The organism is Actinopolymorpha sp. B17G11, assembly GCF_040196095.1.
Lineage (GTDB): Bacteria > Actinomycetota > Actinomycetes > Propionibacteriales > Actinopolymorphaceae > Thermasporomyces.
On the sequence record NZ_JBEFTW010000038.1, the window covers coordinates 1 to 56731 of the forward strand.

General features: G+C 66.9%; 56 protein-coding genes and 2 tRNA genes (1 of these 58 cut by a window edge). 28 read left to right on the forward strand and 30 right to left on the reverse strand.

The genetic code is table 11. The features are described 5' to 3' along the window. Positions 1-148 precede the first annotated feature (148 nt). Positions 149-313 (reverse strand): hypothetical protein, encoded by a 165-nt coding sequence (locus ABN028_RS28875; RefSeq protein ID WP_349331873.1) that lies wholly within the window; start codon positions 311-313, stop codon positions 149-151. 71 nt (positions 314-384) lie between these two features. On the opposite strand from ABN028_RS28875, the gene ABN028_RS28880 reads away from it, so the two are divergent. After that, entirely contained in the window at positions 385-1356 is a 972-nt protein-coding gene (locus ABN028_RS28880) for a GlxA family transcriptional regulator (RefSeq protein ID WP_349698802.1), read from the forward strand. Between the two features lie 393 nt (positions 1357-1749). Next, on the forward strand, positions 1750-2256 hold the full coding sequence (locus ABN028_RS28885; RefSeq protein WP_349331875.1) for a cupin domain-containing protein: 507 nt from the start codon (positions 1750-1752) through the stop codon (positions 2254-2256). Between the two features lie 79 nt (positions 2257-2335). On the opposite strand, the gene ABN028_RS28890 is transcribed toward ABN028_RS28885, so the two are convergent. Together ABN028_RS28890 and ABN028_RS28895 are read right to left on the reverse strand one after the other, a co-directional pair. Further along, positions 2336-3181, reverse strand: a complete 846-nt coding sequence (locus ABN028_RS28890) for a hypothetical protein (RefSeq protein WP_349331876.1) — start codon at positions 3179-3181, stop codon at positions 2336-2338. Positions 3182-3296: 115 nt separating this feature from the next. Next, a complete protein-coding gene (locus tag ABN028_RS28895) occupies positions 3297-3674 on the reverse strand; it encodes a helix-turn-helix domain-containing protein (protein ID WP_349698803.1) in 378 nt (125 codons plus the stop codon). Between the two features lie 540 nt (positions 3675-4214). On the opposite strand from ABN028_RS28895, the gene ABN028_RS28900 reads away from it, so the two are divergent. Then, on the forward strand, positions 4215-4700 hold the full coding sequence (locus ABN028_RS28900; protein WP_349698804.1) for a hypothetical protein: 486 nt from the start codon (positions 4215-4217) through the stop codon (positions 4698-4700). Positions 4701-4889: 189 nt separating this feature from the next. Beyond that, a complete protein-coding gene (locus ABN028_RS28905; RefSeq protein ID WP_349698805.1) occupies positions 4890-5552 on the forward strand; it encodes a class I SAM-dependent methyltransferase in 663 nt (220 codons plus the stop codon). Positions 5553-5686: 134 nt separating this feature from the next. Here ABN028_RS28905 and ABN028_RS28910 read toward each other — a convergent pair whose 3' ends face one another. Then, entirely contained in the window at positions 5687-5923 is a 237-nt protein-coding gene (locus tag ABN028_RS28910) for a hypothetical protein (RefSeq protein ID WP_349331880.1), read from the reverse strand. A 387-nt stretch (positions 5924-6310) separates the two neighbouring features. Between ABN028_RS28910 and ABN028_RS28915 the strand changes: the two genes are divergently transcribed. Then, positions 6311-7108 carry a GAF and ANTAR domain-containing protein gene (locus ABN028_RS28915; RefSeq protein ID WP_349698806.1) on the forward strand — a complete coding sequence of 266 codons (798 nt, stop codon included), beginning with the start codon at positions 6311-6313 and terminating at the stop codon, positions 7106-7108. A 101-nt stretch (positions 7109-7209) separates the two neighbouring features. Here ABN028_RS28915 and ABN028_RS28920 read toward each other — a convergent pair whose 3' ends face one another. Next, positions 7210-8250 (reverse strand): MASE1 domain-containing protein, encoded by a 1041-nt coding sequence (locus tag ABN028_RS28920; protein ID WP_349698807.1) that lies wholly within the window; start codon positions 8248-8250, stop codon positions 7210-7212. Between the two features lie 149 nt (positions 8251-8399). Between ABN028_RS28920 and ABN028_RS28925 the strand changes: the two genes are divergently transcribed. After that, entirely contained in the window at positions 8400-8585 is a 186-nt protein-coding gene (locus ABN028_RS28925) for a hypothetical protein (protein ID WP_349331883.1), read from the forward strand. Positions 8586-8808: 223 nt separating this feature from the next. Here the strand turns inward: ABN028_RS28925 and ABN028_RS28930 are convergent, their stop codons facing one another. The 8 genes from ABN028_RS28930 to galU all read right to left on the reverse strand — a co-directional run bounded on the left by ABN028_RS28930 (position 8809) and on the right by galU (position 15106). Then, positions 8809-9312: a GNAT family N-acetyltransferase gene (locus ABN028_RS28930; protein ID WP_349331884.1), complete on the reverse strand. Its 504-nt coding sequence runs from the start codon at positions 9310-9312 to the stop codon at positions 8809-8811. Positions 9313-9614: 302 nt separating this feature from the next. Continuing rightward, a tRNA-Ala gene (locus ABN028_RS28935) sits at positions 9615-9688 on the reverse strand. Between the two features lie 157 nt (positions 9689-9845). Then, on the reverse strand, positions 9846-10787 hold the full coding sequence (gene sepX / locus ABN028_RS28940; RefSeq protein ID WP_349698808.1) for a divisome protein SepX/GlpR: 942 nt from the start codon (positions 10785-10787) through the stop codon (positions 9846-9848). Between the two features lie 84 nt (positions 10788-10871). Next, positions 10872-11597, reverse strand: a complete 726-nt coding sequence (locus ABN028_RS28945) for a GNAT family N-acetyltransferase (RefSeq protein WP_349332326.1) — start codon at positions 11595-11597, stop codon at positions 10872-10874. Next, positions 11594-12181, reverse strand: a complete 588-nt coding sequence (locus ABN028_RS28950; protein WP_349698809.1) for a MogA/MoaB family molybdenum cofactor biosynthesis protein — start codon at positions 12179-12181, stop codon at positions 11594-11596. The genes ABN028_RS28945 and ABN028_RS28950 overlap by 4 nt, the downstream gene beginning before the upstream one ends. After that, a complete protein-coding gene (moaC, locus tag ABN028_RS28955) occupies positions 12178-12657 on the reverse strand; it encodes a cyclic pyranopterin monophosphate synthase MoaC (protein ID WP_349332328.1) in 480 nt (159 codons plus the stop codon). Before moaC ends, ABN028_RS28950 begins: the two co-directional genes overlap by 4 nt. 234 nt (positions 12658-12891) lie before the next feature. Beyond that, on the reverse strand, positions 12892-14115 hold the full coding sequence (glp, locus tag ABN028_RS28960; RefSeq protein WP_349332329.1) for a molybdotransferase-like divisome protein Glp: 1224 nt from the start codon (positions 14113-14115) through the stop codon (positions 12892-12894). A 55-nt stretch (positions 14116-14170) separates the two neighbouring features. After that, on the reverse strand, positions 14171-15106 hold the full coding sequence (gene galU / locus ABN028_RS28965) for a UTP--glucose-1-phosphate uridylyltransferase GalU (RefSeq protein WP_349332330.1): 936 nt from the start codon (positions 15104-15106) through the stop codon (positions 14171-14173). 370 nt (positions 15107-15476) lie between these two features. Here galU and ABN028_RS28970 point away from each other — a divergent pair, with 370 nt between their 5' ends. Beyond that, complete coding sequence (locus tag ABN028_RS28970; RefSeq protein WP_349332331.1) at positions 15477-16088, forward strand: 5-formyltetrahydrofolate cyclo-ligase; 612 nt, start codon at positions 15477-15479, stop codon at positions 16086-16088. Between the two features lie 31 nt (positions 16089-16119). Here the strand turns inward: ABN028_RS28970 and ABN028_RS28975 are convergent, their stop codons facing one another. After that, positions 16120-18720 (reverse strand): penicillin acylase family protein, encoded by a 2601-nt coding sequence (locus ABN028_RS28975; protein ID WP_349698810.1) that lies wholly within the window; start codon positions 18718-18720, stop codon positions 16120-16122. Between the two features lie 940 nt (positions 18721-19660). Here ABN028_RS28975 and ABN028_RS28980 point away from each other — a divergent pair. The 10 genes from ABN028_RS28980 to ABN028_RS29025 all read left to right on the forward strand — a co-directional run bounded on the left by ABN028_RS28980 (position 19661) and on the right by ABN028_RS29025 (position 30162). Next, positions 19661-21817: an ABC transporter substrate-binding protein gene (locus ABN028_RS28980; RefSeq protein ID WP_349332333.1), complete on the forward strand. Its 2157-nt coding sequence runs from the start codon at positions 19661-19663 to the stop codon at positions 21815-21817. A gap of 109 nt (positions 21818-21926) precedes the next feature. Next, positions 21927-22913: an ABC transporter permease gene (locus tag ABN028_RS28985; protein ID WP_349698811.1), complete on the forward strand. Its 987-nt coding sequence runs from the start codon at positions 21927-21929 to the stop codon at positions 22911-22913. Between the two features lie 13 nt (positions 22914-22926). Further along, complete coding sequence (locus tag ABN028_RS28990) at positions 22927-24045, forward strand: ABC transporter permease (protein WP_349332335.1); 1119 nt, start codon at positions 22927-22929, stop codon at positions 24043-24045. Between the two features lie 59 nt (positions 24046-24104). Beyond that, positions 24105-25256, forward strand: coding sequence for an ABC transporter ATP-binding protein (locus ABN028_RS28995; protein WP_349332336.1), 1152 nt, complete (start codon positions 24105-24107; stop codon positions 25254-25256). Positions 25257-25264: 8 nt separating this feature from the next. Next, the gene (locus tag ABN028_RS29000; protein ID WP_349332337.1) at positions 25265-26365 is read left to right on the forward strand and encodes an ABC transporter ATP-binding protein; all 1101 of its coding nucleotides are present in this window, start codon (positions 25265-25267) and stop codon (positions 26363-26365) included. Continuing rightward, entirely contained in the window at positions 26362-26901 is a 540-nt protein-coding gene (locus tag ABN028_RS29005) for a PsbP-related protein (protein WP_349698812.1), read from the forward strand. Before ABN028_RS29000 ends, ABN028_RS29005 begins: the two co-directional genes overlap by 4 nt. Before the next feature lie 136 nt (positions 26902-27037). Continuing rightward, positions 27038-27430 carry an FmdB family zinc ribbon protein gene (locus ABN028_RS29010; protein ID WP_349332339.1) on the forward strand — a complete coding sequence of 131 codons (393 nt, stop codon included), beginning with the start codon at positions 27038-27040 and terminating at the stop codon, positions 27428-27430. 63 nt (positions 27431-27493) lie between these two features. Next, positions 27494-28382 (forward strand): IS5 family transposase gene (locus ABN028_RS29015; protein ID WP_502877684.1). Its coding sequence is split into 2 segments (ribosomal slippage): positions 27494-27855 and positions 27854-28382, totalling 891 coding nucleotides; the frame shifts between segments, so codons are not numbered across the junction. A 179-nt stretch (positions 28383-28561) separates the two neighbouring features. Then, complete coding sequence (locus tag ABN028_RS29020) at positions 28562-29392, forward strand: S-methyl-5'-thioadenosine phosphorylase (RefSeq protein WP_349332153.1); 831 nt, start codon at positions 28562-28564, stop codon at positions 29390-29392. Then, a complete protein-coding gene (locus tag ABN028_RS29025; protein WP_349332152.1) occupies positions 29389-30162 on the forward strand; it encodes an SAF domain-containing protein in 774 nt (257 codons plus the stop codon). Before ABN028_RS29020 ends, ABN028_RS29025 begins: the two co-directional genes overlap by 4 nt. Before the next feature lie 93 nt (positions 30163-30255). On the opposite strand, the gene ABN028_RS29030 is transcribed toward ABN028_RS29025, so the two are convergent. Further along, positions 30256-30624 (reverse strand): hypothetical protein, encoded by a 369-nt coding sequence (locus ABN028_RS29030; protein ID WP_349698813.1) that lies wholly within the window; start codon positions 30622-30624, stop codon positions 30256-30258. 26 nt (positions 30625-30650) lie between these two features. Then, positions 30651-31667, reverse strand: coding sequence for an LLM class flavin-dependent oxidoreductase (locus tag ABN028_RS29035; protein ID WP_349332150.1), 1017 nt, complete (start codon positions 31665-31667; stop codon positions 30651-30653). A 127-nt stretch (positions 31668-31794) separates the two neighbouring features. Here ABN028_RS29035 and ABN028_RS29040 point away from each other — a divergent pair, with 127 nt between their 5' ends. Together ABN028_RS29040 and ABN028_RS29045 are read left to right on the forward strand one after the other, a co-directional pair. Continuing rightward, on the forward strand, positions 31795-32589 hold the full coding sequence (locus ABN028_RS29040; protein ID WP_349332149.1) for an aldo/keto reductase: 795 nt from the start codon (positions 31795-31797) through the stop codon (positions 32587-32589). 331 nt (positions 32590-32920) lie between these two features. Next, entirely contained in the window at positions 32921-34420 is a 1500-nt protein-coding gene (locus tag ABN028_RS29045; protein WP_349332148.1) for a hypothetical protein, read from the forward strand. Between the two features lie 150 nt (positions 34421-34570). On the opposite strand, the gene ABN028_RS29050 is transcribed toward ABN028_RS29045, so the two are convergent. After that, on the reverse strand, positions 34571-35290 hold the full coding sequence (locus ABN028_RS29050; RefSeq protein WP_349698814.1) for a helix-turn-helix transcriptional regulator: 720 nt from the start codon (positions 35288-35290) through the stop codon (positions 34571-34573). A gap of 80 nt (positions 35291-35370) precedes the next feature. Next, positions 35371-36036: an alpha-ketoglutarate-dependent dioxygenase AlkB family protein gene (locus tag ABN028_RS29055; protein WP_349698815.1), complete on the reverse strand. Its 666-nt coding sequence runs from the start codon at positions 36034-36036 to the stop codon at positions 35371-35373. A gap of 120 nt (positions 36037-36156) precedes the next feature. Here ABN028_RS29055 and ABN028_RS29060 point away from each other — a divergent pair, with 120 nt between their 5' ends. The 3 genes from ABN028_RS29060 to ABN028_RS29070 all read left to right on the forward strand — a co-directional run bounded on the left by ABN028_RS29060 (position 36157) and on the right by ABN028_RS29070 (position 38040). Continuing rightward, positions 36157-36936: a phytanoyl-CoA dioxygenase family protein gene (locus tag ABN028_RS29060; RefSeq protein ID WP_349698816.1), complete on the forward strand. Its 780-nt coding sequence runs from the start codon at positions 36157-36159 to the stop codon at positions 36934-36936. Between the two features lie 35 nt (positions 36937-36971). Continuing rightward, complete coding sequence (locus ABN028_RS29065; RefSeq protein WP_349698817.1) at positions 36972-37895, forward strand: D-isomer specific 2-hydroxyacid dehydrogenase family protein; 924 nt, start codon at positions 36972-36974, stop codon at positions 37893-37895. A gap of 72 nt (positions 37896-37967) precedes the next feature. Beyond that, positions 37968-38040 (forward strand) — tRNA-Arg (locus ABN028_RS29070). A gap of 33 nt (positions 38041-38073) precedes the next feature. Here ABN028_RS29070 and ABN028_RS29075 read toward each other — a convergent pair. The 3 genes from ABN028_RS29075 to ABN028_RS29085 form a co-directional block, all read right to left on the reverse strand. Further along, positions 38074-38316, reverse strand: a complete 243-nt coding sequence (locus ABN028_RS29075; protein ID WP_349698818.1) for a hypothetical protein — start codon at positions 38314-38316, stop codon at positions 38074-38076. A 38-nt stretch (positions 38317-38354) separates the two neighbouring features. Continuing rightward, complete coding sequence (locus tag ABN028_RS29080) at positions 38355-38747, reverse strand: hypothetical protein (RefSeq protein WP_349698819.1); 393 nt, start codon at positions 38745-38747, stop codon at positions 38355-38357. A 203-nt stretch (positions 38748-38950) separates the two neighbouring features. Then, positions 38951-39937 (reverse strand): LacI family DNA-binding transcriptional regulator, encoded by a 987-nt coding sequence (locus ABN028_RS29085; RefSeq protein ID WP_349698836.1) that lies wholly within the window; start codon positions 39935-39937, stop codon positions 38951-38953. Positions 39938-40007: 70 nt separating this feature from the next. Between ABN028_RS29085 and ABN028_RS29090 the strand changes: the two genes are divergently transcribed. The 6 genes from ABN028_RS29090 to ABN028_RS29115 all read left to right on the forward strand — a co-directional run bounded on the left by ABN028_RS29090 (position 40008) and on the right by ABN028_RS29115 (position 47578). Then, entirely contained in the window at positions 40008-41555 is a 1548-nt protein-coding gene (locus ABN028_RS29090; protein ID WP_349698820.1) for an alpha-N-arabinofuranosidase, read from the forward strand. Continuing rightward, positions 41552-43522, forward strand: coding sequence for an ABC transporter substrate-binding protein (locus ABN028_RS29095; RefSeq protein WP_349331425.1), 1971 nt, complete (start codon positions 41552-41554; stop codon positions 43520-43522). The genes ABN028_RS29090 and ABN028_RS29095 overlap by 4 nt, the downstream gene beginning before the upstream one ends. Positions 43523-43599: 77 nt before the next feature. Further along, entirely contained in the window at positions 43600-44610 is a 1011-nt protein-coding gene (locus ABN028_RS29100; RefSeq protein WP_349698821.1) for an ABC transporter permease, read from the forward strand. A gap of 7 nt (positions 44611-44617) precedes the next feature. Continuing rightward, the gene (locus tag ABN028_RS29105; RefSeq protein WP_349331423.1) at positions 44618-45475 is read left to right on the forward strand and encodes an ABC transporter permease; all 858 of its coding nucleotides are present in this window, start codon (positions 44618-44620) and stop codon (positions 45473-45475) included. 1 nt (position 45476) lies between these two features. After that, entirely contained in the window at positions 45477-46556 is a 1080-nt protein-coding gene (locus tag ABN028_RS29110; protein WP_349331422.1) for an ABC transporter ATP-binding protein, read from the forward strand. A gap of 104 nt (positions 46557-46660) precedes the next feature. Further along, positions 46661-47578: an ABC transporter ATP-binding protein gene (locus tag ABN028_RS29115; protein WP_349698837.1), complete on the forward strand. Its 918-nt coding sequence runs from the start codon at positions 46661-46663 to the stop codon at positions 47576-47578. A gap of 459 nt (positions 47579-48037) precedes the next feature. On the opposite strand, the gene ABN028_RS29120 is transcribed toward ABN028_RS29115, so the two are convergent. From ABN028_RS29120 to ABN028_RS29160, 9 genes are all read right to left on the reverse strand, one after another. Continuing rightward, complete coding sequence (locus ABN028_RS29120; protein ID WP_349698822.1) at positions 48038-48748, reverse strand: alpha/beta fold hydrolase; 711 nt, start codon at positions 48746-48748, stop codon at positions 48038-48040. 305 nt (positions 48749-49053) lie between these two features. Continuing rightward, on the reverse strand, positions 49054-49875 hold the full coding sequence (locus ABN028_RS29125; RefSeq protein WP_349698823.1) for an SCO6745 family protein: 822 nt from the start codon (positions 49873-49875) through the stop codon (positions 49054-49056). A 970-nt stretch (positions 49876-50845) separates the two neighbouring features. Beyond that, positions 50846-51454: a TetR/AcrR family transcriptional regulator gene (locus ABN028_RS29130; protein ID WP_349698824.1), complete on the reverse strand. Its 609-nt coding sequence runs from the start codon at positions 51452-51454 to the stop codon at positions 50846-50848. Further along, positions 51451-52956: an FAD-dependent monooxygenase gene (locus ABN028_RS29135; RefSeq protein ID WP_349698825.1), complete on the reverse strand. Its 1506-nt coding sequence runs from the start codon at positions 52954-52956 to the stop codon at positions 51451-51453. The genes ABN028_RS29130 and ABN028_RS29135 overlap by 4 nt, the downstream gene beginning before the upstream one ends. A 77-nt stretch (positions 52957-53033) precedes the next feature. Next, on the reverse strand, positions 53034-53774 hold the full coding sequence (locus ABN028_RS29140; protein ID WP_349698826.1) for an Rv2686c family ABC transporter permease subunit: 741 nt from the start codon (positions 53772-53774) through the stop codon (positions 53034-53036). Next, positions 53771-54496 carry a fluoroquinolone export ABC transporter permease subunit gene (locus tag ABN028_RS29145; protein ID WP_349698827.1) on the reverse strand — a complete coding sequence of 242 codons (726 nt, stop codon included), beginning with the start codon at positions 54494-54496 and terminating at the stop codon, positions 53771-53773. Before ABN028_RS29145 ends, ABN028_RS29140 begins: the two co-directional genes overlap by 4 nt. Next, positions 54493-55371, reverse strand: a complete 879-nt coding sequence (locus tag ABN028_RS29150; protein WP_349331414.1) for an ABC transporter ATP-binding protein — start codon at positions 55369-55371, stop codon at positions 54493-54495. Before ABN028_RS29150 ends, ABN028_RS29145 begins: the two co-directional genes overlap by 4 nt. Continuing rightward, positions 55368-55859, reverse strand: a complete 492-nt coding sequence (locus ABN028_RS29155; RefSeq protein ID WP_349698828.1) for a GbsR/MarR family transcriptional regulator — start codon at positions 55857-55859, stop codon at positions 55368-55370. The genes ABN028_RS29150 and ABN028_RS29155 overlap by 4 nt, the downstream gene beginning before the upstream one ends. Before the next feature lie 480 nt (positions 55860-56339). Beyond that, positions 56340-56731 carry the 3' portion of a GntR family transcriptional regulator gene (locus tag ABN028_RS29160; protein ID WP_349331412.1) on the reverse strand. 334 nt of this gene lie beyond the right edge of the window, so 392 of the gene's 726 nt are visible here — the last part of the coding sequence; its start codon lies off the right edge, out of view — the gene reads right to left on this strand; it ends in the stop codon at positions 56340-56342.

Sequence of the window (56731 nt, forward strand, 5' to 3'; positions counted from 1 at the left end):
GCCTACTCGCGCTCAACACCGCCATCTGGCACAACTGGATCATCGGCGCACCCGTAAAACGCTCCCTAATCGCCTACGACCACTGATCGCTGACCTGATCAAAATTTCCGATCAACGATCTAGGGGGTGTCTGATGGTTCACGCACCCCTAGCGCTCCGCTCGTTGCTGGAGTTGCCGTGCCCAGTGTTGGGCGTACCCACCGAGAAGTCTGTCGGTGAACCAGCCGGCAAGGACGAAGACGGCAAGTGATACCGCAGCGACGAGAACGAACACCAGCATCGAGAGCGGGCCAGCGCCGAAAGTGATGAGCATGTCCGCCATGCTCATAGCGGCGGACCCGGCAGACCATGGGCCGGACTGCCGGGTATCGATAGGTTCTGGACATGCACACCGTGGCGATCCTGGCGCTGGAGCGATCAGGTGGCATCGACATCTCCATCCCCTGCATGATCTTCGCGCAGGCATACCCGATGGGTCACCACGGTCCGCCCGCTCGGCCGCTGTACAACGTCCGGGTGTGTGGGCCCATGGTCACCACGACCGTGCCGTATGGGGACGTCGCGTTCCGGATCCTCCCTCCGTACTCCTGGGCCGACGCTGCCGCCGCTGACACGATCTGGATTCCCGGACTGTCTCGGTACACCGAGCCTCCTCCGGAGGAGGTGATCCGGCTGCTTCGCGACGCGCACGGGCGAGGCGTGCGGCTGGTCGCGATCTGCAACGGTGTCTTCGTGCTGGCCGCGACAGGACTCCTGGACGGCCGGAGGGCCGCGACCCACTGGACGCACGCAGCCACGTTGTCCTCGCTCTATCCGGACGTACGCATCGACGACGCGGTGCTGTTCGTCGACGACGGGGACATCCTCACCACCGCGGGCGGGGCGGCCGGACTCGATCTCTGCCTGCACCTCGTCAGGCGCGACCACGGCTCGGCTGTGGCTGCCGAGACCGCTCGCCACACGGTGATGCCACTCCAGCGAGATGGCGGTCAGGCGCAGGTCGTCGACTACGTACGCCCGGAGACTGGCCGCAGCCTGGAGCCGGTGATGCGATGGCTGGAGGACAACCTCGCCACTGACCTGACCCTGGAGGCGGTCGCCTGCAGGGCGGGGACCAGCGTACGGACGCTCAACCGCCGGTTCCGCGCACAAACCGGCACGACGCCCCTGCAATGGCTGATCGGTCGACGGCTGCAACGAGCCAGGGAACTACTCGAGACCACCGACCTGTCAGTGGAGGAGGTCGCCTCGTGGTGCGGATTCAGCAGCGCCATCACGCTGCGTCAACACTTCCGCAGGACTGTCGGTACGACGCCACTCGCGTACCGGCAGACCTTCACGCCGCATCCGGCTTGAGGCTGACTCGCGTCAGCTCAGCCGATGAGTGAGGTCCGGGCACGATTAAGGACCTGCAGAACAAGTTTTCCATCTCCGGTACTACCCGGATTTGGTGGTCGGGTTCACCGTCTGGATCTCTCGATCCTCTGGTTACTCAGCCCTTATCAGGCTTTCCCGCTTGCTCCACAGGCCTACCCCTCATGTTTCTCGACGACCAAACACCCTGCATAGGGACCAAGGTCCTAACCGCAAGGGACTGGCGCGCCGTGGCGGGCGGCAGCGTCATGGCGGGCGGCAGGCGCGTCATCGCGGGCGATTCGCATCGCTGCTGCCGGACCCTGGAAGATGGACGCCCTGGCATTCGGGATACGGGCCCCACGGCCCGGAACTGCGGAACGAGCGAGGAGGGCCATGTCCAGCCACTCACAGGGCAGACCGAACCAGGACTCCGCCGTGCAGGATGATCCGTTCCACCGGCTGCACCACGTCACGCCGGCGGTGCTCTCACCGGAGACCGCGCAGTCCGCCGGCATGCACAGGCTGGCCGCGATCAGCGGAGCGTCGGTGGGCTCGCAGAAGCTCTGGATGGGCCAGACCCACGTCGCGCCGCGCCTGGCCTCTGCCAACCACCATCACGGCGACTCCGAGACCGCGATCTACGTGGTCAGTGGAACCCCCGAGTTCGTCTTCCTCGAAGGCGACGGCGACGATGCGCATGAAGTCCGCATCCGTACCCAGGCGGGCGACTACGTCTTCGTTCCGCCCTTCGTACCCCATCGCGAGGAAAACCCCGATCCGGAGGTGGAGGCAGTAGTGGTCATCGCTCGGAGTACGCAGGAAGCGATCGTGGTCAACCTTCCCGATCTTCGCCCGGTCGGGCCAGCGCGGACGACATCGACGCGATCGACGGACGACTGAACCCTGGGACTGAACCGAGGGCAGCGACGGGTCGTGAACTAGCCGGCGCCGGTGTCTGAGGTGGAAGCCGCCGCTCCACTCACAGGGGAAGCGTCACGCACAGGAGCCGGCCGAGCTGGATGGTGCACGACTGCGTCGGATCCGTGGGTGGTTCCGGGTCCGTGGGTGGTTCCGGGTCTGTGGGCGGCTCGGGGTCGGTCGGTGGTTCCGGGTCGGTGGGTGGTTCCGGGTCTGTGGGCGGCTCGGGGCCCGGATCTGTGGGCGGCTCCGGATCTGCCGGGGGATTACGCGGTTCCGAAGTTGGCGGCACGTCACCACCGGTCGCGGCCGGATCAGGCGTCGCGGGTGTCTGTCGGTCATCGCCGGTCGACGCCTCGGGCCTGGGCGAGGCCGGCTCGCCAGCTGACTCAGGATCCTCGGTTTCCGCGGTGCGAGCCTTGGTCGGCGTCGGCGTCGGCTGCGCGGTAGGTGCCCTGGTCGGCAGCGAGGCCTGTCGTCCCGGCGCCTGCTCCCGCGCCTCGGGATCACCGGTGGGTGGCCCCATCGCGGCGAAACTCACGGCACCCGCCGCGGCCGCCAGGGCCACTCCCGCCAGTACGGGGTGTTCACGTACGCGGCGGGCGAGCGCGGTTGCCGCCGCTCCGGCCGCGGCGCCGACCATGAGTCCGCCCTTGATGAGCAGCAGCCCCGCCCGGCGTCTGGGTTCCGGCTCGTCAGCCATGGCCGCATCGACGCGCGCCATGATGGCGGCGGCTTCTTCTCTGGAGGAGATCCGCGCCAGCGCTCCACTCAGCTCGGTCCGCAGCGCCGTCACCTCGGCGCGCATCTGCCGGTGAGCACGCCGGCTCACCGTGCGCGCGACAACCCAGGCACCGACGATCCCCAGCGCCGCGATCGCCACGCCGATATAAACCCCCAAGGACACAACGGACGTTTTATCACCTCGTCATCGCGCTGCACAGTCCGGTGCACGGTGCGTCACAAGCCGAGCGGTGCGCCACAACCTCCGTGCGGGTACGGCCAACCTCCGGGCGACGCGCTCAACCGGTTTGGGCCGCTTCATCGCGACCCGCACGCTCCAGCAGCTCCAGGATGAGTAGTCGCCTGGTCTCCTCGGGCAGCGCCTCGAGCGCCCATATCTTTTCCGCGGCCTCCTTGACCGACAGCGGGCCGGTCTGACCCGCGGCCGCCTCGACGTTCTCCAGACCTTCCACGTCACCCGGTTCCATGTACCCCGCCGCGACGAACGCCTCGGGCACCGGTCGTCCGTACTCCACCGCCAACGCGCGGACGCTCTCCGGCTTCGGGTCGGACGTCTTCCACCGGTTGACGCTCGACGGCGATATCCCGAGCCGCCGGGCGATCTCATGCTGACTCGACCGCCGGGTGATCCGCTGTACGTAGTTCCACCAGCTCATACTCCGTAGCGTATGCGCAATACCCCCGGTCCGCGCAACCTTGCGGCCACGGCCTCGTGGAAGCCAGGTGAGTCGCTCGAGGGATGGGCTTGCACATTCATTGCGCTTGCGCAATACTGATGCCGCGCACGCAACACCGCCCGGCGCGGGGCGGCGGTGGGGGGATTGCGTGGGCACGTAAGGGGGTCCGCGGCAGGGGGATGCGCCACTGGGGCCGTTTCAGTGGTGCATGTACGGAGGGGGCGGCAGGACCGGGTTGCCGGTCCTGCCTCCGCGCAGGTCGTCGCTCAGGGGGAACAGCTGCGCCTCGTTGGTGTGCGGCTGTCGCGGGCTGGTCGGGGACTCGACCCGACTGGGTGGCCGGCGCGGATCAGCTGCGTACCGAGAACAGTGAAGATCGCCGCCTGCACCCGCTTGTTCTCGCGACGAGTGACTCAGCAGGTCGGGGCGAATGGCGAAATCTGGCAGGTTCGAACCCTGCCCGTCCCACGCTGCCCACGTAGGGCAGGTCTCCAGAGAGGAAAGGTACGGGGAATCCGTATGCAGATTCGACGCAACATCATCAAGGGTGCCGCGATTAGCGGTATGGCTGCCGCCCTGCTCGCGGGTTCAGTCGCTTCGGCAGCGTGGATTGCGAACGGCAACTTCAGCTTCGACGTTCCGGGCGGCGAGATGGCCGACCTGGAGGTGACCAACGTCTCGGTGACCACGGACGGCCTGCTGCCGACCCAGAACGCGGACCTCAAGTTCCGAATCAAGAACCTCAACCCGGTGGCCGTTCGTGGAGTTGCGAAGGCCAACACTCCGGCCATCGTGACGTCCTCCGTGCCTGGCTGTGAGACCCACCTCGTGGTCGCGGCTGGTACCACGTCGAGCCATGCGTACGTCGACGAGCGGTTCGAGGCTGGTGAGGCCAAGAACTTCGTCATCGAGGACGCGGTGTCGATCTCCAACACCTCTCCGGATTCCTGCGAAGGCGCTGACTACACGGTGAAGATCCAGACGAGCGCGACCAGCGCTGGGTAGTCGAGGCAGGTATCGACGCAGAGGGCCGGGCAACGATGCCCGGCCCTCTCGCATTCGCTGAGGGTCGCGCAACGGTAGGGCCGCTGTTCAGCGGGTAGGCGGTGACGACCGGGCACTGCGCGAGAACGCATGCCAGACTGGTCTCCAGCCTGTGTGTGATGCTGCGATGGGAGCGATTCCATGGCACCGGTGGCCCGATACGATGCCGTAGCCGAGTGGTTCGACACTGTCATGTCGGGCGGTGGACCGACACCCGACCAGACCATGTTCTGGGACCTGCTTGGGCCAGGAACCGGCCGATGCCTGGACCTCGGGTGTGGAACAGGTGCGCGGGCCCCCGGAATCCAGAATCTCGGTTGGCACACCGTCGGCATCGACCTGTCCCGCGAAGAGCTTCGGATCTCGCGTGCCTCACGTCGGCTTGGCGCTGTCGCGTGCGCGGACGCAGCCCACCTACCCGTGGTATCGGAGAGCCTGGACGCTGTCGTGAGCCTGGCCACGCATACGGACTTCGATGACTGGGCCTCCGCCGTACGGGAGGTCCAGCGTGTCCTCCGGCCTGGAGGCACTTTCGTCTACGCAGGCGTCCATCCATGCTTCATCGGCCCATTCTCCGAGCTACGCGATGACGGCACACGCGTCCTGCACGAGGGCTATCGCGACACGCAGCTCCGCTTCACCGGACCGGGAATAGGCGACGGTATCCGCAGCCGGGTCGGCGTCCGGCACCTCCCACTTCCCGACCTGCTCAATCCGGTTCTCACAGCCGGGCTACGTATCAACAAGGTTGTCGAGTCACCGGAACGCACACTGCCGCTGCTGCTCGCGTTTCGAGCAGAACGTCCGACATAGCACCCTCGGGCCACCCCGGGCGGCGGCGCGGCGCCGTCTGGGCACGGCGTGGGCAAGCGGCCGGCGCGGCCGAGTAGCTCACGCGACGCAGCGTACGGGGGCAACCGGAGCGAGGCGGCACGTCGAGTGTCGCTTCACGCGGGGTCGAGTACGCGGCTCACGATCCACGCGTGCTTGCCGACCTGGCGTACACGCTGGAATCCGTACTGCTCGAACAGCTCGACCGTCGCGGACGCCAGCCAGTGCCCGCTTACCGTGCGGCCGGCGACCACCTGTGCGATGGCCTGGATACGGCTTCCACCTGACGCGTGTATGCGCTCTGGTGCGGCGTCGTCGGGCGCACCGTGTCCGCGTGGACGGGAGATGGGCACGGACGGCGGGCTCGACGTGGGCATCCACCGCGGGGGGTGGGAGGGCGAGCCCTACATCGTGAGCCGCCGACGCATGCTCCTCGACGTCTGGAGCAGAACCTGATGCACACCGGCCACGCAGACGTGGTGCGCGAAGTGGTCGACGGCCTGAGAGGCAACGGTCCGCGGTAGAAGAGTCGCGAGACCCTCGCCAGCTCGTAGCCGATACCACCCAGGAGTACTTCGAGCATGTCCGAACAGCCGACGTTTCCGGCCCGCGCTGGTCGTCTCGAACGCGGCATTGGCTCACTATGAACGCGGGCGTAATGTTTTGACTGGCGAGGCTCATCCGTTAGCGGCGTTCCAGGCAAACTCCTCATATGGGCAATAGGTAAATGGGTGGATCAGATGGTAATCGAGTGGAAGGATCATAGAGACCAACGCGACGAGAGTTCGTCGACGTTGCTCGGCTCTGTGCAAACGCTCTTGGTGACAGGACCCTACCTCGAGACTTATCTCAATAAGGTGGCATGGCTCGCCGCAAATGTCGTCCAACCGCCAGCCTCATGCGGTATCACGACACATTACGACGGGCGGCCCGGAACAGTCGCCGCCAGCGATCAACGCGCACCCTTGCTGGACGAGAAGCAGTTCGCGGTAGACCAAGGGCCGTGCCTGCAGACATTGCGGACCGGAAACGTCGTCGATGTGCCCGACCTGCAGGTCGACGATCGCTGGACACGGTACCGCGAGCAGGCTCTCCGACTAGGCGTCAGATGCTCATTGAGCTTCCCGTTGAAGAACGTGGACGGCCAGACGGTCGGCGCCCTGAACATGTACGGGTACGACCGTCCACACGCCTTCGACGGCATTGAACGCCGACTTGCGGAAATGTATGTAGTCCAAGCCTCCACAGCGCTCGGACTAGCGATGCGTCGCACCGGGGAGGCTGATGTGACGGCACAATTAGAGCAGACACTGACGTCACGGACCTTTATCGATCAGGCTCTGGGAATTTTGATGGCCAAGCGAAGCTGCGATGCCGACGAGGCGTTCAATGTGCTGCGAAAGCGTTCCCAAAGCACTAAACTCCCTCTTCGCGACGTCGCAGCAGAGCTCATTGCTCAGGTGAGCGGCAGCGCTCCGATACCATCCCAACCTTTCGAGCCACGACCCGCCGAACACGATCCAGAAACTAGCGGTTGAGAGAGCACCGCGCCCCCATCGACCGGACCATCGTCGCGACGCCGGCCTCGGACGTGGCTCGCCGACAACAGTGACCACCGCCAGGCGGCGCAAGGCGGAGGCTAGTCGTCGTCCGGGTTCTGCTTTCTCACCTCAGGTTCGTGGGGAATGTCCCGCATCATCGACAGGTACTTCTGTCCGGGGAGCATGCTGTCCTGCAGACGGGCAAGGGCGTCGGTCAGCGTGGCCACCGCCTGTTCGATCTCCGCGCGGGACTTCCGCCACGCGGTGATGACAACAGCGAGGAAGAGGCCGGACAGGACGACAGTCCCGTCGAACACCTGCAGGATCATGATGTTGGCCAGCAGCGGACGTCCGGCGAAGAGGCCGTATCCATGTCCGGCTGCGTCGATCGCTATGCCGGAAACGATGAGGTTGCATGGCGCGACGCCCGGCAACTGGAAGCGCCATGCTGCCCAGATCACGAGGGGAAACGCCAGGAAGAGCAGGCCGAAGCTTCTCGTCGCAGCCATGCTGACGGTGAACGTCACGAGAAGGAGAAGCGCCATCTCCAGCCACCTCACCCAGCCAGCGCCGAACGCCCCCCGAACTCGAAGCAGGACGAGCAGGAAGGGAGTTACGACCAACACGCCCAATACGTCGCTGGACCACCAGACGGCCCAGACGGCCAGGAAGCCGGCTGGTTCCCCCACGGTCAGGAACGTTATCGCAACCGCGCCGAGTGTCGCGCTGATCGTCATCGCACCGAATGCGGCGATAAGAACGAGGGCGAGTGTGTCTCGGAGTCGATCGAGTTCCTTCCTGAAATCAACCGATCGGAGCAGGACGTAGGCGCAGACCGGCGCGAGTGTGTTCCCCAAAGTGATCAGCAGGGCAGCAGCTGGCGGCAGAAGAGGCACAGTGGCCGCCAGGGAACCAATAGCGATTCCGGGCCATGTCCAGGTGCGGAGACCAAGTGTCAAAAGGCACACCAACGCGACACCCGCCGGAATCCACAGCGAGCGGACAGGATCACCGAATGGTGCGCTCAGCAGCAGTCCGACCACGGCCGCGAGGTAGTACGCGAGTGCGACCCCGAGGATCCGCAGCCCGATCACCCCACCAGCACTTAGCTGATCACGATGAGTCCAGGCTGAACCCATCTTGCAAAGCTACGGCCAAGCTCCAACCTGAGCCACCGCCACCCCACCATCCCGGGGTGGTGGACGCCGGCCGCGACCCGGAAAGCGTGGGCCAGCCAGATTGAGCTGCTTACATAACGCCAGTTGCACGCCCGTCGGAGCTCCCTCTCATGCCCCAGTCACTCTCCAACAAGAGGACCGCGCTCATCCTGCTCGGAATCGCCCTGCTGCTGATGCCCGTCGCCGCTATTGTCGGCGGCGCCACGCGGTGGGTCGTGATTGCCGGGTCCGTCGTCATGCTGTTCCTCTGCGCGTACAACATCAACGTCAACAACCGGCGCACTGACCGCTCATGAAGACGGCGGTTGTGAGCTTCCGTGCCGCCGCCAAGACCTTTGGCGCGAGCTCACCGCAGTCGAGGATGTCTCCTTCGGCGTGCCCGCAGGGCGGTCACCCGCTCTTCCTGTGCACGTCCGGCCATTGACCGGCTTTCCCGGCGGGATTTTGGCAAGGCCCCAGTAAGGGTTGAGGTCAGGGCTCGACCATGAGGTCGACCGCGCCAAGGGTTCAGCTCAGCGTTCAATCCCGCCGAGCGGCTCGAGAGGTGTCGAGTTCTTCGGCGAGCAAGTCCATGAGGAGCGCATCGTTCCACTCGCCCGTTTCGAGGTTGCGTTCATAGCGACGCATCACGCCGACCGGCTTGAAGCCGACCTTGCGGTAGCACCGGATGGCTGCTGCATTGTCCGCGCGTGGGTCGATGACAACTCGATGATGTCCCAGGTCACGGACGAGATGGACGGCAAGCGTGCGAACGGCATCGGTACCAATGCCCTGACCGTGGTAGGGCGAACCGACGAAGATGTCGATGCTGGCGTGCCGGTACTCCGGATCTGAGTCCTCATTGGACTGGATGAAGCCGACGATGGATCTGTCGAGCAAGATCGTGTAGCGAGTCGCCGCTGACCCTTCGAGGGGCCAGTCGTCACCGGGCGACCAGCCGCGTGGGCGAAGTTCGCGGAGCCGCGGGACATCGGCCACCTCAAGGGTGCGCAGCGAGACCAGCTCGCCTGGCAGCTCGGGCATCGGCTGAGCCTATCGAGAAGATTCGGCTCCTTCAGGTGCCGCCCGGAGACCCCGAGGAGGCCGCCCACGGCCTCCCGCAAGGGCAGTAGCCGGGCGGTGCGCCCCATCAGCGGCGCCATGACCCTTGTAGAGCCGGAAATAGCAGAGCCACGACATCCGGCTCGCCGTCGGAACGCATGGGAACAGGTAGGCGTTCAAGTCCGGTCGCTGCCGTATCCATCCGGACATCCGGCGAACAGCAAAACAGCCGCTCACCTGCAACTTTCGCAGACGAGCGGCTTGCCGCTTCCAGGCCACAAAAGTGGAGCTGAGGGGATTTGAACCCCTGACCCCCTCGATGCGAACGAGGTGCGCTACCGGACTGCGCTACAGCCCCCGGGCGGTCGAGCCGCACTTCTGACAAACGTTCAAAGGCGGCGATCGACCGACGAAGACGATAGCACGGCGCACCGGACGAATCGGCGGCAAGCCCTTGGCGCCGGCACAGTCCCCGGACAGTGACGGCCTAGAGACCTCGAGTCCGTCCGCCTGGCTCAGTCCCCGACAGCACGGCGACGCTCAGACTCCCCGGCGTCAGACTGTGCTTCGTCGGGGGCCGGGCCCGGCTGCTCTGTCTCATCGAGCAGCATCACGGACTCTTCTGGCCGGGAGAGGAGTTCCGCCTCTGGCAGCCGCCCCGATGACCACGTGCCGGGCTCGCCGAGTTCGACCGTACGCACCGTGCGGGTCGCCTTGGCCTTCGTGACGTATGTCGGCAGGGGCACCTGGACCGGATCCCACAGCCCAGGGTCGGTCGGCTCCCGCGCGGCCGGCACTCCACCGCCGCCGGCACCGGCACCGGCACCAAACGACGGGTCAACCCTCACCGACACGGTCCTCGCGTCGGGCACCGGGCAGTCCGCCGTCTCGGCCAACCGCGCGGCCGTCGTACGGACCACACCATGAGCGGCCGGAGCGCGCCCGGATCGGGCAGATCCGGAAGCCCTCGTGGCACCCTTGCCCTCCGTCGCGCTGGACGGCGAGGCCGACGCCACAGCCCGCACGCCCTGGCTGCGATGACCCCGGGCGAGAACCGCGCAGATCAGGAGGTACGCCGCGACGATTCCCACGGGCACCGCGAGCGCCCACCACGGGGCGAGCCGGAACGCACCGAGCACCGCGACGACAGTGGTGAGCCCGATCAGTCCCACCAGGACGCGCCGCCGACGGCGTACGACAGACGACGGGCGCGCAGCACCCGAACGCGGCGGCCCGTACCCCGGGGGTCGTCGTTCGTCGTCGCCCGTCGCGTCGCGGGAGAGGTCAGCAGTCGCACCGCGTCCGGAGTGGCGCCGCTCCAGCACACGTACCGGCGGCGGCGCACGGTCGACCACCGGTGCCGCGTCGGCCACCTCCTCGTGCCGCCGAATCCACCCGGGAACAAGGTAGGCGGCCCAGGCAGCAACGATCGCCGCGTAGATCAGCCCAGTACCCACGGGTAGAAAAGTACGCAAGCGACCGCGCTTTACCGTGCAGGTCAGACGGTGTGTCGTGAGAGTGCCTTCCACCGACGGCGGAAGTCAGGCCGACGGACCCTGCTGCGGCGCGGAGGTGCCGGGCGCGGAGGTGCCGCGGTGCCGCTCCTCCATCGCCCGCCTCCGCCGCCACCGGGTGAGCACGCCCTCAGGCACTTCCTCCGCATGCAGGGCGTACGCGACATGGTCGCGCCAGTCACCATCGATGTGGAGGTACCGCGGCCGGATCCCCTCACGGCGGAACCCGAGCTTGTCCACCACTCTGAGGCTGGCGGCGTTCTCCGGCCGGATATTGATCTCGATCCGGTGCAGACCCAGGACGAAGAAGCAGTGGTCACACGCGAGCGCGACAGCCGTCGGCATGATGCCGCGGCCGGCGTACGCCTGGTCGATCCAGTACCCGATCTGCGCCCAACGGGCCGAACCGAGCGTGATGCCGCTGACGGTGAGCTGCCCGACCAGTCGCTCCGCGCGGGCGGTGGTGGCATCCGGATCGGACCCGGAGTCGGCGTACGTCACGACGAACGGAAGGCACAGCCCCACCCGCGCCTGCGCGCGGAGCGAGCGGGTCATGGCGCGGAAGCTGCGGGGACGCGGGTCGACACCGGGAGGCGGGGTCGCCTCCCACGGTTGCAGCCAGGCGAGGTTGCGCGACCGCACCTGCCGCCAGGCACCAGCGTCTCGGGTCCGGAGGGGCCGCAGCCCGACTGGTCCCTCGGAAAGCCGTACCGGCCACGGCCGGCGGAGGCTCTGCCTCCCCGCGTGTTTCACTGGCTCCCACTCACCGCGTCGCGCTTGTCCTGACCACCGTGCTTGTCCTTCGTGCCTTCCCCGCCCTGCGTATCGTTCCCGCCCCGCATATCGTGTCCGCCCTGCGCACCCGGGTGGTCCCCGCCCCGGATCTGTTCGACCGCGTGCCGCAAGACCGGTGCCAGGACCGCCATCCCGTCCCGGGCGCCGCCGGACGAGCCCGGCAAATTGACGATGAGCGTCGATCCTGCCAGGCCGGCCAGCCCGCGTGACAGCGCCGCGGTGGGTACCCCGTGATCAACACCGTACGCCCGCACGGCCTCAGCGAGTCCGGGTACCTCGACCTCGAGCACCCGACGGGTCATCTCCGGGGTCTGGTCGTTCGGGTTCAGGCCGGTACCTCCCGTGGTGAGAACCACGTCGTACGCCTCGGCGACCGCCTCCCGCAACGCCGTCACGACAGGCTCGCCATCGGGGACCACCAGGGGTTCGTCGGCGGCGAACCCGAGTTCACGCAGCCCGGCCACGAGAATCGGCCCGGCCCGGTCGGCGTAGACACCCGCCGCCGCGCGGTTGGACACCGTCACCACACACGCTCTCATCATGACCGCCGCCAGTCCCCCGACGTACCGCCCGTCTTCTCCTCGACCCGTACGTCGGTGATCACCGCCGCCGGATCCACCGCCTTCACCATGTCGACGACGGCGAGCCCCGCAGTCACGACGGCGGTGAGAGCCTCCATCTCGACGCCCGTACGGTCGGTGGTGCGGACGCGGGCGGCGATCGCCACGCCCTCGTCGAGCACCGTGAGGTCAACATCGACTCCGGTGATGCCGATCGGATGGCAGAGGGGCACGAGTTCGGGCGTCCGCTTCGCGCCCATGATCCCGGCAATCCGGGCAACGGCGAGCGCATCGCCCTTGGGTACGCCGGGGCCGCGCAGGAGGGCGATCACCTCGGCGGAGACGAGGACCAGGCCGGTGGCCCGCGCGGTGCGGGCGCTGGCCGGCTTCGCCGAGACGTCGACCATCCTGGCCGCGCCACGGTCGTCCAGATGCGTCAACGCCGGCTCTTCGGACATCAGCTCGCTTCCTCTCCTGACCCAGACCCCGCCCGGCGTGAACGCCGCGTGAGGGGCACCCTCACCCCATAGGGCGGCGTGAGGGGCGCCCTCATCCAATCAGCCCTCGCGTGAGAGGCGCCCTCATCCAAACGAGCCTCCTGCGTGAAGAGCCCCTCGCCCAACAGCGCACTGTCATCTCGGCGCACTGTCAGCTCGGCGCACGTCATCTCGGCGTACGTCATCGACCGCACGTCATCGCGGCGCACCGAGAACCATCACCTCGATCGCCCCGCCCTCGGGCACCTCACGTACACCCTCGGGCACGATGGCGAGCGCATTGGCCCGCGCCAGCCCACCGACAAGGTGCGAGCCGGGACCGCTCACCGGCCGCACCAGCCCCCGTCCGTCCGGACCGACGGTGTACTCCACCCGCGTGAACTGCCGGCGGCCCTCAGACGCCTGCCAACCGGTCGTCGCCGTCGCGGTCACCGTCGGCGTGACAGCCGGGGTGATGCCCAGCATCGCGCGGAGGGCGGGCCGAACGAAGACCTGGAACGAGACGTACGCACTCACCGGGTTGCCCGGCAACGTGAAGATCGGCGTACGGTCCTCACCGATCACGCCGAAACCCTGCGGCATCCCCGGCTGCATCGCCACCCGCGTGAACTCCACCGTGCCGAGACGGCGAAGGGCCTGTTTCACGATGTCGTACGCACCGACGCTCACTCCCCCGCTGGTCACCACCAGGTCGGCGCGGACCAGCTGCTCCTCCAGCACGGTCATGAACGTCCGCTCGTCGTCGGCGACGACGCCGACGCGGTAGGCGATGCCATCCGCCTCGCGGACCGCGGCGGCCAACGTATAACTGTTGGAGTCATAGATCAGACCGTCGCCGAGAGGCTGACCCGGCTCGCGCAGCTCCGATCCGGTGGACAGTACGACCACGCGCGGCCGGGGACGGACCTTGACGACATCCCGGCCGGCGGCGGCGAGGACGGCGATCTGTTTCGCGTCCAGGTGTGTGCCCGACGCGACCAGCAGCTGTCCGGTCTCGATGTCCTCGCCGCGACGCCTTATATAGGAGTTGTCACCGGGTGGCTGCCGGATCGCGACCTTCGCGACCCCACCGTCGGTCCACTCGACCGGGATCACCGTGTCGGATCCGCGCGGGACCTGAGCTCCGGTCATGATCCGCAACGCCTGCCCGGGTGCGAGCGCGTGCGCCTGAGTTCCTCCGGCCGGCAGGTCGCCCACCACCGGCAGGACGACGGGCGCGTCCTCGGACGCGTGCGCGACGTCCTCGGCACGTACCGCGTAGCCGTCCATCGCGGAGTTGTCGAACGACGGCAGGTCGAAGCCGGCCGTGACGTCCTCGCAGAGGGCGCAGCCGTGCGCGTCCATCAGCTGCTGCTCGAACGGCGGCAGCTCACGGACTCCCGCGAGGACCGCGTCCAGATGTTCCTCGACGCTCTTCACCCGGACATCATCCCCACCCGCGCTTCGCCCGCCGCACGGACGGCTTCGGCCGCGCTCACCGGAGCGTCGCCGCTTCCGGCTCGGTCGCCTCGGCGACGAAGCCCTTGAGCCAGGCGAGAAACTCCGGGCCGAGGTCCTCCCGGTCGCAGGCCAGGCGCACGATTGCGCGGAGGTAGTCGGCCTTGTCACCGGTGTCATAACGCCGGCCCCGGAACAGCACCCCGTGCACCGGCCCGCCCTGGTCGGGGCGGTCGGCGAGGGTACGCAGGGCATCGGTCAGCTGGATCTCGCCCCCACGTCCCGGCGGCGTCTCGGCGAGGACGTCGAAGACCTCGGGCGCCAGGACGTACCGTCCGATGATCGCGAGGTTGCTCGGCGCATCGGCGGCGTCGGGTTTCTCGACCAGATCCGTCACCCGGACCACGTCGGGCTGGTCGGTCGGCTCCACCGCGGCGCAGCCGTACAGGTGGACGTGCGCCGGGTCGACCTCGATCAGCGCGACGACGCTGCCACCCTTGGCCTTCTGCACGTCGATCATCGTCGACAGGAGCGGGTCGCGCTCGTCGATCAGGTCGTCACCGAGGAGTACGGCGAACGGCGCGTTGCCGACGTGTTGGGCGGCGCAGAGCACCGCGTGCCCGAGCCCTTTCGGCGCACCCTGGCGTACGTAGTGGACGTCGGCGAGCTCGCTCGACACGGTGACTTCGGCGAGCTTCTCCTTGTCACCCTTCTCGCGCAGAGCCTCCTCCAGTTCGTACGCCCGGTCGAAGTGGTCCTCGAGCGGGCGCTTGCCCCGGCCGGTAACCATGAGGACGTCACGAAGCCCCGCCGCGACCGCCTCCTCCACGACGTACTGAATCGCGGGCTTGTCGACGACCGGAAGCATCTCCTTCGGCGTCGCCTTCGTCGCGGGCAGGAAACGCGTGCCGAGGCCGGCGGCGGGGATGACGGCCTTACGGACCGTGAAGTCGGATGCACCGGAGTAGACCATGGCCCGACCCTAGACGACGGATTCTGGGTAGAGCCGGCTGACTCGCGGCTGACTCGATGGGCGGACACCGACGGCCCGGCAACGGCGTCGGGACGCCGTCGGCCGTCCGGGCTTCGTGCGGGCGTCGGCAGGTAGCGGACCGGCGCCGTCGAGCGGCGAGCGGCGCGGGCTTGCCGGGCACCGGCAGTTGGACGGCTGAGCGGCAGCAGGTGGCCGTTCGGGCGACGCCGAGGCGGACGTGCGCCTGGCATGGCTGCCACAGATCCCGAGATGCTTGCTCGGTCAGCAAATTTGCACGTCTGGTGGGTCTGTCCACAGCATTTCCTGAACGCGCCCACCGATGGCAAATGTTGAGGAAAGATAACGAACCATGCGTGGCCGGCGCTTCATGCCTTACGACGTGCACGAGGAGAAGGAACGCCTCCGCCGGCGGATCCTCCTCCAGCGCAGCAAACTGCGGCCCGCGGACCTGCAGGCGGCCGCGGTCGAACTGTGCGACGTGCTGCTCGGCGTGCCCGAAGTCAGCCGGGCCGCGGTCGTGGCGGCCTACGTCGGCGTAGGCACCGAGCCGGGTACCGGTCCCCTGCTCGACGCCCTTGATCGGCGGGGGATCCGGGTACTGCTTCCCGTCCTCGGGCGTGACCTCGACCTGGACTGGGCGGCCTACACCGGGCCCGGAACGCTGACGCGCGCGCGGCTCGGCCTGCTCGAACCGTCCGGGCGCCGCCTCGGGCGGGAGGCGGTCGCGACAGCTGACGCCGTGCTCGTCCCCGGGCTGGCCGCGGACCGCACCGGCATGCGCCTCGGCCGCGGAGGTGGCAGCTACGACCTCGCGCTGCCGCGGATCGCCCGCGAGGCGTTCAGCTGCGTACTCCTCCACGACGGCGAAGTTCTGGAGGGTGCCGTGCCCAGCGACCGCAGCGACTGGCGCGTCCGCGCGGCAGCGACGCCGTCGGGTCTGATCCGCTTCCCGCCCCCGTAGCCGCCGAACAGGGGCCGAAGGGATCGAGAGGTCATGGCGCAAGGACCAGGTGGTACCCGGCTGCCTTCGTCACCGCCCGCCTGGTGAACGCCCATGGCACAGTCTTCCCGCCGACCCACTCCTCGATCTGGTCGTTGTAGTGCGGCGAAGATGGATGCCCTGACACACCGGTGAGGTTGATCCACCGCGACCGGTCGAGGTCTGCGAGGTCGACGACCATCCGCATCGACGGAACGGACGTGACCGAGTAGTCCTCCCCCGCCGCGTCCCACCCGGTCGCGAGCACCGCATCGGATCCGCCGGCCACTTCGTACGGGCCCCGGTTGAACAGGCGCTCCAGCGGGCCGATCCCACTCGATCCGAACGAGGAATTGACCAGTTCGAGCTGGTGCAGTTTTCCCCAACGCCACCGCGTCGGATCCTTGGCGAGGTCCTTGGTCAACTCCGCCCTGGCCCGCACCATCGCCTTGGCCAACATCGTGTCCCTGTCCTCACGCACCTTCTTCGTACGTACGTCGTCCCACCATGGGCTGTCGGGTTGGGTGGCAAGCCGGCGCACGACCTCATACCACCGGTCGCCTCCACCCGGCCACGCACCTTGCGAAATCTCGTCGCGGAAGGTCAACGCCAGCAGGTGGCGCCAGACCGCGTTGAAGTACGCCGCTGGCGCCGAGTCCACGCCCTGGCGGAAATCCCAACCAGCGAAGAGCTCCTGCGCTTGCGCGGTGAACCCGTCGACCTTCACCTTCTGCAGGTACGGCACGAGGAACGCGGCATTGGCGTTGTACGTGTCGGCCTGGATGCGCAGCATCGTGGCAGTGTCAACCTTGCCTTGCTTCTTGATCGCCGTACGAATGAGATCGCCGATCCGGTCGCTGCGATAGCCGTAGGCCGGCCGGTCGGTGAGACGGTACGGATAGCTTGCCGGTGCGACGGACTGGTTGGCGGTCACGAGGTAGCCCTGCTCCGGGTCGAGCACCGACGGCAGCTTGTCGAAGGGAACCCAGCCGTCCCATTCGTACCTGGTCGTCCAGCCGGGCACCGCCCACTCGCCGGTGCCTTCCCGCCGGACCGGGATCCGGCCGGGTGCCTGGTAGCCGATGTGCCCGTCGACGTCGGCGTAGACCAGGTTCTGTGCCGGCACCTCCAGAAGCTCGGCGGCCGACCGGAACTGCGTCCAGTCGCGGGCGGCGTTCAACCGGAAGATGGCCTCGGCGGTGCGGCCGGGCTCGAGGGCGGTCCAGCGCAGCGACACACCCGTCTGCCAACCGCCTTTGCGCGCCTCCTCGCCAGTGGCCGACCGGGACATGGCACGGCGTACCCGGTCGTGAACGTCGGAGAGCAGGGGTCCGTGCCTGGTCGCGCGTACCTCGATTCCGACCGGTTCCTCACCTTTGACCCCGATGAGCTCCCGGCGCGTGGACAGCGGCTCACGTTCACCGTCGTACATGTAGGTGTTGCCGTCCAGGCGTTCGACGTAGAGATCCATGACGTCGGCGCCGAGATTGGTGAAACCCCAGGCGATCTGATGGTTGTGGCCGATGACAACGCCTGGCACGCCGGCGAAGCCGAACCCGGCGACGTCGAACCTGCAGGTGGGGGACAGCTGCCGGCAGTGCAGTCCGGTCTGGTGCCAGACCGAGGGCATCGTGGGCGCAAGATGTGGATCATTGGCGAGAAGGGGCTTGCCGGTGCTGGTGTGTTTCCCTGCGATCACCCAGGAGTTCGAGCCGAGGCCGGAACGCCCGTCCGCCCCCGCACCGCCACCTCCGATGCCTTCTCCGCCGCGGCCGCGGCCACCACCTTCGATACCGCCTCCGACGCCGAGTGGCGCGCTCGCATCGAGCAGCTCACGTACCCTTCGCAACGCGTCGGCAGTGCCGGCCGGCAGCGCGGCTCGTCCCGGGCTGCGGGCGACACTCGCCGGCGTCGCACGCCGGTCCGCGACGATGGGCGTGTGTCGGTCGAACGGGTAGGCGGGATAGAGCTCGCCGACCCGCGGGGGCGACAGCTTGGTCGAAGCCAGGGCGCGGTCGATCTCGTCGTCCAGGTTGGCGCGGAGGTCCCACGCCATGGCTTTCAACCAGGCGAGCGAGTCGACCGGTGTCCATGCCTCGGGGCGTTCGCCGGGCCCGAGCCGTCCGAGGGTGTATTCGACGGACAGCCGAGAACCGCTGTGTTCGGCAAGGTAGGCATTCACTCCGTCGGCGTAGGCGTTGAGATAACCGCGCGTCTGGACGGAGAGCAACGGGAACTCGCGCTCAGCCACCCGCCGCCAGCCGAGGGTACGCACCAGAGCGTCCGTCTCCACCAGATCGCGGCCGAACCACTCAGCGAGCCGGCCCGCGGTGAGATGACGGCGAAAGTCCATCTCGAAGAACCGGTCCTGCGCGTGGACATATCCCTGCGCCCGAAAGAGATCTTCGGAGGAGTCGGCGTAGATCTGTGGCACTCCGAGGGTGTCACGACGCACGTCAACCTTGGCCGTCAGTCCGGGTAGGGCGGCGCGGCCATCGTAGGTGGGCAGCGACCTGCGGACGCTCACGATCACCGCACCCGCCGAGGCGACGAGGGCGAAGACGAGAATGATCGCGAGGCCCAACACGAGCCGGGTCAGAAGGGGTCGTCGCACCCTCCGCAGCCTAATGGCTACGTCCCGCCCCCGAATCGCCATCATCGAGGCTCCACTCGTTGCCTTCATGGTGTGAAGCCGGGCCATCCGCGGCGTGAGCCAGAAGGCCCCGGGCCGGACGGTGGCCCGGGAGCCGCCACGCAGGGTGGGCCAGTAGTGGCCAGGTGAGGATGCCGGTTCTCCTTGCCAGACCGGCACTGCTGTGCTTGCACCATTTCTGGCACGCACCCGCCGGCAGGTGTGGCATCGATGCCAGTACGGTCGATGGCAGGGCGGCTCCCAGCAAAGCGGGCGGCGATCAGTGCAACGGAGACGCAATGCCCGTGCAATGCGGTCACGGCAGTGACACGACGGCCCACTCCAACGTTGAACCACGCACCGCTACGCAGTCCTGACCGCCCGTAGTCCACCCAGGAAAGTCGGTCTCAACTTGATCCAGCCCCTTGGAACCCCGGCCTGCAGGGCATTAACATGCCCGAAATTGCGCGGGCCTTGAAGCTGTTCAAGGTCGGCGCATCACGATGCCCGGAAGAGGTAACGAGACGGTCGCAATACGATGACAAATAGCAGGCAGGCAACTCATCGGCGCCTCCGGAGAAGTCTTCTCCGGAGTCCGTTCGTTGCCGTTCGCCCATCACGGACGCCGCGTCGCAACCGCGCCTCGCAGACCTCCGTGAGCCGGGCATGACCGACGCCACGACACGCGCGCACCCAACGAATGGTGGGACGTGGCGGCGGCGTCGTGGCAGTGGTGGCCAACTCTCGACCACCATTGGCGAATCGCTTCACCCCCCAGTGCCATGGCAACCGGGACCGGACACCCGTCCCGCGGTGGGGTCGCCTGGCGCCCACACACTCCGAGCTTGCGTCCCCGCCGGCACCGCCGGCAGCTCCCCAGGACGTAAGCCCTTAGCCCGTTGAAAGAAAGGGCGCAACTGCGATGAGTGACTTTGTACCCCAGATGAGCCAGGCAATGCTCAACCGCCGAACGTTCCTCTACACGTCCGCCGCCGCGGCCGGCGCGGTCATGCTCGGCTCTTGTTCGAGCGGAACTCCCTCCGGCTCGAAGGAGACGAAGGCGCCTACCGGTGGCTCGACGGCCAAAGGATCTGAAACCAAGCCGCTGAGCAAGCCCGCCAAGTTCAACGAGGCGCCCATGCTTGCCGACATGGTGAAGTCAGGCGACCTGCCTCCCATCGAGGAGCGGCTTCCCGAGAACCCATATGTGATTCCGCACAAGTGGGCTCAGCCCGGCAAGTTCGGTGGCCAGGCGTTGCTGATCAGCAAGCCCGGCACCGGCGGCCCGGTCGATGGATCGGTCAAGGAGTTCATGTACGGCTACTCCCTGCTGCGTTATCTCAACGACGGGCTCGACATCGGCCCGGGCCTCGTCGAGAGCTGGGAGTCCAACGACGACGCCTCGGAATGGACCCTGCATTTCCGCAAGGGGCTCAAATGGTCCGACGGCGAGCCGTGGACGACCGCCGACATCATGTTCTGGTGGGATGACATGGTCATCAACGAGGACCACTCCGACGTTCCCCCGGACGAGGCCCGCTCCGGCAAGGGCACGCTCGCGAAGTTCACCGCTCCGGACGACACCACCCTGGTGATGACCTTCGACGCGCCGACCCCGCTCACCGCAGACCGGCTGGCCATGTGGGTCAACGGCACCGTGGGGAACGGCCCGAAGTGGATGGCGCCCAGGCATTACGCCGAGCAGTTCCACCCGAAGTACAACAAGGACGTGGAGAAGGACTGGGCGGAACAGGGCAAGGAGTTCGAGCTCAAGGTCGACTGGTCCCGCAATCCTGACTGCCCGACGATGACCGGGTGGAAGCTCAAGACCCTGAACGAAGGCCGCAACGTCGTCTACGACCGCAACCCGTACTACTACGTCGTGATGCCCAACGGTGACCAGCTGCCCTATCTCGACCAGCTCAACTTCTCGATGGTCCAGGACCCAGAGGTCGGCAAGCTGCAGGCCCAGCAGGGCAAGGTCGACTACATACAAGGGCAGTTCTCCGACATCGGCCTGGCGGACATCTCGACCATGAAGAACGCCGAGTCGACCTCCCAGCTCGACGTGATCCTCTGGGACGGCGGCTCGGGCACGAGCTCGATCTTCTTCTTCAACTACGACCACAAGGACGAGAACTTCCGCGAGCTCATCCGCGAGCCGAAGTTCCGTCAGGCCTTGTCTCTCGGAGTGAATCGGACTGAGATCCAGAAGGCGCTCTACTTCAACACCGGCGAACTCACCACCGGCACGCTGAGCCCCAAGGCGATCGAGTACCTCATCAACGACGAGGGCAAGACCGTCTACAAGCAGTGGCGGGACTCCTTCGTCCAGCACGACGTCGAAGGCGCCAAGGCCCTCCTCGACGAGATCGGCGTCGTCGACAAGGACGGCGACGGTTTCCGCGAGTATCCCAACGGCGACAAGCTCACGGTACGCCTCGACTTCCCGGCCGACACCGACGACGAGCACAAGTCCAAGAACCAGTACCTCGTCGCGGACTGGAAGGCGATCGGCATCAAGGCGACGCAGAACCCCGTGTCGCCGGAGGCCTTCGCCGACCAGTGGAACGCCGGCGAGCTCACCTCCCACAGCGCGTGGGAGGTCGGCGACGGTCCCAACCACCTCGTCTACCCTCAGTGGCTGGTGCCGCTCGAGCCGTCGCGTTGGGCGCCTCTGGAAGGACAGATGTACAACGTCCGGGGAACGCCGGCCGAGAAGCAGCAGTTGAACGTCGAACCCTTCAAGCGGACGCCACCACGCATGGAGCCAGAGGCCGACGGACCGATCCAGAAGCTGTGGGACCTCTACGACCAGACCAAGGTCGAGCCCGACGAGATGGCGCGGCACCAGCTGGTCTGGGAGATGATCAAGATCCACGCCACCGACGGACCGTTCTTCATGGGTGTCGTCGCCAACACACCTCGGGTCATCCTCGCCAAGAAGGATCTCGGAAACGTGCCACGGAAGGAGAACCTCGCACTCGGAGGATTCGCCAACCCGTGGATCCACCCGACTCCTGCGGTCTATGACCCCGAGACCTACTTCTGGCAGAAGCCCGAGGAGCACGCGATCTGACCGAGACCGTACGCGCTGTGGGACCGATCGCCTCCCGGTCCCGCGGCGCGTACCTGGAGGGTACGACTGCTAGTCCTGACGGGGACCCAACGACCGGGAGACAACCGCCATGCTTGCGTTCATCGTGCGCCGAGGCCTCTACATGGTCGTCACGCTGTTCATCGTCTCGATCGTCAGCTTCGTCCTGATCGAGGCGCCTCCCGGTGACGCGCTGACCGCTGAGATCCAACGCCTGCGGAGTATCGGCAACAACGTCTCGCAGGACCAGATCACCGCGCTCGAGGTCCGCTACGGCGTCAAGGACCCGGTCATGGTGAAGTACGGCAAGTGGATCGGCGGCTTCGTCAAGGGCGACTTCGGCCAGTCGTTCACCGAACGCACCCCGGTGGCGGACCTCATCTGGGGCCGGCTCGGCTTCACGATCATGCTCGCCGGTGGGGCGACCGCTCTCGCATGGCTCATCGCGATACCTATAGGTGTCTATTCAGCAACCCATCGATATTCGTTACCCGACTACCTCATCACGCTCATCCAGTTCGTCGGCGTCGCGATCCCGGAGTTCCTGCTGGCGCTGATCGTGCTGGTCTTCGCTGCCCGGTTCCTGGGTGCGGATGTCGGCGGACTGTTCTCAGTGGAGTACCAGGACGCGCCGTGGGGCGTCGGCAAGGTCGTCGACCTGCTCAAGCATCTCTGGATTCCGCTGGTCGTCATCTCCGCCGGAAGCACGGCGTGGCTCACCCGCGTGATGCGGGCGAACCTCCTCGACGTCCTGAACCAGCAGTACGTCCAGACAGCTCGCGCAAAGGGCGTGCTCGAGCGGCGGGTGATCTGGAAGCACGCGGTCCGAAATGCCGTTCACCCGTTGATCATGGCACTGGGTACGACGCTTCCGGTGATCATCTCCGGTGAGGCGATCGTGGGAATCGTGCTGAACCTTCCCACGATCGGGCCGCTGTTCCTGCGAGCACTGCTCAACCAGGACATGTATCTCGCGGTCGGCATTCTGATGATCTTGTCCGTCCTGCTGCTTATCGGCAACCTGCTCGCCGACATCGCGCTGGCGTGGGTCGATCCTCGAGCCCGTTCCGCCGAGTGAGGGGTAACTACAGATGGCCATGGTTTCCGAACCCACGCACGACGTGACGGCGGCTCCGATCGAAAAGGGCAGCGACGTCGGCGAGGTCTCGCAGTGGCGGCTGATGGCGAGACGTTTCAAGCAGAGCAAGCTCGCGGTGACCGGCGGCCTCATCCTGCTGGTGATGTACGCGATCGCGCTCCTTGCTCCGTTCCTCTCGCCCAACGACCCGACCGCCGTCGACTCCAATCTCAAGAACGCCGCACCGTCGAAGCTCACCTGGGACGGCGGTCTCGCCATCTGCGGGCAGACGCAGACACTCAACGAGGAGAACTTCACCTTCGAATACAAGGTCGACTGCAACAAGGCGTCGAAGGTCGAGTGGTTCGGCAAAGGCTACGAGTACAAGATATTGGGCTTGATCCCCAGCGACCGTCACCTGCTGACCGCGAAAGAGCCGTCCAAGCTGATGCTGTGGGGTGGCGATATCGACGGGCGTGACGTCTTCAGCCGAACCCTCGCCGGGTCCCAGGTCTCGTTGACCATCGGGCTGTTCGGCGTCAGCGTCGCGACTATCCTCGCGGCCGTCATCGGCACGATCTCGGGCTATTTCGGCGGCCTGGTGGACAACCTGCTCCAACGGGCGATCGAGATCATCCTGTCCGTGCCGACGCTGCCCCTGTGGGCGACGATGGCCGCGGTGCTCCCCCGAGACATGACCGTGACGAAACGGTACTTCCTCATCACCATCATCCTGTCGCTGGTGGCGTGGGCAGGCCTCGCCCGCCAGGTGCGCGGAAAGGTGATGGCGTATTCGAGCGCCGACTACGTGGCCGCCGCGCGCGCGGCGGGCAGTGGGCACAGCCGGATCATCCTGACGCACATGGTGCCGAACTCCGTCAGTCACCTCGTGGTCGTCACGATGCTGGCGATTCCTGGGACCATCATCGCCGAGACCTCACTGTCGTTCCTCGGCATCGGCATGCTGCCGCCGGCGGTGAGTTGGGGAGTCCTGCTGCAGGACGCACAGAAGATTCAGGTCGTCACGCAGTATCCCTGGATGCTCATTCCCGCGGTGGCCGTCATTCTCGCGGTGACGTGTTACCAGCTCCTGGGTGACGGAGTCAGAGACGCGGTGGACCCCTATGGCTGAGGGTTCGTGGGGCGGGCAACCGGCACGATCCACCGGCGCTAGGAGGCAGGGAAGTCCAGATGAGTGAGGCGACCATCAGCACACCCGACACCGAGATGTCCACGGACTCGGTGGTCAGCGTCCGCAACGTCCACGTCGAGTTCCCGACGCCGGTCGGAGTCGTGAACGCCCTCAACGGCGTCAGTTTCGATGTGCCGCGGGGCAAGGTTCTCGGCATCGTCGGCGAGAGCGGATGTGGCAAGAGCGTCACCGCACGGGCGATCCTGCGGATCATCGAGAAGCCCGGACGGATCGTCAGCGGCGACATCCTGTTCCGGCCAAGGCGCCGCCGGTCCGGCGGATCGCGGCCCTCTCCTGCGGCTGGCGCGTCCGGGCAGGTCGACAACGATGCGGACAGCAGCGAGATCGTCGACCTGACCAGCCTCGATCCGGGCAGTCCCGAGATCAGGAGTATCCGCGGCCAGGAGATCTCCATGATCTTCCAGGAGCCGATGACGTCGCTGAATCCCGTCTACACGATCGGCAACCAGATCGAGGAAGCTGTCCTGCTCCACCAGACATCGGATCGCGCCGAGGCACAGAAGAAGGCCGTCGAGATCCTCCGCCGGGTCGGCATGCCCAACCCGGACCGCATCGCACAGAGCTATCCGCACCAGCTCAGCGGCGGCATGCGGCAGCGCGCGATGATCGCCATGGCGCTCTCGTGTACGCCCACACTGCTGATCGCCGACGAGCCGACGACCGCCCTCGACGTGACGACCGAGGCGCAGATCCTCGAGCTCATGCGTGAGCTCCAGGAGTCGTTCGGAATGTCGATCATGTTCATCACCCACAGCATGGGCGTGGTGGCCCAGCTCTGCGACGAGGTCGTGGTGATGTATCTGGGTCGAGTCGTCGAGCGGGCACCGGTCGACGACCTGTTCCACGACCCGAAGCATCCCTACACGGTGTCCTTGCTGCGTTCGATCCCGCGGATCGGCGTGAACCGCGGAGCACAGCTCGAGGTGATCAAGGGATCCGTTCCCGATCCGTACTCCAAGGTGCCGGGCTGCCCCTTCCACCCGCGGTGTCCCAGTGCCATGCCGGGCCTCTGCGACACGGTGTTGCCCGAGGAGACGGCGATCGCCGACAAGACCGACCACAGCGTACGGTGCCATCTCTACCCCGGCAGCACACCGGCCGAGGTGGCGTCCGCGACGACGGCCAAGTAGGAGGAATCGTGGGCGAGACTCCGCACAATCAGAAGACGCTGCTCGAGGTCAAGGGACTCAAGAAGCACTTCCCCATCAAGGCTGGCTTCTTCAAGCGCACCATCGGCCAGGTGAAGGCCGTCGACGGTCTCGACCTCTCCATCGCGCGCGGCGAGACGTTCGCGGTGGTGGGCGAGAGCGGCTGCGGCAAGAGCACGTCCGGGCGGACGATCCTGCGCCTCGAGGAACCCACCGAGGGCGAGGTCATCTACCACCACGACGAGCTCGGGGCGATCAACGTCGAGAAGGCCGATTCCAAGCTGCTCAAGCGGATCCGGCCGGAGATGCAGATCATCTTCCAGGATCCGTTCTCCTCCCTCGACTCCCGCATGACGGTCGGGCGGATCATCGCCGAACCTCTGGTGATCAACAACATGTTGCGTGGCCGTGAGCTGCGCGACCGGATCGCCGAACTGCTCACCGTGGTCGGTCTTCGTCCGGAACACGCGAGCAGGTATCCGCACGCCTTCTCCGGCGGCCAGCGTCAGCGCATCGGCATTGCCCGCGCGCTTGCCCTCAACCCGAAGCTGATCGTGTGTGACGAGCCGGTGTCGGCGCTGGACGTCTCGGTCCAGGCGCAGGTGCTCAACCTGCTCGAGGACCTGCAGGACAAGTTCAACCTGACGTACCTCTTCATTTCCCACGATCTCAGCGTGGTCGAGCACATCGCCGACCGCGTGGCGGTGATGTACGTCGGGAAGGTGGTCGAGGTCGGCACCACCGACGACCTCTTCTACAACCCGAAGATGCCTTACACAGAGGCGTTGCTGTCCTCGCTGCCGCAACCGGATCCACGCAAGCGGACCCGGCCGACGCTGCTCGCCGGCGAGGTTCCCAGCCCGGCCAATCCGCCCAGTGGGTGCTATTTCCACCCGCGTTGCCCGTACGCCCAGGAGATCTGCAAGACCGAGGCGCCACCGCTTCGTGACGTTGGCGGAACGCACTTGGCGGCCTGCCACTTCGCCGACGAACTCTCACTCAAGGGCACGACCCGACTGACGGAGATCAAGGCGCCCGAAGTCGTCGCCGCGGCGGCTGCTCAGGAAGCAACACAAGGGACACCATCGTGACTGGAACCGTACGCACGGGACGCCCCCGATTCACCGGCGTCACCACCTACAAGGACCCCCTCGGACGGTTCTCGTTCCGGTATCCCTCGGACTGGAACGAGTTCGAGCTCGCCGACGACCGTGAAGGCGTGATGTACGCCCCCGAGGTTGGGGAGTCGCCGCAGACCTACTTCGCGGCCTGGATCACCAAGCTCGACGAACGCGTCGTCGCCGAAGACCTGCCGACCCTGCGGGAGGGCATCGACGCCGGCCTCGAGCAGCTCACCGGCTGTGAGATCGAGACCGAGAAGGACGACGTCCTCGGCAATCTCGTGAAGCTCGAACGCGTCTACCGGTTCGACGACGAGGGGACCGTTCGGCAGCGCCGGGTATGGACGTTGTACGTCGATACCTGGCGGATCGTCCTGGTCTGGCAGGGCTGCACCCCCGACGAGTACGCGTACTGGCTTCCGATGGGCAACTACGCCTTCGCGACGTTCGACCTGCCGGAAGCGCTGTGGTTCGCGACCGACCGGGACCTGCGCGCGTTCGACTGACGGAGCCGGGCCGCGAGGGCCGGGGAGAGCGTCCGGAAGGGGCTGCCGGCGCTTAGCAGTCAGGTGCCGGGAGTGCTAATCTTTGCTGCGTTGGCCGCCGCCCTCGGACATGGCGGCGATGTTGACTGGAGGAGCAGTGCCGACCTATCAGTACGCCTGTGTCGACTGCGACGAGCAGCTCGAGGTCGTCCAGAAGTTCACCGACGATCCGCTCCGCGAGTGCCCCACCTGTGCCGGCCGGCTGCGCAAGGTCTTCAGCGCCGTGGGCGTGGTCTTCAAGGGGTCGGGCTTCTACCGCAACGACAGCCGGTCCGACGGCCGTGGCAAGAAGTCGTCCGAGTCCTCGAGCTCCAACGGCGAGTCGAAGTCCAGCGACTCCTCGTCCAGCAGCGGATCGTCGGACGCCTCGTCGAGCGGTGGCAGCAAGTCGAGTGACGGCAAGTCCGGTGACAAGGCGACCAGTTCATCCTCGTCGGGAGCCTCCAGCTCCAGCTCTGCGACACCGAGCAAGTCGGGCTCGGCTGCCTAGGCCCTAGAAGGACTAGGGCGTGTCTCCTAAAGATGTGGCGTGTGGTCGGCCAGTATTGGTTTCATGATCCGTTCAGGTGTGATCGACGATGGTTTGTGGTCTGTGATCGAGCCGGTTCTTCCTTGTGGGGATGGGCGTCAGGGGCGTCCATGGAATGACCACCGGTTGATGTTGGAGGGAATCTGCTGGCGGTTCCGGACCGGCTGTCCGTGGCGTGACCTGCCAGCGGAGTTCGGGCCGTGGCAATCGGTGTGGAAGCGGCACCGACGGTGGTCTGCCGACGGAACCTACGACCGGATCTTTGCCGCGGTCCGCCTCGCGTGCCCGGATGCGGCGGGTGCGAAGGACATGAGGCGGCTGTTGAGTGCGGACTCGACCAGCGTGCGAGCCCATCAGCACGCCGCCGGCGCCCCCGGCCTAAAAAGGGGCTGAGTCGAGTTACAAGAATCTGCCGGCCGAGCCTGATGATCATGGCTTGGGGCGGTCTCGGGGCGGGTTCACCACCAAGGTCCACGCGCTGGTCGACGCCGACTGCCGACCGATCACGCTGCTGCTCAGTCCCGGGCAGGCCGGCGACAACCCGATGCTGGCGCCGCTGCTGACCCGGCACCGGCTCTATGACCGCCGACCGTTCCGGCTGCTGGCCGACAAGGCGTACTCCCATCCGTCCACACGGTCACACCTGCGGGCGTTGAAGATCCCGCACACCATCCCCGAACGGATCGACCAACTCGGCCGCCGCAAGGCCAAGGGGTCAGCAGGCGGCAGACCCGCCAGCTTCGACCACCTGATCTACAAGTGGCGCAACACCGCCGAACGAGGCTTCAACCGACTCAAGCAATGGCGCGGCATCGCCACCCGCTACGACAAGTACGCCATCACCTACCTCGGCGGACTCACCCTCGCTGCCGCCATCCTCAACTACCGCCAGGGTTTAGGAGACACGGCCTAGCCGCGAGCGATGGCGACCACGTTGACAAGCTAGCCGCCTGCGACGGAGCCACCCTCCACACCGCCGCGATCAACGAGCGCTGGACGCTGCGTACTGCCAGATTTTGTCCACAGGTGCCCGATCGGCTGCGAATGTGGACAACTCGCTCGGGGTCCACCGAATTTCCCTAGCCTCTCCGCATGACCGCATCTCCCCCTTCCTCGCCGCCCCCGCGGGCGCAGATCGGCGTCATCGGCGGCTCCGGTTTCTACGCCTTTCTCGACGACACCACCGAGGTCGCCGTCACGACGCCTTACGGTGAGCCGTCCGATCCACTGGTCGTCGGCACCGTCGGCGGCCGCGCTGTCGCGTTCCTGCCGCGGCACGGGCGCGATCATCGGCACCCACCCCATCGGATCAACTACCGCGCCAACCTCTGGGCACTGCGGTCGGTCGGCGTACGACAGGTCCTCGGTCCGTGCGCGGTCGGCTCCCTGCGGGCCGACCTCGGCCCGGGCAGCGTCGTGGTCCCCGACCAGTTGGTCGATAGGACGTCGGGCCGGATCCAGACCTACTACGACACGGGCGCGGTCCATGTGAGCTTCGCCGATCCGTACTGTCCCGACGGTCGCCGGGTCGTCCTCGACGCCCTCGACCGAACGGGCTGGCGAGCCACCGGTGGCGGGACGATGGTGGTGATCGAAGGGCCGCGGTTCTCGACCCGCGCCGAGTCCAGGTCGTACGCCGCGGCGGGCTGGTCGCTCGTCAACATGACCGGGCACCCCGAAGCTGTTCTGGCGCGCGAGCTCGGCCTCTGCTACACCGCCATCGCCCTGGTCACCGACCTCGACGCCGGTGTCACCGAAGGAGAGGGGGTCAGCCAGGCGGAGGTCTTCGCGCTCTTCGCCACCCACCTGGACCGCCTGCGCAAGGTGCTGTACTCCGTGATCCCCGACCTCCCGTCCGTGCGAGCCTGCCCGTGCGCCACGGCCCTCGACGGGCTGCCGATCCCGCTCACCCTGCCGGAATGATCGACATGCTGACGACCAGACGGTTCGGGCGCGACCTGCGCCGGGCGGTGTCGTGGCACCGGCGGCTGCTCGCGGCAGGGCTGGCGGCGGCCGGCATGGCGGTGGCGCTCCACCTGACAGAACCCGCACCGGCGCCGACCGCCACGGTGCTCGCGGCGGCACGCGACCTGCCCGGCGGCGCCCGCCTCGCCGACTCCGACGTTCGCACGGTCGCTCTCCCCCGTGACGTCATACCCGCCGGCGCCCTGACGCCAGGCGATCCACGCACCGGGCGGATCCTGGCCGGGCCGGTCCGCGCGGGTGCGCCCCTGACCGATGTCGACCTGGTAGGCCCCGGCCTTCTCCACGACCGGTCCGAGGGCGAGTTGGTCGCGGCCCCTGTGCGGGTGGCCGACGCTGGCGCACTGGCCCTTGTCCGGGTGGGTGACCGGATCGACCTGCTGGCCGCGGAGACCGATGCGGAGGACGCCGGGTCGCCGGCCCGGTACGTCGTGCGCGAGGCGAGAGTGCTCGTGCTCCCCGGTACGGGAGACGGGCGGCTGGCTGCCGGGAACGGAGACGGTTCGGGTGCGAGCGGCGGTGACCTGTCCGGCGATCTGCTGTCGGGTGACTCCGCGCTCGCGGGTGGCGGAGGTGGGGTGGGTGGTGGTTTCGGTGCCGAGGGCGGTCTCGTTGTCGTGGCGGTGCCGCCGGAGGTCGCCGCCGACCTGGCGCGGGCTGCCGTGACCGCTCGCCTGTCCCTGGTGCTGCGCGGTTCCCCCACCACGTGACCCGCCTTGGGCGTCACCGGGTCACGTGAGCGGCGGACGCGAGGGGCCTGCGCCGGCGGCTGGTGGCGAGGTCGTCGGGAAGCGCGTGGGAGGTCAGGCGCCGTGGTGGGGTGGTACGTCGGCCCGCAGTCGCTCGTCGTCATCGTCCCCGCGATCGCCCCAGGACGCCGGATCGTCCTCGGCCGCCCGGGCCGGAAGCAGCGGTCCGATCCGGTCCGGCGACACCGACGATCGCGTCACCCGCTGGCCCCCCGGCTCCGGGTCACTACGGTCGTCCCGCTCGTGGACCCGCTGGCCGCCAAGTCCGTCGGCCGGCTCCGCACCCGACTCCACACTCGACTCCGCACCCGACTCCACACTCGACTCCGCACCCGACTCCACACTCGACTCCGCAAACTCCGCACCCGACTCCGGGGCAGTTCCGTCGTCCGGCCCGTCGGCTGGGTACTTGGCTGGCGTCATCTCTCCAGTCTCTGTCCCGCTCGCGCTCACTGCCAGGCCTTCGCGAGCAGTTCGAAGCTCCGGAGCCGTTCGTCGACGCCGTGGGTCATGGACGTGATCATCAGCTCGTCGGCGCCGGTCGCCGCCACCAGCTCCGCCAGTTCGGTTCGTACCCCCTGGGGGTCGCCTACCGTCGGCCGGCCGGGCGAGGCGGCGAGGATCTCGCGCTCGGCAGTGGTCCACGCGTGCGCCGCCGCTTCCTCCGGGCTCGGCAACGCGCGCGGTCGGCCCGCGCGCAGCGAGACCTGCGCCAACCGCGCGGGCTGGGCCTGCCGCTCGGCCTCTTCGGCGGTGTCGGCCACGAACGCTGCCTGCGTGACCATCGCGTACGGCCTGTCGAGCACCTCGGACGCCCGGAATGCGCTGCGGTAGAGATCGAGCGCCGGCAGGGTGTTCCGGGCGCTGAAGTGATGAGCGAACGCGAACGGCAGCCCGAGCGTGCCCGCGACCTGGGCGCTGTAGCCGCTCGACCCGAGCAGCCACACCGCCGGCGACGAGAGTGCCGCCGGGGTGGCTGTGATCCGTAGAGTCCGCGCTTCTTCCCGGGTCGGGTCACCGAGGAGCGCCAGCAGGTCGTCGAGTTCGCGCGGGAAGTCCTCTGCTCCCAGTCCTTCCGGCGTACGACGTAACGCTGCCGCGGTCGCCTGGTCGGTCCCGGGAGCACGACCGATCCCGAGGTCTATCCGACCCGGATGCAGCGCCTCCAGCATCGCGAACTGTTCGGCCACCACGAGCGGAGCGTGGTTGGGCAGCATCACCCCGCCGGAGCCGACCCGGATACGGGACGTGCGGGTCGCGACATGGGCGATCATGACCGCCGGGCTGGTCGAGGCGATCCCGGGCATGTTGTGGTGCTCGGCGACCCAGTAGCGGTGATAGCCCAGCTCCTCGACCCGCCGGGCGAGCGAGACAGAGGCATGGAGCGCGTCGCTCGTGGTCTGGCCCGACCCGACGGGGGCGAGGTCGAGTACGGACAGCGGAACGTGCGCGACGTCGGTAGCCACGCCGGTGCAAACCTGGACGTCCCCACTGTTGTTCCCGACTCAACGGCGGACCGGATGCGGCCAGCGCCGGGCGGCGCCGCGACCCCTCACTTGGCAGCCGCCCGGTCGACGGGGTAGGACCTGACCCATGACTAACATCGGCCTCACCTCCGACCTCGTTGCCGCCCTTCCGGGCGGCGGGCGCATGCCGCTCCTCGGTTTCGGCACCTGGCAGCTTCGCGACGACGAGGCTCGCAACTCCGTGCAGACGGCCCTGGAAATTGGCTACCGGCACATCGATACCGCGACCGGATACCGCAACGAGTCCCAGGTCGGCGCCGCGTTGCGTGACAGCGGCGTACCCCGCGACCAGATCTTCGTCACGACCAAGATGCCGCCGGACCACGTGGGACGCGAACGCCAGACGCTCGAGGAGAGCCTGGAGAAGCTTGGTACGCCGTACGTCGATCTGTGGCTCATCCACTGGCCACCCGGTGGAACGGCCGGGGTCGACTCGTGGCAGGTCTTCGTCGAGGCGCAGAAGCAGGGCCTGGCCCGTGCCATCGGCGTGAGCAACTACTCCGTGGCGCAGGTCGACGAGCTCATCGAGGCGACCGGGCAGGCGCCCGCGGCGAACCAGATCAAGTGGAGCCCGTTCCAGTTCGACCGCGGCGTACTCGACGCGATGCGCGAACGCGGAGTGGTGCTCGAGGGCTACAGCCCGTTCCGGGCGGCGCGGCTCGACGACCCGGCCCTCGTCGAGATCGCCGGGGCACACGGCAAGACCGCCGCGCAGGTCATCATCCGTTGGCACGTCCAGCATGGCATCGTGGTGATCCCCAAGTCGGCCCGACGCGAACGCATCGAGTCCAACGTCGACGTACTCGACTTCGAGCTGACCTCTGCCGAGATGGCTACGATCGACGGCCTGAGCGAGAGTTAGACGCAGCTCGCGAACGCCTGACCAGGGCCGACGGGCGAACCGAGGGGCCCTCCATGACGCGTGCCACCCGCACAGTGCAGCATGGGGGCCTGCCGATGCGGCCCGAGGACCGGAACGGGACCAAGACACGCCACCCCTGGCCGTGGTACGCGCGGGGCAGGCACCGCCGACCCAGCCGGCGGCGTCCCGTGAATCGTTCCTAATCGGAAAATTCACCGCAGAAGGCGTAACTTCCCCCTTAATGACTCGTTCCTCCAGCACACAAGGGAAATAACGCCAGGGCCACAAGAGTGCCTTGGGGGGCATGGCAATTTCCGCATAGTGGAGGGACGTGACAGCGTCGATGGTGATGCGTGGACCGGGGTCGTCCCCGGAAAAGCTCATCCGAGCTGGAGCATGGGCAGGACGTGCCGCGGTCGTCGGCGCGAGCCTTGCCGTGGTGTCGGCACTTGCCGCGGCTCCGGCTGCAGCCAGCGCGGGCGGCGGCAATGGCAGTGACATCGCTGCTGGAGAGACGGTCAGCCGCGCGCAGGCCAACTCGTTCAACGTCAGCGTGGGCGGACAGGTTGCCGGTAGTGGCGGTTACCTCTCGGTTAATGATGGCGCGTTGGAAACTGTGAAGGGTGTCAAGGCGCCTGAGCTGCCGATGATCGGTGATCAGCAGGTCGCGCTCGTCGGTGCACTCGGACAGGACGCCGCCACGACTCCCAATGGGTACGCCGCCGCATGCGCGGGCGTGGTCGGTGCCAACGGTGTCGTCCAGCTCGGTGCCAACAATGGCTGCCTGGTCAGTGGCGATGGCCAGATCCAGGTGTCGCTCGGGACGCTCGACGCGCTTGGCCTCACCGCCCTGCTGGGTGGAGAGCTCCCGGGTCTTCCGGCGCTGCCGAGTCTTCCGGCGACAGGTGACCTGACCGACGGTCTCGCCGACGGCCTGCTCAGTGGCCTCGGTGGCAACCTGGCGTCGACCGGTGGCCTCCTGCCGGCGGTTCCGTCGACCGGCGACCTGACCGGAAACCTGCCGTTGACCAGCACGCTGCCCATTCCTGGGGTGCCTGACGTCGAGTCTCCGGACCTGGCGCTGCCGGACCTCAGCCTTGGGGAGCTTCCCGCCCTCGGTGGCCTGCCGGCCCTCGGCAGCCTGCCGACCGGTGGTCTGCCCGACATCCAGCTGATGGTGGTCGGCAAGTCGATCACGGCCAACTGCCTGTCCACGCCGAGCGACACGTTCGGCAAGGCCAGCCCGGTTGAGGCCCAGGTCGTCGCGGTGGTGAACGGACAGCAGATTCCGGTGGCGAGCGTTCCGCCGGAGGGCCTGGACCTGAACCTCACCGACGTCCTGTCGAAGGTTCAGAGCCAGCTGCCGGTCGAGGTCACCGGTGTTCTCGACCAGGTTCTCGCCGCGGTTCCGGCTGACCAGCTCGACGCGGTGCGCCTCGCCAACCTGCAGGTCGGCGAGCAGACCGCCAAGGCCGGACAGATCAGCGTGACCGCCCTCGGTGTCGAGACGGGTTACCCGGGTCTCGTCGACCTGGAGCTCGGCAAGGTGGACTGCGGCAGCAACGTCGCTGCTGTGTCCGAGCCGGGTGTCAAGGCCGGCGCGGCAGCTCCGCAGGCCGGTGCTGGTGCGCAGGTCGAGGCCGACGGTGCCGGTGTGAAGGCCGGTGCTGAGGCTGGCGGAGTCAAGGGCGAGGGTGCGGTCAACGCCGACCTGGCACCTGCGTCCAACAAGGCGCCGCTCGCGACGTTCGGCTGGGGCGCTGTGATCGCGCTCATGCTGGCTGGAGTCGGCCTCGCCGGCTTCAAGCTCCGTCGCCTGATCCGGCACTGACGACCTGACGGTCGTCACAGCAGAATCCGAGCGCTTCGGCGCTTGACCGCCCGCCGGTCGGTGTGGGGAATCCCTCCCTCACACTGACCGGCGGGCTTCTTCTTGCCACCGGGCCTTCCACTCGTTCCGGCGCCCTGTGCTCGACCGGGATCAGGAACGCTGCGGGCCGCGGAGGGTTCCAGGTGACGCGCCCGTCGCCGCTTTGACGTGACGGCTCAGGTGGCTCACCGAGTCGTACCCCGTCAACTCCGCGATCGACTGCAGCGTCAACGTGGAGTTGCGCAGGTAACCCATCGCGTGTCGCAGCCGCACCGCATGGAGGTACGCCCTCAGGGTGGTGCCACGGAACCTCGCGAAGTACGCACGGAGCCCCGACGGCGACACCCCCAGCTCGGCGGCGATGTCGGCGATCCGGATCCGGCTGGCGAAGCGTTCCTCGACAAGGCGTTCGGCCTCAGCCACCAACCGCTCCCCGGAGGGCACGTCCACAGTGGCTCGGGCCCGCCGCAGCCGCAGGTCCAGCTCGGCGAGCAGGAGACGAGCCATGTCGTCGCGATCCGGTCCCGGGTGCGCCACCTCCTGGGTGAGAGCGTCGAAGATCCGGCCGAGCGAGCGGTCACCGTCGTCATAGCACACCCGCGGCCAGGCCTGGCTCGCTGGCGCCTGCACCTGGATGTGCCGGTTCGTGTAGCCCGCGTCGGTGTACTCCGCGTGCGGCACTCCCGGCGGGGTTACCAGCACCGTGCCAGGCATCGCGTCGTACCACTCCTCACCGATCGGACAGCGCACCCGCCCCTGCAGGTAGTAGACGAGCTCCCAGGAACCGTGCGCGTGGACGGGGAAGTGCCGCCCGCGGGGAGCCACGTGCACGCCCGCTCCGAGGAGTCGGGGGGCATCGTCGCTCGCGCTGCTCCCGGCCCGCGCGCCCGCGTTCGTTCGACGTGGAGGCATCAGCGCAGACCCGACTCGCGGATGGTGATGTTCAACCGGCCGTGGCCCAGCCCGATCTCCCCACCCACGCCGTCGGGTGGCTGCGGATTGACCAGTCCTCTGGGTACGCCGTGGAACGCCAACCGCGACGGGCCGCCGAAGACGAACAGGTCGCCGGACCGGAGTTCGACGTCGGTCCACGGCCGGTTGCGGTTGCGCGTGTTGCCGAACCTGAAGATGCACGCGTCACCGAGGCTCAGCGACACCACCGGAGCCAAGCTGCGCTCGTCGCGATCCTGGTGAAGGCCCATCCGGGCGTTGTCGTCGTAGAAGTTGATCAGCGCGATGTCGGGTTGGTAGGCCTCCGCGGCCGCCGGATCGTCGTACGCCTCCCCGACCGCGCGTCGAGCCAGCTCCCCCAACCAGTCCGGGAACTCCCGTACCGGGCTGCCGTCGTCGACGGTGCGGGAGTAACGGTAGGGGACCCAGTGCCAGCCGAGACAGACCGTGCGTACGGACATCACGCCACCGCTGGGCAGCCGCGTCGCCCGCATGCCGGCCGGACCGGTGGCCCACTCCCGGCACGCCTGGACGAGTTGCCGCTGGGTGTCCAGGTCGAGCCAGTCAGGGACGTGGACGGCACCCGGGGCGATCTTTGCCTGGGATCGCGGGAGCAGCGCGGACATGGCCCTAGCTTGCCCAGATCTGGCGTTCTGTGCATAGGGCTCGTCGCGTCCTGCATGGCCCGCGGGCCCGTCCCTGGCGATAATTTCGGCGAGGAAGGTGTGTGGAAGGAGCGAACGCCCATGGACATCACCGCCGCCCTACGCGAGCTCGGCGTAGCAGAGGACACGCTCTCGGCCGAGGAGAAGGCAGCTCTGGACCGCAACGGATTCCTGCCCCTGTACGGGATTCTGACGCAAGGCGAGGTCGACAAGTTCAATGCTCGACTGACCGAACTCACTGCCGCCGAGGGCGCCGAAGCAGGTCTGGAGGTACACCAGGAGGAAGGCACGGACAGGTTGGCCGATCTGGTCAACAAGGACCCGATGTTCGAGGTGTGCCTCTCCCATCCTCGCGTGCTCGCAGCGATCCATCACGTCCTGGGTACGTTCAAGATGTTCTCTCTCAACAGCAGGGCGGCGCTGCCTGGTCAGGGACTTCAGGGCCTGCACACCGACTACGGCGAGCCGGTCCAGCCGGGCGACTACCGCGTGTGCAACTCGATCTGGCTGCTCGACGACTTCACCGCCGAGAACGGCGCCACCCGGGTCGTGCCCGGGTCGCACCTGGGCGGCGTACTCCCCGGCCAGGCGATGGCCGATCCCGCGGACGACCACCCCGACCAGGTGCAGCTTCTCGCACCCGCCGGTACCGTCGTGGTCTTCAACAGTCACCTGTGGCATGGCGGCACCCTCAACAGCTCCGACCGGCCGCGGCGGGCGATGCACTCGGCGTTCTGCCGGCGGGACATCCCCCAACAGCTGGACCAGAAGGCCTATCTGCGGCGTTCGACGTTCGACCGGTTGAACTCGGCGCAGCACTATCTGCTGGACGTGACCGAGGTCGACATCAAGTACCCGTGAGCGGCCGCCCGGAGCTGGGCCGAGATAATGGTCAGATGACTGACGGAGCGCGCACTCGGAAGATCTACGTCGGCCCCCGAGCGACGCCGGAGCTGATCGAGGCGGTCAAGAACGCCGGCGGCGAACCCACCGAGACGAGTACCGCCGCTGAGGCGATCGTCTGGTGGGGTGGCTCGCCGGCCGAGTTTGCCGAGGTCGACCACGAGGGCATCCGGTGGGTGCAGCTCCCATCGGCTGGGGTCGAGTCGTGGTTCGCCGCCGACATCTTTCGTACGGGCAAGATCTACTCGAGCGCGGTCGGCAGCTACGCCGAGACCGTCGCCGAACAGGCACTCGCGCTCATGCTCGCCGGCGTACGGCAGTTGCACACCTTGGCGCGTGCACAGACCTGGACGCGGCCCAACGTCGGGACGCTCTTCGACAAGACGGTCGGCATCGTCGGATGCGGCGGGATCGGGCGGGCGCTTATCCCGTTGCTCGCGCCGTTCCGGGTGAGGGTGCTGGCGATCACCCGATCGGGAACGCCCGTACCAGGCGCGGCGTCGACCGTCACGCCGGCAGGGCTGGACGGCGTACTCTCCGCGTCGGACGTCGTAGTGATCGGCGCGCCTGCCACCGCTGAGACCCAGGCGCTGATCGGGGAACGGGAGCTGGCGCTCATGCAGCCCCACGCGTGGCTCGTCAACATCGCGCGCGGATCGTTGATCGACACCGACGCCGTCGTGAAGGCACTGGCGGCCGGGACGATCGGCGGCGTCGGGCTCGATGTGACCGACCCCGAACCACTACCCGACGGCCATCCATTGTGGAGCGAGCCGCGGGCGCTGATCAGCCCGCACTCGGCCAACCCTTCGCATCTGCTGATGCCTCGCCTGGCCGAACGGGTGGGCGAGAACGTACGTCGGTACATCGCAGGTGAGGAGCTCGTCGGCGTGATCGAGGTCGAGCGCGGCTACTGAGCGTCGGCACGTAGGCGTGCCCGACGCCGGACCGGGGCTGGTTCATCGATACGCTGGGCCAGCGCCGAGCCAGCCCTCGTAGCTCAGGGGATAGAGCAACGGTTTCCTAAACCGTGTGTCGCAGGTTCGAATCCTGCCGGGGGCGCTTGAATTTCCGCAGGCCAGGCAAACACCCAGTTCAACCGGCATCCGCGCAGGTGGAAAGAACGAGCTGACCCCCTTCAGCCGGTTCAGTGATCGGCAGGTAGCCGCGTCCAGCTGACGCGGCGTCACGAAGTTGTAGGTCGGCGTCGAAGTCGATGACCTTCTCGCCGGGTCGGGTGTAGACGAAGACGACTCGCCGAGCCAGTCGCCACGTGACGAACCCGGGGGTGGAGGTGAAGTTCTGGAACGACACGTACGCCTCGGAACCGCCAGGCACTGCCAGGGTGAGCGGAGTGTGTCGTGCAGGCTCGCGCCTCAGCGAGTCAGCGGTTGATCCACTGTTGCATGTGCCGGGGTAGCGGTCGCTCGGCTCAGCAACGGCCTGGCCGACGATGTGCAGGCCAAGGGCCAGCTGGCCTGATCGATGACGTCGCGAAGGTACTGCAGGGCGAGTTTTTGGGCCTCGTGGTGGCGCTCGATCGCCGCTCCGGTGTCGTCGAGCCATCGGCTGTAGATCTTGGCGCTGGCGGTGAGTGCCTGGCCGGCCTCGTGCCGGTCGTAACCGCAGAGAGTTGCCCGAAGTTCGCTCGCCTCATGCGGCGCGATGAATTCGAATCGACGAACGCCGCGACGTGACGCCCCCACCCGTGCGGCAGCCAGAGTGGCCGCATCCATCACGGCCCACACCTTCCGCGGCGCCTCGATCACCTCCTCGCCGTAGACAGGCTCCCGCCGAGGCCGCGGGGCGCGGGCGCACGCACCTGTGGCGTCAGAGCCTTCCGCGCATGTCCAGATGAGGCAACTAACCCTCTACACGCGCACTTTGGATGAGTCAACGCGTACTCTATGCACCTCCTGTGTATATCGATACAAGAAGGATGCCGGTGGCAACGATGCCGCAGCGGACGGAGTTAGCGGGTGGACTCTCGCTCAACGACAGAGCACGCCCCCACGATGCTTCTGCCGGGCCCGGTGAATCCCTTCATGCGCTCGACCAGCATGCCGAGCGCCGCTGCCACGAGGTCCTCGTCGTGGGGATCGATGGACGTCAGGCTGGGTACGGTGTAGCAGGAGTCGGGGAGGTTGTCGAAACCGACCACCCGCACGTCGCGCGGGCAGTTGAGACCTGCCTCGGCAAGGCCCCGAAGCACACCGTACGCGACGCTGTCGGTTGTGCAGACGACACCGTCGAACGAGGTACCGGCCGCCACCATCGTGGCGATTGCGACCGCCCCCGTGCGCAGCGGAGGGGCGTCGGACGCCCCGACGACGAGCGCCGGGTCGATGGGCAGTCCGGCCCGGGTCAGGGCGTCGACATACCCCTGGGTGCGCAGCGTGACCATGCGCTTCGCGGTCGTCAGACTCCCACCCGCCATCGCGATCCTTCGGCAACCGCTGTCGAGCAGGTGTTGGGTGGCGAGGCGCGTGCCCTCGACGTTCGCCATCGCCACGTGATCGACGGCGGGGTCGGACATGCTCTCGCCAAGAAACACAACGGGAAAATCGGCGCGCACGCCATCCGGCAGCCGCTCGAGTTGGTTGGCGTTGATCAGCAAGCCGTCGTAGAACAGTGGCGACCGCTGCCAGGTCGCGGCCTCGCCGTTCCGGTCGCCGCCCGTCGCTTCGATCGCCACGTGGTAACCGAGCGCCGCCGCCTGGGCCGTGACCGTGCGGGCAAGGTTGGCGTTGTATGCGTAGTGGATGTGGCCGACGGCGAGCCCGATCGCCCCCACGCGTCCGCGACGGAGCGCCCGAGCGGCCAGGTTCGGCTGGTAGTCGAGCTCGGCCATCGCGGCCAACACGCGCGCCTTCGTCTCGTCGCGCACGTACCGATGCCCGTTGACGACGTGCGAGACCGTCATCGGCGACACGCCGGCAAGGCGAGCCACGTCCGCCATCCCTGCCACCACACGAGTATACGAAGCCCAGCCCCAGTCCAGTTCGTCACGTCCACCCCCAGGAGAGCCTGTGTCGCACCTACGCGCCGTCATCAATCTCGATGTGGCCGGCCCCACCGTGAGCCGGCACCTGTACGGCCACTTCGCTGAGCACCTCGGGCGGTGCATCTACGGCGGCATCTGGGTCGGGGAAGGCTCGGGCATCCCGAACGTTCGGGGAATCCGCACCGACATCGTCGAAGCACTGCGGGGAATTGCGACTCCGAACCTGCGGTGGCCCGGCGGATGTTTCGCCGACGAATATCACTGGCACGATGGCGTCGGGCCACGCGAGAGCCGTCCGTCGATGGTGAACACCCATTGGGGAAATGTGGTCGAGAACAACCACTTCGGAACTCACGAGTTCATGGATTTGTGCGCGCAACTCGGCACCGAACCCTACATCAGCGGCAACGTCGGGTCCGGGACCGTTCGGGAGATGGCCGAGTGGGTCGAGTATCTGACCCGCAGCGGCAAGGCCCCGATGTCGAAACTGCGCCGCGAGAACGGTCGGCCCGATCCATGGCGCGTGAAGTTCTGGGGCATCGGCAACGAGACGTGGGGCTGCGGCGGCAACATGCGAGGTGACTACTTCGCTGATCTCGCCCGTCAGTACTCCACCTACTGCCGCAACCACGACGGCAACGTCTTGTACAAGATCGCCTCCGGTGCGCGGAGCGACGATTACTCGTGGACGCAGTCCCTGATGCAGACCATGGGGGACTATGGCTGCGGCTGCAACCCCAAGCACTACTTCGACGCCGTCTCGTTCCACTACTACACGGGCCTCACGAACCGCAAGCACGGAAGCGCTACCGACTTCACCACCGACGAGTACCTTGAGTCGTTGGCCAACGCCTGGCGTGTCGAGACCATGATCGAGCGGCATAGCAACGTCATGGATGTCTACGACCCCGATGGCCGGATCGGCCTTGTGCTCGACGAGTGGGGAACGTGGTGGGCGGTCGAACCGGGCACCAACCCGCGTTTCCTCTACCAACAGAACGCCCTTCGCGACGCGCTGATCGCCGGCCTGCACTTCGATGCCTTCCACCGCAACGCGCAGCGGTTGATCATGGCGAACATCGCCCAGACCGTGAACGTGCTGCAGGCCATGTTGTTGACCTTCGACGACGTGCTGGTCAAGACCCCGACCTACCACGTCTTCGAGATGAACAAGGGACATCACGACGCCGCCCGGCTCGACGTCCACCTGCTCGATGCCACGCCGACCGAGCAGTACAACGACAGGACGGTGCCGTTGGTCACCACGACGGCGACAGCGAAGGAGGACCACGCACTGATCTCGCTGACCAACCTCGATGCCGAGGCTGACCACACCATCACCTACAACCTGCGCGGCGGTGACCCGTCCGGCGTCTCCGCGCGGATCCTTCACGCCGACTCCCTGCAGAGCCACAACACGCCGGAACGCCCCGATGCCGTGGCACCCACCACATTTGACGGCGCAAACCTCTCGCAGAACACGCTGACAGTCACCATCCCGGCACATTCATTTGTGACGGTCCGGTTGGCGACCGGACGCAGCAACCCATCCGAATCGGAGGAACAACAATGACGTATCCGATTACCCGACGCGGCTTTCTGGCAGCGGCATCCGCCGCAGCAGCGGCCTCCGGACTAGCCGCCTGTGGAATCGACCGCGGCGACCCGACGAAGGGTCCCGGCGAGGCGCCGGCGGACAATGCTCCAGCGGCCAACGGCTCGAAGGAAGTCGCCCCCGGCGTGCAACGCAAAGACTGCCTGATCTTGGAGAACCCCGGCGGCCGGATTGCACCCGCGGACGACTTCAACCGGTGGCGACCCGGAATGACCGGGGCATCGACCGGGCTCCAGCAGATCGGCCTCGACGCCCTGTGGTACATCGATCCCGACGCTGGTGTGAACGGCGTCTGGGACAACGCCTGCGCTGCCGACAAGCCGATCTACAACAGCGACTTCACCCAGATGACCGTCAAGCTGCGGGAAGGGTTGATGTGGAGCGACGGCGTCGAATTCACCGCCGAGGACCTGCATTACACCGTCGACGTGCAGATGAAGAACGACGGGTGGTCCTACACCGGGCAGTTCAAGGAAAATGTCGAGAGCATGGACATGCCCGACAAGTACACGGTGGTCTTCAATCTCAAGGCCCCGAACTCGCGGTTTCATACCTACTTCACGGTGCGCTGGGCCGCCTGCTTCATGATGCCCAAGCACATCTTTGAAGCCGAATCAAATCCGTTGGAGTTCCGGTTCAATCCGCCGGTCAGCCTGAGCGCGTACACGCTCAAGGATTTCGATCCCAACGGGGACTGGTACCTGTGGGAGAAGCGCGAGGACTGGGACAAGACGTCGATGGGCCTCATCGGCGAGCCGGGCCCGCCGTACGCGATGTACATCGCGCCCGGACCCAGCGACAAGCGCGTCATCTCGCAGATGCAGAAGAACCTCGACGTGATCCACGACATCACCCCCGAGGGCCGGATCCAGCTGGCCGAGGACAATCCGACATCGGTGGGCTGGTTCAGCGACTTCCCGTGGGCACATCCCGACCCCACCCTGCCTGCGGTGCTCCTCAACAACGAGAAACCGGGCTTGGACAAGAAGGAAGTCCGGTGGGCGCTCACACTGGCGATCGATATTGTCCGCGTCTCCATGGCCTCCTATCGTGGCGCGGCGACCATCTCGGCCATTCACGTCCCGCCGACCGGGCTGTACCCGAAGTACTACTTCGATCCGTTGGAGAGTTGGCTCAACGAGTTCTCGATCGATGTCGGTGGGAGCGCCTACAGGCCCTTCGATGCTGAGGCAGGCAACCGGATCGCCGAAGAGGCGCGCAAGACACTTGGTGACCTTGTGCCGACCGATCCGGGAGAGATCAAGACCGCACTTGGCAGCGGGTGGTGGAAGCACGACCTGGAGACAGCCGAGCAACTCATGCTGGCGGCCGGGATGCAGCGCGACGGGGACACCTGGGCGCTGCCGGACGGTTCGCCGTTCGAGGTTCCGGTACTGAGCGCCGCCGAGAGTAATCCGACGATGAACCGGGCGGCATCCATGGTGGTGGAATGCTGGAATGAATTCGGCATCAAGACCCGCCACGTCGCCACCGACGACTCGGGTGATCTGGTCGCGTTGGGCGACTTCTCAGCAGCGATCGGCTGGACGATCGAAACCTGGGGCGGCCACCCCGATCTGTTCTACTTCCTCCAATCGTGGCATTCGCAGTTCTACATCGAATCCGGGAAACGGGTCGTCGGCAAGAACTCGATGCGCTGGAAGAATCCTGAACTTGATCGGATCATCATCGAGATCCAGAACTCCGACTTCGATGACGAGGTAGGTGTCGAGCTAGGAATTGAGTTCCTCAAGCTGGCTGCCGAAGAGATGCCGATCATCCCCTTGATGAGTTACAACGTGTTCACCGTCTGCGATACGACATTCTTTGAGGGCTTCCCAACCTCGGAGGATCCTTACACGAACCCTGTGCCGAACTGGGCGAATACGAAGTACATGTTCACCCGGGTGAAGCCCAAGGGCTGATGGTTGAACCACCGTCCTCCTGGTGCGGCAGCAAGAATCGTCGCACCAGGGGGGCGACTACGCCATAAGGAGGGCGGATGCGGTCATTTTTGTTGCGCTATTTGGTTCCGCGGCTTGTGCAGTATGTCGCCGTGATCTTCATCGGCGTCACGGTGACATTTATCATTCCGCGGCTGGCGCCAACCAATCCGGTGGAATCGCAAATCGGATTGATGACCAGCAGTGGCCAGTCGGTCGATCCAACGGCGATCGAACATCTGCGGGAATCGCTCACCGAGATGTACGGCCTGTCGGGCAGTCCGATCGAACAGTACTTCGCCTTCTGGGGCAGACTGTTCAGCGGCGATCTGGGCCCATCGCTGTCGAGCTTCCCGACGCCGGTGAGTGAGCTCGTCGGGCAGGCTATGCCCTGGACGCTGGGGATCGTGGTGGCCGCTGCGCTGATCACCTGGATCCTGGGCAACATGCTCGGAGTGCTGGCGAGCTACTATCCCAACAGCCGGGCGCTCGGCGTGGTCGACGTCACCAGTCAGGCCGTCCGCCCGATCCCGTACTACGTGGTCGCCATTGTCTTACTGGTCGCCTTTGCCCATGTGCTGCCGTTCTTTCCCTTCGCCGGTGCCTATAGCCGTGGCGTCTCCCCGTCGTTGACGCCAGCCTTCATCGCCGACTACCTCTATCACGCCACACTCCCAGCGCTGACGTTGATCATGGTGGGGTTCGGCGGCTGGTTCCTCGGGATGAGGGCGTTGACCAGCAACGTCATCTCCGAGGACCACGTCGTCTACGCCGAGACGGCGGGAATCCGGCCCCGACGGGTGCTCTCGCACTACGTCACCCGGAATGCGATGTTGCCGCAGGTCACTGGCCTGGCAATGGAGTTGGGGTCGGTGTTCTCTGGTGCCTTGATCATGGAGGTCGTCTTCGGGTATCCGGGGATCGGCACGTTGAGTCTGCAGGCGGTACAGCGGAACGACTACTCGTTGATGATGGGGGTCACGCTCTACTCGATCATCGGCGTCGCCACGGCGGTGTTGATCATCGACCTCCTGTATCCGCTCCTCGACCCGCGCGTTCGGTACCAGTGAGGCGATCATGATCAAAGTCGTCAAAGACCTCGTCAAATACGACCGCCGGTTCCGTGTGGCCGCCGTATTCCTCAGCTTGACTGCGATCATGGTGCTGCTGTCCTTCGTGTCGCCGTACAAGCCCAATCAGACTTTCGTAGTGACGCTGGATGCTCCGCCATCGTTGGAACACCTGTTCGGGACCACCTCTCGCGGCCAGGATCTGTTCTGGTGGATGACCCTCGCCGTACGAAACTCGTTGTTACTCGGCATCCTGACCGCCGCGATCAGCCGCGTGATCGCCATCGCGGTCGGACTGGCTGCCGGCTACCGCGGTGGCTGGGCCGACCGAGTGCTGATGTCGGTCAACGACTCCTTTGTCGTGATGCCGTTGCTGCCGATCCTGATCTTGTTGAGTTTCTTGTTTCGGGGGCAGCTCAACGTCTACTTCCTGGCGCTGTTACTGGGGATATTCGGCTGGCCTTGGGACGCCCGGCTGATCCGTGCCCAGACGTTGAGTCTGAAACAACGCGCCTTCACCCAGACCGCGGTGTACACCGGCGCGAAGACGTGGCGGATCACGCTCACCGAGCACCTCCCCTTTGTCCTGCCAATCGTTTTCGCCACCTCGATCAACAACATGTTGTGGTCCATGGGAATGGAGGTCACCTTGAGTGTCCTCGGCCTGTCGGATCTGAGTCGGCCGACGATCGGCACCTCGTTGTACTGGGCGAACCAACACGGGGCGCTCGTTGCCGGGACCTGGTGGTGGATCGGAGCCCCCGTTCTGGTGACCATGGTGCTCTTCGTCGGTCTGTACATGCTGATGTCGAGCGTCAACGAGTACATCGATCCCCGCACCCGCCTTCGTCTCATCGGAGCCTGATATGGAGCCCTTGCTGAGGGTCAAAGACCTCAAGGCGTACTACAAGACCGAGGCCTACGGCGTCTCCCGAACGGTGAAGGCTGTCGACGGGGTCTCCTTCGATATGTATCCCAACGAGATCTACGGTCTGGCCGGCGAATCGAGTTGCGGTAAGACCACGCTGATCAAGGTGATCTCGGGCAACGTCAAGAATCCGCTGCGCGTGGTCAGTGGACAGGTGCAGTTCACCGCCGACGGCATCGATCGCGACATCGGGACGATGACGCCAGACGAACTGCGCACGACGATGCGGTGGAAGCGGATCTCGTATGTGATGCAGGGATCGATGAGCGTGCTGAACCCGGTACGCAGGATCCTCCGCACATTTGCCGACATCGTCGCTACTCATCGGGGCATCGGTAGTCGTCGGGACTTCGTGGAGGAGATCAGCGCCCACGTGGCGCGGCTCGGCCTGCCGCCTGAGGTCCTGCAATCCTTCCCGCACCAGCTCTCCGGTGGCATGCGACAACGGGTGGCGATCGCGCTGGCGACGCTCTTCCAGCCGAACTTGATCATCGCCGACGAGCCGACCACGGCCCTCGATGTTGTGGTGCAGCGCGGTGTGCTGCAGTTGCTCAAGCAGATCCAGTCGGAGAGTCGCAACACGGTCCTGCTGGTGACCCACGACATGGCGGTTCACGCCAATGTGGCCGACCGCGTCATGATCATGTACGCCGGTCGCATCATGGAGGAGGGCGTCACCGAAACCATCTTCCAGGCCCCGCGGCACCCCTACACCAAGCACCTGATCGGGTCTCTGCCGAAGATCGGGGAGCGTACCCACCGGGTATCTCTGCCGGGCAGGCCGCCGAATCTCTCCGACCCGCCGTCCGGGTGTCGTTTCCATCCGCGCTGTCCGGTGGCCATGGACGTGTGCCGGGAGGTCGTTCCCGAAGTGCTCCAACTCGCCGATCGGCACCGGGTCGCCTGTCACGCCGTTGCACAAGAGGAGGGCCTCCCGTTGCCCCACCCCGAGTTAGCGACAGCCGCTGGACGTGCCACGGACGTCTTCGATTCGACCCGGACGAGGGCCGACCAGTGACCGCCACCGAGTCGCCGTCCCCGCTGTACGAGGTGGACCGTGCCGTCGTCACCTTCCGTCTCGGCTCGCTGCTGACCAGTAGCCGACTCGTCGCGGTCAATGACGTGTCGTTGAGTCTTGCGGCCGAGAAGCCCGAGATCTTCACGCTGGCAGGGGAAAGTGGTAGCGGGAAGACGACGCTGGCCCGTGTCCTGCTGGGGGATCAGGAGGCGTCGAGTGGTGAGGTGAGGTTCCAGGGCAGGCGGGTGCAGGAGGTGATCAAAGCAGGCGGTCACATGGCCTTCATGCAGGAGGTGCAGCCGGTCTTCCAGAATCCGTTCGAGACCTTCAACCCGCTGCGTCACGTCCAGGAATATCTGATCGACACCGCTGTGAACTTCCGGGTTGCGAAAGACCGCAAACAGGCCGCTGAAGCGGTGGATGAAGCGCTGCGTACGGTCGGCCTGAGTCTTGCCGAGATTCAGCAGCGCTACCCGCACGAGCTGTCGGGTGGGCAGTTGCAGCGCGTCTCGGTAGCTCGGGCGTTGATCCCCAAACCGAAGGTCATCGTCGCCGACGAGCCCGTCTCGATGGTCGACGCGTCCTTGCGAATGGAGATCGTCAACGTCTTCAGGCGGCTGCGAGACGAGGAGGGTGTCACGGTCATCTACATCACCCATGACCTCGCGACCGCGTATTACGTCTCGGACCGGATCGCCATCATGCTGCGGGGGTTCGTGGTCGAATCCGGTCCGGTGGAGGAGGTCCTTGATCAGCCCGCGCACCCCTACACCCAGCTGCTCAAGGAGTCGATCCCGGAACCAGTGCCGGAGGACAAGGAGTCCTGGACCCGACACATCACCCTCGGCGCAACCGAGATCGGCGAGTTCAATCAGGCCGGCTGCAAGTTTGCCAGCCGCTGCCCTTCCGTGATGGAGAGGTGTCGGCTGGCCAACCCGCCCGATTTCGCGGTCGGGCACCGGCTCGTAAAGTGCTACCTCTACGACGGGGAAGGCGAGCGCGATCGATCAGGTGAGCCGTGATCGCGGGGATCAGCCGGTGTCTAGTGTCTCGTGACGCGGCGAGGCCGGCTCGTCGGGCTAGGCGGCCACAAATTGGCCGCACTGCACCGCCAGAAGACGCCAAACGATCAACACCAGCGTGATGCAAACTGCCAGGTGAACGGTCACCCAGGCGAGAGCGGAAGGTGCCGTGATCCCCTTCGGCCGCTGGGGCGTTGACGATCCGACTGCCCTGCCATGGGAACTTCGGGAGCGTGCTGGACAGCACGACTTTCTCGACCGCAGTCCAGCCATCTTGCGTAGGCCTCGCGGCCTGGGTCAGCGCCCTCGATGCCGATCACTGGGGGCCAGGCCTCGAAGAAGTGCTCGGCGATGACACGTCCGAGCACGGCGGTGGTTGCGGTCTGGATAGCCTGGGCCATCTGGTTGGCGGCGACTTCGGAATTCTTGGCATACGCAGCCATCGGCTCGTGGATTCGGTCACGGCGAGGTGAGGAACTCGATCGCGGCCGCGCGGAATTCGGCCGAGATGAGTGCCCTGTAGTGATCACCGGGCACGACAACGTACGTTGCTGCGGGGAGTGTTGCTGCGATGTGATCGACCTGGGTGTCCTCGGCGCCGGCGACGATCAGGGTCGGGATGTTGGGTGGGTCGACGGCTGGGTCGAACGAGTCGGCGGCGAGTGCCTCGATGAGCCACAGCAACGTGTCGCGGTCGAGTCGGGGTATGGAGACCCACTCGGCGAGCCGGGCGTACTTCGGATCGGGTGGCGCGATCTCGCCGCGGGCGACCGCGCCGAGGAGATCGACATCGACGCCGGCGTGGGGATTGGTCGGGCTCATCCCGCCGAGGACGAGGCGGCGCACATGGCCGGTCGCAGCCAGGGTCCAGGCGAGCCGTGCGCCGAGCGAGTAGCCGACCACATCGACCTCCTCGCCGATGGCGTCGATCGTCGCGACCATGGCCGCGACAATGGCGCCGACCGACACGGCGCCCCGGGCCACGATAGGGCCGGAGCCGTGACCGGGCAGGTCGACCGCGATCGCCCCGCGTCCCGCCGCGGCCAGCGCTTCCGGCCAGCCGGGCTCAACCCAGTCGAGTTCGGCGCTCCGGGTGAAGCCGTGAATCAGCAGCACCGGGCGATCCCCGGGGAAGGTGTAAACGGGCAGTTCGAGGCGCTCATTGGTCACGTCATTTTCTCCTGTTCCCGATCCGGGCCACCTTGCGGGCGGCCGCCTTCCATGGTTTGTCGAGGCCGTCACCAGCGGGAAATGGCATCGAGAGCTGCGGAGATGGGTTCCACGTCCGCGATCAGTTTGGTCGAGGTCACTCGGCTCCAGGCTCTCGTACGGCAGCTTCAGCTTCGTGAACTCGGTGACCAGGGGGCTGCCGCCGCTGTGCGCGACGGGGTTGATCTTCGACACTTGACCCGCTCCGCTCCGCCCTTCAATCTGGTTGCGAGGACGACGGGGAAGAGTGGTCCGCGTGGCGGGACCTACCGGGAGCCGGCAGCGTCGAGCGCTGCGGAGATGGGCTCGAGGTCCGCGAGGAGCTGGTCGACTTCGCACGGCTCCAGGCTGTCGTACGCCGGTGCGTCGGCGACGTCGGTGAGTGACTCGATCCACTCCCTGATCTCCCGGCCGGCGTCGGTGAGCCGGCTGGCGGCGTCGATCAGGCCGCGGGCCCGCATCCCGTCCATCACCGCCGCCAGCTGGGCCGCGGGGAGGTGCTGCAGCCTGCCGTCCTTCGTTGCGGGGATTCCCTCGGAGAGCGCGCGCAACACGTGAGACTCGGTGCCGCCAACGCCCGCGATGACCAGGGCGGCGTTGTGACCGTCGCCGCGGGATTCGCGGAGCAGGGTGGCCGCGTGCCAGAGCCGGGCCACCGGCTCCTCGGGTACCGGGAGCGTTCGGAGCCCGGAGTAGAGGATCCTGCCCTCGGTCGGGGCGCTGGTAGCCGCCTTGGTCGCGAGGTCGGCGGCGCGCACCAGACCGGGGCTATCGGCGAGGTCGCCGAGGATCCGCCGCAGCGCCGCGACGCTGCCCTGCTCGCGAGCGGCGAGCGCCGCCTCGGGACTGGCGATGTCCCAGACCCGGGGGATGTGGCGGGCGACCTCGCCGTCGGCGAAGTTGTAGAAGACCGCATGGACCACCTCGGCCGAGACCCGGCCCAGCGGTGCCGCCCGTCCCGCGAAGTAGCCGTCCCAGTAGTTCCGGTGACCGAGCGCCATCAGCGCAGCGGTGGGCTCGTCGGCCTGGTAGGCGACCAGATGGATCGGATCCACGAGCCGCTTCAGGCGGCGGACGGTGGACTCCATGGGTTCCTCCTCTGTCGAGCCGGGGTCGCGAAGTGTGGCTCGGCTGCGGTTGTGGGGCTTGTTCTTCAGGGTGTTGAACACGACTCGGGCGAGTTGGGCTCCTCGTGGACGGCCGTTCCCCTGCTACGACCTGCCTCGTTCCGACACGCCCACCAGTAGCGCCCGCGGATCCGCCGGGTTTCCGAAGGTCTCCACGCACAACTCGACGCCGTTGACCTTGATCCGCATTCCGCACCTTCTGGTTCATCGGCTGGTACGAAACCGCGCCCGGACACCCATCGCAACGGCCTCTGAGAGACAGACCACCTTCCAGCGCAAAACTCATCGGTCGGCAACGGATGTAGGTGCCTCGTCGAGGCACACGCGACGCCGACAGGTTCGTGGTCGGCCTGCCCTCCGCGTGCCCAAGCCAGGGTCGATCATGGTCCGCAGCGGTCAATGACGGTCACAAGGCGCCGACTCGAGCGCGGCTACGATCCACGCTCAGCGCAGCGGGAGGCACCGAAGGTCCTTTGCAAGGTGGGGGTAGGGCAAGGCCCAGCGCGCAACCTGTGTGCAACAAGCAGCTGGACGGACCTGGACTGGCCTGGACAACCGAGGGCCGGAAAGGTCGATCCCGAGCTCTGAACGAGCAAGCCGTGGACTGATCTGGACAAGTGACGATCGGTTCCTCAACCGTGTGTCGCAGGTTCGAATCCTGCCGGGGCACACTGCCGGGGCACACTGCCGGGGGCGCCTGTGATCTCTCAGGAGATCGGAATAGCTGCGCGCACTCGACCGAGCCCAACTCGTCATCTTCGGCTACGAGTCCGGACTCGTCACAGCTCATCCCCGACACTGCTGACCGTTGCGACGTGCAGGTGGGAGCCCACCACCTGCGTTAGCGAGTCGACCGCGCACCAAGCGGCGCCCTGTGTCAGCGGCGGCCCAACCCCTGGAGCTCCGTCGGGGCACGGTGCGAAAGGGAGCTTCAGCTGCCGGGGAGCAGTCCGATCCGCCGGTAGATCTCCTCGAGGTAGCGTCGCATCTCCGTGGCGTCGGGTGGGTCCGGTTGGAGGACGCGGTAGACCACGGCGCCGGCCATCATGTCGATCAGCACGTCCAGGTCGGCGTCGGGTGGGACCGTGCCCGCCCGTTGACCTTGTTCGAGCATTGCGCTCGCGGCCTTGCGCCGGGGCAGGATGTAGTGCTTCCAGTACGTCGCCATCAGCGATGGGTGGCTCACACTGGACCCGAGGATGCGCGCCACCAACGCACGGAACTCGTGGCTCGCCGCCAACTCGGCCGAGGCGTCCAACGTGCTCTCCAGGAGTTGCTGAGGATCGGCCCGCTCCAGCTCCGCGTTCGAGGGCCAGTCGCGGTGCTCCTCGATCATCTGCTCGATCGCGTGTGCGGCCAGCGTTTCCTTCGACGACCACCGGCGGTACACGGTCAGCTTGCCGACGCCGGCGCGCTTGGCGACCTGCTCGATGCTCATGCCCTCGATGCCGCGCTCGACGAACAGATCGAGCGCGGCGCGCAGGATGGCGGTGTCCACCTCGGGGTCGCGCGGGCGGCCGCGGCCACGCGGCTGCGTCATCGGGTTGCCCGCCCGTGGAGCAACGCGTTCTCCAGCCAGCGGTCCAGCCCGGCCGCGTCGCTGCCGCGCCAGGCCAGGTGGGCGTCCGGCCGTACGAGCATGGCCTGGTCACGGTCATAGCGAAGCATCCCGACATGATCGCCGAGCCGCTGTCCGGCGATCGCGTCGAGGTCGTCGCCCTCGCCGGCGGGTGGCATCAGCAGGGCCCACCGCCGGCCGAGCTCGGCGTGTAGCCGGGACGCGGTGCCGTCCGGACGTACGACCGGCAGATCCGGCACGCGGTCGCCTGGCCGCGGCTTGGGCCCGCCCCGGTTACCGAGTGGGCCCTTCCGGTAGCTCACCCAGAGCTGGGACGTGGTGTAGGTGGTCCAGCGCTGGACCAGCGAGAGGTTGAACAACTTCACCACAACCCGATCGCGCAGGAACCGGCCGAACGGGTTGCTCGCGACGTTGATCCTGGTCACGGTGCTCGTGCCGCGCAACACGTCGGTCGCGAGCGGCCGGCGCTCGGCCTGGTAGGTGTCGAGCAGTCGCTCGTCCGCCAACTCGCGCACGATCAGCGCGAGCTTCCAGGCGAGGTTCTCCCCGTCGCCGACGCCGGTGAGCATGCCCTGCCCACCGAACGGAGCGTGCGCGTGGGCCGCGTCGCCCGCGAGCAGGATCCGGCCCTGCCGGTAGCGCTCTGCCAGCCGGCGGTGCACGGTGAACAGCGAGAGCCATTCCGCGTCGCCGATGTGGACGGCTCGTTCGGAACGTTCGGGCAGGATCTTCCGGAATCGCTCGAGAATCTCATGCTCGCTGGGCTTGTCGTCGTACCCAGGGTCGTAGGCGATCAGCCGCCACAGGTCGTTGCGACCGTCCGGGTCGGGCATCGGCATCGCGCCGAGCATGCCGGTGGGATGGATCCAGCCGGTCGTACCGCTGCGGTCGAGATCCCAGTCGAGCCGCAGGTCGGCCAGCAGGAACCGTTCGCTGAGCTTGACGCCGGGGAAGCCGATGCCGGCCAGCTTGCGCGTCGTGCTCCCGGTGCCGTCGCAGCCGACCAGCCAGGAGGCTCGTACGGTGCGCCCGTCGCTCAGGGTCGCGACCACGCCGTCGGGCTCCTGCCGGGCGTCGACGAGCGCGGTGCCCCATTCCGGCGCGCCGCCGAGCTGTTCGAGTCGGTCGCGAAGTGCGGCCTCGACCCTGGACTGGGACACGACCATCGGCGGAGCGGCGGTCCGCAGGCCCGGATCCCCGAACTCCAGCCTCGCGATCGGGCGATCGCCGAGGTACGTCGTGATGCGCATCGCCCGCAGCGACTCCTCCGGCAGTCGGCCGAGCGCACCGAGCCGGCCGAGCACCTCGGACCCGCGCGCGTGCAGGAAGTTCGCCCGCGACGTGACGGCCGGCCCGGGCGCGCGATCGATCAGCCGGACGCGCACGCCGCGCAGCCGTAGACCGCAGGCCAGCGTCAACCCGGTCGGGCCAGCACCGACCACCAGAACCTGGGTGGTGTCCATCTCCGCTCTTTTCATTTACGAGACGGCATCGATATGTAAATCGTATCATCTCGTTCGTCTCGGAGACGCGTCGCTCATCAGGCTTGCGCGGATCTGCCGAGCCGGCGGAGCAGAACGTAAGCCAGCAAGGAGTTGAAGGCGATCCCGCCGACGATGTACGGCCAGTAGGTCGCGCCCTCGGCGGCGAGCCAGTAGGCCTTGGCGGGCCAGTACGTCGGCAGCAGCCCGAACAGGAGTTGCGCGGGCGAGTCCAGCCACCAGGGGATGATCGGCAGTCCGAACAGCAGCATGCCGATCGCGCGCATGACGGCCAGGCCTTCGACCTTGTTGCTGGCGACGGCTGGCATGAGCAGTCCGACGACGGCGGCGCCGGTGCCGCAGACCAGCCCGATCGGGACCGACTTCAGCACGAGGTCTGCCGGTACCTGCATGGTGAGCGCGAGCGCGGCGACGATCGAGACCGCGGAGACGAGCGTGGTCACGGCAGCGCGGTAGAGCGGGTAGGTGAGCGGTGGGATGGGCGCGACCCGCAGTGCCGCGAGAGTGTGCTGATCCTTGTCGTCGAGCAGCATCAACCCGCACAGGGCGCCAAGCACGGCGATCGGGCCGACGATGACGAACCCGCTCACGATCAGCACGTGGTACGGCGTCAGGTCGAAGGCGTACTGCCGTTGCAGGAAGTTGGTCAGCGGCGGCAGGAACCACATGGCGAGGGCGTAGATGAACGGTCCCAACCCGACACCGATCATGATGGTGTCACGCCGAACGCTCTTCAGGTCGTTGCGGCCGAACGCCAGGACCGCTTGCGTTGTGCTCACGCGCCTCCCCCCTTCGCCACGACGTAACGGTCGAAGACTTTCCGCGCGAGCCAGGCCAGTCCCACGATCCACAGCAGCTGGTACGCGAGCGCGTACGCCACCTGCCAGCCGCTCAGATCGAGCTGGCCGAACGCGGATCCCAACATCAGCAGGGATCCCTGGGTCGGGAGCAGGTAGAACACGGGATGGTCCCAGATGCCGGTGTAGGCCAGAAGGGGGACGTTCAGCACAGCGATCACACCCGTGGACGGGATCAGCCAGTCGGTCATCGACGGGAACGGTGCCGCGGAGATGAGTCCGCAGAGCAGGAACAGCAACGTGCACAGCACGACGGCCAGGAACAGCATGCCCGGGTCGAACGCGGCGCCCGCTCCGCTGACGCTCACCACACCGGCCGCTACCAGGCTGAGCAGACTCAACGTGGCAAGCTTGCCGGTCAGATAGTGCCCGAACCGCACCGGCGTGGACAGCAGGGCGAACAGGGTGCGTTCACCCTTCTCGAAGAACACCGCGCCGGCGATGAAGAAGAACCCGATCAGCACCGAGTCGCCGAACACGATGTACGGCATGGCCGTGAGCTTGAGCCCGTCCGGGATGAGAACGACGACGACCTCCCACAGCACGATCGAGAACGCCGTGGCGTAGAAGAATCCGTAACGCCACTGCAGCCGCAGGTCCAGCTTGACCACAGCGCGGAGAGGCCGGACAACCGAGGTGATCATTGCAGTGTCCGTCCGGTGAGGTCGATGAAGACGTCTTCCAGGCTGGCCTCCTGGCTGTGTATGGCCTGGACCTGCCGGTTGCGTACCAACGTCGCGAACGTGTCGTCATCGGCGAGTGTGTCGATCGGAAAGTCCTTGTACTGCAGCTCTTCGACGGTCGATGTGCGGTAGCTGACGCGGACTGTGCGTTGGCTACGGCGTACCTTGTGCTCCTCTGGAGTGTCGAGCGCGGCGATCTGCCCGTCGACGACGAACGCCACCCGGTCACACAGCTGGTCGGCGGTGGTCATGTCGTGCGTGGTCAGGAACACGGTGCGGCCCTCGGCGCGCAGCTCCCTGATGATCTCCTTGACGATGCGGGCGTTGGCCGGATCCATGCCCGAGGTCGGCTCGTCGAGAAACAGCAGCCGCGGCTTGTGCAGCAGGGCGCGGACGAACACCAGGCGCATCTGCATGCCCTTGGAGTACTTGCCGACCCGGAGGTTCGCGTGCTCAGCGAGCCCGACCCGGTCCAGCAGCGCCATCGGGTCCTCCTTCTCGCCGGGGTACAGCGAGGCGAAGAACTCCAGATTCTCCAGCCCGGTCAGCTTTTGATAGTGGTTGGGCAGCTCGAACGAGACGCCGATGCGCCGGTAGTACTCGGACTTCCACGCCGCTGGCGGCTTGCCCCACACGCTCACCGCTCCGCCGTGGCCGGACAGCAGGCCGATCAGGATCTTCTGTGTCGTGGACTTCCCGGCGCCACTGGGGCCGAGGAACCCGAACACCTCGGCCTCCTCGACGCAGAAGCTCATCCCGCGTACGGCCGGCTCGGCCGACTTCGGGTAGGTGAACGTGAGACCGTCGACTGCCACGACAGGGTTGGCAGCGCTCATGACCCCGACTCCTCAGAACTGGAAGTTGTCTTCCCGGTTCGCCACCTGGCAGCGATCCGGGCGTACTCGACCTCGAGGAACGCGTACATGTCGCGCATCTGGCGAAGCCGTTGTGAACGGTCGTCGCCACCGTCTTCGTCGAGTTGGCCGAGCATCTCCAGGCCACGGTCGGCCAGCTTGTGCCATTCGGCGGCCTGCTTGGCCTTCTCCTCGGCCTCGTGCAACCAGAAACCGGGCCGGAGCCGGTAGTAGGTGCGACGCGAGCCGGGCTTCGCGTACCGCTCGACCGCACCGGCCCGGACCAGCATCTGCACGGCCATGCTGATCGACCCGCTGCTGACCTGCAGCGCGGCCGCCAGCTCATCGGCCGACTGATGCGGTGGATCGCAGACCAGCAGCCAGCCGAGCACCCGGCCCGGCATGCGCGGCAGCCCGACCCCGGCGAAGTAGAGCCCGATCTCCTCGACGTACTCCTGCAACTCGCCCATGCGAGCAAGCAAAGCCAGTGCTACTCAGAAGTTTCAATAGTTTTTGAAACTATCTCACGAGCCGGACAGCATCAGAGCGCGTCGAGCAGAACGGACAGGTCGCACTTCCATCCTGCCGCCAACGACCTACCCCTCCCTCACACCCCGGTCCGCGTCACCCATGCGGTCAGGATCCCGAGCTGGTAGAGCGTCAGCGCAAGCCAGGCCACCATGTTGGTCGTCCGTTCTGGGTGTTGATTACCAGCCGAGCTTCATCCGGTGTGGCTCGCGGGCTCGACCTGGAGGGTTGCGTGTGCGATGCCGTGGTGGTCCCGGAGGATCTCGCGGACGCAACGGTTTGCGGATGCCCGATCGGCACCATCCGCTCACGCTTCCGCTCTTGCGCCGAGCTCATCGACGCGCTTACGCATGTCACCGTGGCAAGACGCCAATCGGTAGCCCCGGCTCTCAAGACGGGTCAGGCTCAGGATTACCCCGGCCTTATCGCGGTTGAGCGATGTTGACGCTTCCGAGCGCGGCGTGTCGGGGATCCATCAGCCGGGAAACGAGCGCATCAGCGACGCGTCGGCGGCTCTCCTCGATCTGCGCGATCATGATCTCCCTCGCCCGGGCGGAGTCCCGCTTGACGATCGCGTCGAACAGGTCGTGATGCTCCTCGTCAGGCGGTGAGTTGGCGTCCCGCGCGCTGACGCTGAGGAAGATCAGCCGCTGCATCTGGGCAAGGAGATCGCGCACGGAGCGCGCCAGCCGCGGATTGCCGGAGCACTCGGCGATCGCCGCGTGGAACCCCAGGTGGTCTAGGAGGTACTGCTCGTAGGTCGCGGCATCATCCGGCCTCCGTGCCGCATGGGCGAGGGGATGGAGCTCCTGAA

What these genes read in the sequence shown, in the direction of transcription:
- ABN028_RS28880 (WP_349698802.1), top strand. Translation starts at nt 385, where the DNA reads ATGCACACCGTGGCGATCCTGGCGCTGGAGCGATCAGGTGGCATCGAC.
- ABN028_RS28970 (WP_349332331.1), top strand. Translation starts at nt 15,477, where the DNA reads ATGCGTGGCCGGCGCTTCATGCCTTACGACGTGCACGAGGAGAAGGAA.
- ABN028_RS29030 (WP_349698813.1), bottom strand. Translation starts at nt 30,624, where the DNA reads ATGACGCCAGCCAAGTACCCAGCCGACGGGCCGGACGACGGAACTGCC.
- ABN028_RS29105 (WP_349331423.1), top strand. Translation starts at nt 44,618, where the DNA reads ATGATCAAAGTCGTCAAAGACCTCGTCAAATACGACCGCCGGTTCCGT.
- ABN028_RS29150 (WP_349331414.1), bottom strand. Translation starts at nt 55,371, where the DNA reads ATGAGCGCTGCCAACCCTGTCGTGGCAGTCGACGGTCTCACGTTCACC.
- ABN028_RS28875 (WP_349331873.1), bottom strand. Translation starts at nt 313, where the DNA reads ATGCTCATCACTTTCGGCGCTGGCCCGCTCTCGATGCTGGTGTTCGTT.
- ABN028_RS29125 (WP_349698823.1), bottom strand. Translation starts at nt 49,875, where the DNA reads ATGGAGTCCACCGTCCGCCGCCTGAAGCGGCTCGTGGATCCGATCCAT.
- ABN028_RS28885 (WP_349331875.1), top strand. Translation starts at nt 1,750, where the DNA reads ATGTCCAGCCACTCACAGGGCAGACCGAACCAGGACTCCGCCGTGCAG.
- galU (WP_349332330.1), bottom strand. Translation starts at nt 15,106, where the DNA reads ATGGTCTACTCCGGTGCATCCGACTTCACGGTCCGTAAGGCCGTCATC.
- ABN028_RS29055 (WP_349698815.1), bottom strand. Translation starts at nt 36,036, where the DNA reads ATGTCCGCGCTGCTCCCGCGATCCCAGGCAAAGATCGCCCCGGGTGCC.
- ABN028_RS29025 (WP_349332152.1), top strand. Translation starts at nt 29,389, where the DNA reads ATGATCGACATGCTGACGACCAGACGGTTCGGGCGCGACCTGCGCCGG.
- ABN028_RS28990 (WP_349332335.1), top strand. Translation starts at nt 22,927, where the DNA reads ATGGCCATGGTTTCCGAACCCACGCACGACGTGACGGCGGCTCCGATC.
- ABN028_RS28895 (WP_349698803.1), bottom strand. Translation starts at nt 3,674, where the DNA reads ATGAGCTGGTGGAACTACGTACAGCGGATCACCCGGCGGTCGAGTCAG.
- ABN028_RS29130 (WP_349698824.1), bottom strand. Translation starts at nt 51,454, where the DNA reads ATGACGCAGCCGCGTGGCCGCGGCCGCCCGCGCGACCCCGAGGTGGAC.
- ABN028_RS29095 (WP_349331425.1), top strand. Translation starts at nt 41,552, where the DNA reads ATGACGTATCCGATTACCCGACGCGGCTTTCTGGCAGCGGCATCCGCC.
- ABN028_RS29085 (WP_349698836.1), bottom strand. Translation starts at nt 39,937, where the DNA reads ATGGCGGACGTGGCTCGCCTTGCCGGCGTGTCGCCGATGACGGTCTCG.
- ABN028_RS28900 (WP_349698804.1), top strand. Translation starts at nt 4,215, where the DNA reads ATGCAGATTCGACGCAACATCATCAAGGGTGCCGCGATTAGCGGTATG.
- ABN028_RS28980 (WP_349332333.1), top strand. Translation starts at nt 19,661, where the DNA reads ATGAGTGACTTTGTACCCCAGATGAGCCAGGCAATGCTCAACCGCCGA.
- ABN028_RS28995 (WP_349332336.1), top strand. Translation starts at nt 24,105, where the DNA reads ATGAGTGAGGCGACCATCAGCACACCCGACACCGAGATGTCCACGGAC.
- ABN028_RS29040 (WP_349332149.1), top strand. Translation starts at nt 31,795, where the DNA reads ATGACTAACATCGGCCTCACCTCCGACCTCGTTGCCGCCCTTCCGGGC.
- ABN028_RS29020 (WP_349332153.1), top strand. Translation starts at nt 28,562, where the DNA reads ATGACCGCATCTCCCCCTTCCTCGCCGCCCCCGCGGGCGCAGATCGGC.
- ABN028_RS29060 (WP_349698816.1), top strand. Translation starts at nt 36,157, where the DNA reads ATGGACATCACCGCCGCCCTACGCGAGCTCGGCGTAGCAGAGGACACG.
- moaC (WP_349332328.1), bottom strand. Translation starts at nt 12,657, where the DNA reads ATGTCCGAAGAGCCGGCGTTGACGCATCTGGACGACCGTGGCGCGGCC.
- ABN028_RS29155 (WP_349698828.1), bottom strand. Translation starts at nt 55,859, where the DNA reads ATGGGCGAGTTGCAGGAGTACGTCGAGGAGATCGGGCTCTACTTCGCC.
- ABN028_RS28985 (WP_349698811.1), top strand. Translation starts at nt 21,927, where the DNA reads ATGCTTGCGTTCATCGTGCGCCGAGGCCTCTACATGGTCGTCACGCTG.
- ABN028_RS28950 (WP_349698809.1), bottom strand. Translation starts at nt 12,181, where the DNA reads ATGATGAGAGCGTGTGTGGTGACGGTGTCCAACCGCGCGGCGGCGGGT.
- ABN028_RS29135 (WP_349698825.1), bottom strand. Translation starts at nt 52,956, where the DNA reads ATGGACACCACCCAGGTTCTGGTGGTCGGTGCTGGCCCGACCGGGTTG.
- ABN028_RS29110 (WP_349331422.1), top strand. Translation starts at nt 45,477, where the DNA reads ATGGAGCCCTTGCTGAGGGTCAAAGACCTCAAGGCGTACTACAAGACC.
- ABN028_RS28920 (WP_349698807.1), bottom strand. Translation starts at nt 8,250, where the DNA reads ATGGGTTCAGCCTGGACTCATCGTGATCAGCTAAGTGCTGGTGGGGTG.
- ABN028_RS28925 (WP_349331883.1), top strand. Translation starts at nt 8,400, where the DNA reads ATGCCCCAGTCACTCTCCAACAAGAGGACCGCGCTCATCCTGCTCGGA.
- ABN028_RS28915 (WP_349698806.1), top strand. Translation starts at nt 6,311, where the DNA reads ATGGTAATCGAGTGGAAGGATCATAGAGACCAACGCGACGAGAGTTCG.
- ABN028_RS29065 (WP_349698817.1), top strand. Translation starts at nt 36,972, where the DNA reads ATGACTGACGGAGCGCGCACTCGGAAGATCTACGTCGGCCCCCGAGCG.
- ABN028_RS28930 (WP_349331884.1), bottom strand. Translation starts at nt 9,312, where the DNA reads ATGCCCGAGCTGCCAGGCGAGCTGGTCTCGCTGCGCACCCTTGAGGTG.
- ABN028_RS29100 (WP_349698821.1), top strand. Translation starts at nt 43,600, where the DNA reads ATGCGGTCATTTTTGTTGCGCTATTTGGTTCCGCGGCTTGTGCAGTAT.
- ABN028_RS29145 (WP_349698827.1), bottom strand. Translation starts at nt 54,496, where the DNA reads ATGATCACCTCGGTTGTCCGGCCTCTCCGCGCTGTGGTCAAGCTGGAC.